39 protein-coding genes and 8 pseudogenes are annotated in these 48,276 nt (G+C 69.7%); 23 read left to right on the top strand and 24 right to left on the bottom strand.

Going from position 1 to position 48,276, the window contains the following annotated elements; genetic code table 11:
* Positions 1-518: 518 nt before the first annotated feature.
* From AB0D48_RS31530 to AB0D48_RS31515, 4 genes are all read left to right on the top strand, one after another.
* Entirely contained in the window at positions 519-794 is a 276-nt protein-coding gene (locus AB0D48_RS31530) for a hypothetical protein (RefSeq protein WP_362404628.1), read from the top strand.
* A 132-nt stretch (positions 795-926) separates the two neighbouring features.
* Positions 927-1,835 carry an SDR family oxidoreductase gene (locus AB0D48_RS31525; RefSeq protein WP_362404625.1) on the top strand — a complete coding sequence of 303 codons (909 nt, stop codon included), beginning with the start codon at positions 927-929 and terminating at the stop codon, positions 1,833-1,835.
* 290 nt (positions 1,836-2,125) lie between these two features.
* A complete protein-coding gene (locus AB0D48_RS31520; protein WP_362404622.1) occupies positions 2,126-3,034 on the top strand; it encodes a helix-turn-helix domain-containing protein in 909 nt (302 codons plus the stop codon).
* 257 nt (positions 3,035-3,291) lie between these two features.
* Positions 3,292-4,134 (top strand): helix-turn-helix transcriptional regulator, encoded by an 843-nt coding sequence (locus tag AB0D48_RS31515; protein ID WP_362404619.1) that lies wholly within the window; start codon positions 3,292-3,294, stop codon positions 4,132-4,134.
* Between the two features lie 148 nt (positions 4,135-4,282).
* On the opposite strand, the gene AB0D48_RS31510 is transcribed toward AB0D48_RS31515, so the two are convergent.
* Positions 4,283-4,501 (bottom strand): Atu4866 domain-containing protein, encoded by a 219-nt coding sequence (locus tag AB0D48_RS31510; RefSeq protein ID WP_362404640.1) that lies wholly within the window; start codon positions 4,499-4,501, stop codon positions 4,283-4,285.
* A gap of 28 nt (positions 4,502-4,529) precedes the next feature.
* Positions 4,530-5,924, bottom strand: a complete 1,395-nt coding sequence (locus AB0D48_RS31505; protein ID WP_362404616.1) for an amidohydrolase family protein — start codon at positions 5,922-5,924, stop codon at positions 4,530-4,532.
* Between the two features lie 508 nt (positions 5,925-6,432).
* Here AB0D48_RS31505 and AB0D48_RS31500 point away from each other — a divergent pair.
* On the top strand, positions 6,433-6,681 hold the full coding sequence (locus AB0D48_RS31500; protein WP_362404613.1) for a hypothetical protein: 249 nt from the start codon (positions 6,433-6,435) through the stop codon (positions 6,679-6,681).
* 79 nt (positions 6,682-6,760) lie between these two features.
* Here AB0D48_RS31500 and AB0D48_RS31495 read toward each other — a convergent pair whose 3' ends face one another.
* From AB0D48_RS31495 to AB0D48_RS31470, 6 genes and pseudogenes are all read right to left on the bottom strand, one after another.
* Positions 6,761-7,357, bottom strand: coding sequence for a hypothetical protein (locus AB0D48_RS31495; protein ID WP_362404610.1), 597 nt, complete (start codon positions 7,355-7,357; stop codon positions 6,761-6,763).
* 72 nt (positions 7,358-7,429) lie between these two features.
* Complete coding sequence (locus AB0D48_RS31490; protein WP_362404606.1) at positions 7,430-7,939, bottom strand: hypothetical protein; 510 nt, start codon at positions 7,937-7,939, stop codon at positions 7,430-7,432.
* 793 nt (positions 7,940-8,732) lie between these two features.
* Positions 8,733-8,870, bottom strand: coding sequence for a hypothetical protein (locus AB0D48_RS31485; protein ID WP_362404645.1), 138 nt, complete (start codon positions 8,868-8,870; stop codon positions 8,733-8,735).
* A gap of 66 nt (positions 8,871-8,936) precedes the next feature.
* Positions 8,937-9,235: pseudogene (locus AB0D48_RS31480) on the bottom strand (IS5 family transposase); the annotation flags it as partial.
* A 90-nt stretch (positions 9,236-9,325) separates the two neighbouring features.
* A complete protein-coding gene (locus AB0D48_RS31475) occupies positions 9,326-10,246 on the bottom strand; it encodes a maleylpyruvate isomerase family mycothiol-dependent enzyme (protein WP_362404603.1) in 921 nt (306 codons plus the stop codon).
* A 99-nt stretch (positions 10,247-10,345) separates the two neighbouring features.
* Positions 10,346-10,888 (bottom strand): NUDIX hydrolase, encoded by a 543-nt coding sequence (locus AB0D48_RS31470; RefSeq protein WP_362404600.1) that lies wholly within the window; start codon positions 10,886-10,888, stop codon positions 10,346-10,348.
* A 735-nt stretch (positions 10,889-11,623) separates the two neighbouring features.
* Here AB0D48_RS31470 and AB0D48_RS31465 point away from each other — a divergent pair.
* The 4 genes and pseudogenes from AB0D48_RS31465 to AB0D48_RS31450 all read left to right on the top strand — a co-directional run.
* Positions 11,624-11,758, top strand: a pseudogene (locus tag AB0D48_RS31465) (adenylosuccinate synthase); the annotation flags it as partial.
* 276 nt (positions 11,759-12,034) lie between these two features.
* Entirely contained in the window at positions 12,035-12,532 is a 498-nt protein-coding gene (locus tag AB0D48_RS31460; protein WP_362404597.1) for a DUF4232 domain-containing protein, read from the top strand.
* 290 nt (positions 12,533-12,822) lie between these two features.
* Positions 12,823-13,374 carry a GNAT family N-acetyltransferase gene (locus AB0D48_RS31455; RefSeq protein WP_362404595.1) on the top strand — a complete coding sequence of 184 codons (552 nt, stop codon included), beginning with the start codon at positions 12,823-12,825 and terminating at the stop codon, positions 13,372-13,374.
* Between the two features lie 311 nt (positions 13,375-13,685).
* A complete protein-coding gene (locus tag AB0D48_RS31450; RefSeq protein WP_362404592.1) occupies positions 13,686-14,231 on the top strand; it encodes an AAA family ATPase in 546 nt (181 codons plus the stop codon).
* Positions 14,232-14,243: 12 nt separating this feature from the next.
* Here AB0D48_RS31450 and AB0D48_RS31445 read toward each other — a convergent pair.
* Positions 14,244-14,344: pseudogene (locus AB0D48_RS31445) on the bottom strand (IS5/IS1182 family transposase); the annotation flags it as partial.
* Positions 14,345-14,486: 142 nt separating this feature from the next.
* Here AB0D48_RS31445 and AB0D48_RS31440 point away from each other — a divergent pair.
* Both AB0D48_RS31440 and AB0D48_RS31435 read left to right on the top strand, forming a co-directional pair.
* A complete protein-coding gene (locus AB0D48_RS31440; RefSeq protein ID WP_362404589.1) occupies positions 14,487-15,071 on the top strand; it encodes a DinB family protein in 585 nt (194 codons plus the stop codon).
* Positions 15,072-15,116: 45 nt separating this feature from the next.
* A pseudogene (locus tag AB0D48_RS31435) lies at positions 15,117-15,887 on the top strand (IS5 family transposase); the annotation flags it as partial.
* Between the two features lie 245 nt (positions 15,888-16,132).
* Here the strand turns inward: AB0D48_RS31435 and AB0D48_RS31430 are convergent.
* The 3 genes from AB0D48_RS31430 to AB0D48_RS31420 form a co-directional block, all read right to left on the bottom strand.
* Complete coding sequence (locus AB0D48_RS31430) at positions 16,133-17,212, bottom strand: HAMP domain-containing sensor histidine kinase (protein ID WP_362404586.1); 1,080 nt, start codon at positions 17,210-17,212, stop codon at positions 16,133-16,135.
* The gene (locus AB0D48_RS31425; RefSeq protein WP_362404584.1) at positions 17,205-17,900 is read right to left on the bottom strand and encodes a response regulator transcription factor; all 696 of its coding nucleotides are present in this window, start codon (positions 17,898-17,900) and stop codon (positions 17,205-17,207) included. The genes AB0D48_RS31430 and AB0D48_RS31425 overlap by 8 nt, the downstream gene beginning before the upstream one ends.
* A gap of 69 nt (positions 17,901-17,969) precedes the next feature.
* Positions 17,970-18,677 carry a VanZ family protein gene (locus AB0D48_RS31420; RefSeq protein WP_362404582.1) on the bottom strand — a complete coding sequence of 236 codons (708 nt, stop codon included), beginning with the start codon at positions 18,675-18,677 and terminating at the stop codon, positions 17,970-17,972.
* A gap of 373 nt (positions 18,678-19,050) precedes the next feature.
* Between AB0D48_RS31420 and AB0D48_RS31415 the strand changes: the two genes are divergently transcribed.
* Positions 19,051-19,485, top strand: coding sequence for a VOC family protein (locus tag AB0D48_RS31415; RefSeq protein ID WP_362404636.1), 435 nt, complete (start codon positions 19,051-19,053; stop codon positions 19,483-19,485).
* 755 nt (positions 19,486-20,240) lie between these two features.
* Here AB0D48_RS31415 and AB0D48_RS31410 read toward each other — a convergent pair.
* The 4 genes and pseudogenes from AB0D48_RS31410 to AB0D48_RS31395 all read right to left on the bottom strand — a co-directional run.
* Positions 20,241-21,038, bottom strand: a pseudogene (locus AB0D48_RS31410) (serine/threonine-protein kinase); the annotation flags it as partial.
* Positions 21,039-21,830: 792 nt separating this feature from the next.
* A complete protein-coding gene (locus AB0D48_RS31405; protein ID WP_362404579.1) occupies positions 21,831-23,006 on the bottom strand; it encodes a DUF6596 domain-containing protein in 1,176 nt (391 codons plus the stop codon).
* Positions 23,003-23,409: pseudogene (locus AB0D48_RS31400) on the bottom strand (YciI family protein). Before AB0D48_RS31400 ends, AB0D48_RS31405 begins: the two are co-directional and overlap by 4 nt.
* A gap of 275 nt (positions 23,410-23,684) precedes the next feature.
* Entirely contained in the window at positions 23,685-24,515 is an 831-nt protein-coding gene (locus AB0D48_RS31395) for a dienelactone hydrolase family protein (RefSeq protein ID WP_362404576.1), read from the bottom strand.
* 122 nt (positions 24,516-24,637) lie between these two features.
* On the opposite strand from AB0D48_RS31395, the gene AB0D48_RS31390 reads away from it, so the two are divergent.
* Positions 24,638-25,684 carry a helix-turn-helix domain-containing protein gene (locus AB0D48_RS31390; RefSeq protein ID WP_362404573.1) on the top strand — a complete coding sequence of 349 codons (1,047 nt, stop codon included), beginning with the start codon at positions 24,638-24,640 and terminating at the stop codon, positions 25,682-25,684.
* A 501-nt stretch (positions 25,685-26,185) separates the two neighbouring features.
* Here the strand turns inward: AB0D48_RS31390 and AB0D48_RS31385 are convergent.
* Positions 26,186-27,127, bottom strand: coding sequence for a hypothetical protein (locus AB0D48_RS31385; RefSeq protein ID WP_362404570.1), 942 nt, complete (start codon positions 27,125-27,127; stop codon positions 26,186-26,188).
* 558 nt (positions 27,128-27,685) lie between these two features.
* A pseudogene (locus tag AB0D48_RS31380) lies at positions 27,686-28,057 on the bottom strand (DUF4262 domain-containing protein); the annotation flags it as partial.
* A 62-nt stretch (positions 28,058-28,119) separates the two neighbouring features.
* Here AB0D48_RS31380 and AB0D48_RS31375 point away from each other — a divergent pair.
* Complete coding sequence (locus tag AB0D48_RS31375; protein ID WP_362404566.1) at positions 28,120-28,476, top strand: hypothetical protein; 357 nt, start codon at positions 28,120-28,122, stop codon at positions 28,474-28,476.
* Between the two features lie 546 nt (positions 28,477-29,022).
* Here the strand turns inward: AB0D48_RS31375 and AB0D48_RS31370 are convergent.
* The gene (locus tag AB0D48_RS31370; protein WP_362404564.1) at positions 29,023-30,468 is read right to left on the bottom strand and encodes an amino acid permease; all 1,446 of its coding nucleotides are present in this window, start codon (positions 30,466-30,468) and stop codon (positions 29,023-29,025) included.
* 205 nt (positions 30,469-30,673) lie between these two features.
* On the opposite strand from AB0D48_RS31370, the gene AB0D48_RS31365 reads away from it, so the two are divergent.
* Positions 30,674-31,237, top strand: coding sequence for a YcxB family protein (locus AB0D48_RS31365; protein WP_362404643.1), 564 nt, complete (start codon positions 30,674-30,676; stop codon positions 31,235-31,237).
* Between the two features lie 81 nt (positions 31,238-31,318).
* On the opposite strand, the pseudogene AB0D48_RS31360 reads toward AB0D48_RS31365, so the two are convergent.
* Positions 31,319-31,612: pseudogene (locus AB0D48_RS31360) on the bottom strand (RICIN domain-containing protein); the annotation flags it as partial.
* A 197-nt stretch (positions 31,613-31,809) separates the two neighbouring features.
* Here AB0D48_RS31360 and AB0D48_RS31355 point away from each other — a divergent pair.
* Entirely contained in the window at positions 31,810-33,756 is a 1,947-nt protein-coding gene (locus AB0D48_RS31355) for an amino acid transporter (protein WP_362404561.1), read from the top strand.
* 594 nt (positions 33,757-34,350) lie between these two features.
* On the opposite strand, the gene AB0D48_RS31350 is transcribed toward AB0D48_RS31355, so the two are convergent.
* A complete protein-coding gene (locus tag AB0D48_RS31350) occupies positions 34,351-35,010 on the bottom strand; it encodes a TetR/AcrR family transcriptional regulator (RefSeq protein WP_362404559.1) in 660 nt (219 codons plus the stop codon).
* Positions 35,011-35,134: 124 nt separating this feature from the next.
* Here AB0D48_RS31350 and abc-f point away from each other — a divergent pair, with 124 nt between their 5' ends.
* Both abc-f and AB0D48_RS31340 read left to right on the top strand, forming a co-directional pair.
* Positions 35,135-36,814 carry a ribosomal protection-like ABC-F family protein gene (gene abc-f, locus AB0D48_RS31345; protein ID WP_362404556.1) on the top strand — a complete coding sequence of 560 codons (1,680 nt, stop codon included), beginning with the start codon at positions 35,135-35,137 and terminating at the stop codon, positions 36,812-36,814.
* 57 nt (positions 36,815-36,871) lie between these two features.
* The gene (locus AB0D48_RS31340) at positions 36,872-37,777 is read left to right on the top strand and encodes a virginiamycin B lyase (RefSeq protein WP_362404551.1); all 906 of its coding nucleotides are present in this window, start codon (positions 36,872-36,874) and stop codon (positions 37,775-37,777) included.
* A 201-nt stretch (positions 37,778-37,978) separates the two neighbouring features.
* Here AB0D48_RS31340 and AB0D48_RS31335 read toward each other — a convergent pair whose 3' ends face one another.
* Both AB0D48_RS31335 and AB0D48_RS31330 read right to left on the bottom strand, forming a co-directional pair.
* Positions 37,979-38,371: a hypothetical protein gene (locus tag AB0D48_RS31335; protein ID WP_362404549.1), complete on the bottom strand. Its 393-nt coding sequence runs from the start codon at positions 38,369-38,371 to the stop codon at positions 37,979-37,981.
* Positions 38,372-38,611: 240 nt separating this feature from the next.
* Complete coding sequence (locus AB0D48_RS31330) at positions 38,612-38,902, bottom strand: hypothetical protein (RefSeq protein ID WP_362404546.1); 291 nt, start codon at positions 38,900-38,902, stop codon at positions 38,612-38,614.
* 944 nt (positions 38,903-39,846) lie between these two features.
* Between AB0D48_RS31330 and AB0D48_RS31325 the strand changes: the two genes are divergently transcribed.
* From AB0D48_RS31325 to AB0D48_RS31310, 4 genes are all read left to right on the top strand, one after another.
* Positions 39,847-40,893, top strand: a complete 1,047-nt coding sequence (locus AB0D48_RS31325) for a UDP-glucuronic acid decarboxylase family protein (protein WP_362404633.1) — start codon at positions 39,847-39,849, stop codon at positions 40,891-40,893.
* Between the two features lie 127 nt (positions 40,894-41,020).
* Positions 41,021-42,895, top strand: coding sequence for a glycosyltransferase (locus AB0D48_RS31320; RefSeq protein ID WP_362404543.1), 1,875 nt, complete (start codon positions 41,021-41,023; stop codon positions 42,893-42,895).
* Positions 42,896-42,952: 57 nt separating this feature from the next.
* Positions 42,953-43,975: a UDP-glucose 4-epimerase GalE gene (gene galE, locus AB0D48_RS31315; protein ID WP_362404540.1), complete on the top strand. Its 1,023-nt coding sequence runs from the start codon at positions 42,953-42,955 to the stop codon at positions 43,973-43,975.
* A gap of 70 nt (positions 43,976-44,045) precedes the next feature.
* Positions 44,046-45,467: a UDP-glucose/GDP-mannose dehydrogenase family protein gene (locus tag AB0D48_RS31310; RefSeq protein ID WP_362404537.1), complete on the top strand. Its 1,422-nt coding sequence runs from the start codon at positions 44,046-44,048 to the stop codon at positions 45,465-45,467.
* On the opposite strand, the gene AB0D48_RS31305 is transcribed toward AB0D48_RS31310, so the two are convergent.
* Positions 45,401-47,020: a right-handed parallel beta-helix repeat-containing protein gene (locus tag AB0D48_RS31305; RefSeq protein WP_362404534.1), complete on the bottom strand. Its 1,620-nt coding sequence runs from the start codon at positions 47,018-47,020 to the stop codon at positions 45,401-45,403. The genes AB0D48_RS31310 and AB0D48_RS31305 overlap by 67 nt on opposite strands.
* A gap of 550 nt (positions 47,021-47,570) precedes the next feature.
* Between AB0D48_RS31305 and AB0D48_RS31300 the strand changes: the two genes are divergently transcribed.
* Positions 47,571-48,185: a TMEM175 family protein gene (locus tag AB0D48_RS31300; protein ID WP_362404630.1), complete on the top strand. Its 615-nt coding sequence runs from the start codon at positions 47,571-47,573 to the stop codon at positions 48,183-48,185.
* Positions 48,186-48,276 lie beyond the last annotated feature (91 nt).

Genomic DNA, 48,276 nt, shown 5'->3' with positions numbered 1-48,276 from the left:
CCCAGCCCACCCAGCCCACCCCCTCCCCGCGGTTCTGTCGTGTGTCGGGGCGGCCATCCTTGCGACGTCCAGGAGCACTGCGGCCCCCGGCGAGCAGGCTGGGCAGTCCCTCCTCCGATCCGCCCAGCCCCGCGGCGCGGCCGCTGTGCCTGTACCCAGGCACAGCGGGCGCGCCGCTCAGCGGAGGCCGAACCCTGCCGGCAACATCAGCCTCCTCGGCTGCGGCCACGTGTTCTGCGGCCCGTGATCTTCACAGCCCGAGGCGATCAGATGCGGACCCTTATCCCCAGGCCTCGGGATCCGCAGGCCTCGGGCCCAGTAGGGGCGGTCACGGGTCTGGCAGAACGACGCACACCGAGTGCGCTGCCGCCCCGGGGGAGCCGCGCTCGTCAATGGGTGACACCGGGTGGGTGAAGCCGGGCCCCCGGGCGGCCGCGTGCGGGTGCCTGTCCTCGGTGCGGGCCGCAGGATGAGGCGAAACAGTCACCCGTACCCGTCCCCCCCAGGAGCTTTCCGTCATGCTCGAACGCAAGCTGCTCAAGGACCGCACTCAGGTCACCTTCGTCCTGCCCGCCGACACCCCGCCCGGTCCGGTCAGCGTTGTCGGTGACTTCAACGAGTGGAAGCCCGGCACCCACGTCCTGGAGCCCCGCGGTGACGGCATGCGCGCGGTCACGGTCGGTCTGCAGGCGAAGAGCGTGCATCCCTTCCGCTACCTGGCGGTGGGCGACTACTGGTTCGACGAGGACCACGCGGACGGCCACGACGGCACCAACAGCCTTCTGCACACCTGATCCGACATCCCCGGGGGCGGACCCCGCCCGAACAGTCCGCCCCGCCCGGACCTCACCAGCCGGCGACTGGATACCACTGGATACCTCCCGCTGCCCGGCGGGCGTGCCAAGATCCGCAGAGGGAGGACCGCCATGAGCCAGGCTGGCGTGTTGCGGGGCCGGACCGCTGTGGTCACCGGTGCTGCCCGCGGGCTGGGCGCCGGCCTGGCGCGCGAGCTGGCGCGGCGCGGCATGCGGATCGCGCTCCTCGGGCGGGAGCGCGACCGACTTGAGGAGACCGCCCGGTCCCTGCCGGTCGAAGCGCGCTGCTACGCCGTCGATGTCACCGACGACGCGGCGATGGACCGCGCCGCCCGGGCGGTCACGGACGCCCTGGGCGCCCCTTCCGTTGTGATCGCCAATGCCGGGATCGCCGAGGGCGGTCCCTTCGCCAGCTCCGATCCGGCGACCTGGAGACGGGTCATCGAGGTCAACTTGGTCGGCAGCGCCATCACCGCCCGCTCCTTCCTGCCGGGCCTGCTCTCTACGCGCGGCTACTTCCTGCAGATCGCCTCCACTGCCGCGTTCGGATCGGCACCACTGATGAGCGCCTACTGCGCCTCGAAGGCAGGCGTGGAGTCGTTCGCCCAGTCCCTGCGCGCTGAACTGGCCCACCAGCGCGTCGGCGTGGGGATCGCGTACGTGCACTGGACGGACACCGACATGATCCGCGACGCCGACCAGCACACGGTGCTGCGTGAGCTGCGGGCACACATGCCGCCGGGCGCCCGCCGCACCTACCCGGTGACCCGGATCGCGGCATGGGTCGCCCGAGGCGTCGACCACCGGTCCCCGACCGTGTACGCGCCGCCGTGGCTGCGCTACGTACAGCCCTTGCGTCCGTTCCTGCCCCTCGCCGTGACCGCGGTCTCGCGTCGGACGCTGCCGCGCTTGGCCGAGCGCGGCCCGGTGGAGCCGACCGGTCTGTTGGGCGCCGGAGGGCAGGCTGACCAGCACGCCATCGGGCGCACGCCGGGCCGTCCTGCTGCACCCTCTGGCTGACAGCCCGCGCCTACAGGCCTTCTGGCCGCACCCGGGCGATGAGCTCGGCCCCACTCGTGGTGTTTGGGTAGGCCCCATCCGAATCCCGGTGGGACGGCCCCGCGTTCGTACGCGCTGTCCCCGACTCCGGAGGTGGTGGCCTACTCGGACTCCGAAGCCTCCCGGAGTGCGCCTCGTGCCATGGCGGATAATCGTATGTCGCACTGTGGGGAAGGGGGGAGTACGTGGGGTCAGTGGATCCAAGAACTGAGGAAACGTCCTCTGAAAGTTTCGAGTGGTTCTGTGACGCGGTGTCGAACCACGTCATGCCTGTCAGTCTCAGCACCAGGCATCCGGCCGACTTTCGCGCACACATTGCCGACCTGGATCTCGGTGCCGTGCGACTGTCGGCGCTCACATGCTCCCCGGTGCTGTCGCGCCGCACCTCGGCACATGTGCGCAGGGGCGATCCCGAGCAGCTTCAGCTTGCGCTGGTCACTCGAGGCACCTTCCAGATTGCCCAGCGGGGCCACCAGTCGGTTGTTGCAGGGGACCTGGTCCTGACGGACACCTCGCGTCCGAGCGAAGGGGCAAGCATCGACGAGCAGTCCACGGTGGGCATTCTGCAGGTTCCCCGCTCGATCCTGCCGCTGCGGCACGACAAGGTGGATGGCATCCTTGGGCAGCGCATCCGCGGCGACAGGGGAACAGGCGCGATCCTCGGCGGCTTTATGAGCACCCTGCTCGCTCAGGGCCCAAGCTGTCGGCCCTCGGAGCTTGTCAACATGGGGTCCGTTGCCCTCGACCTGGCGACGGCATGCCTGGCGCAGCAGCTCGGCACCCCCGACGCAGCGCCGCCCGAGGCCCGCGCCCAGGAAATGTTTCAACGGGTCACCCGCTTCATCGAATACAACCTGGGCGACCCGGACCTGACACCCCAAGCGATCGCCGACCACCACAACATCTCCCTGCGCTCCCTTTACTCCCTCTTCAGCGGCCACCCCGTCAGCGTGGCGGCCCACATCCGCCAGCGCCGACTGGACCGTGCGCGCGCCGAGCTCGGACGCCCGGAGTCGGGCGGTCACCCCGTGCAAACAATCGCGGCCCGCTGGGGCTTCTCCAGTGCCCCCGCGTTCAGCCGGACCTTCCGCGACGTATACGGGATGACTCCCTCCGAATACCGGGCGGCGTCGCGGACTGGCCCTCGGGCTTTTCGGTAGGTTCCCGCGGTGACCGGCGGTCGCCAGGACGGACGAACGGAGCCGGAAGAACGCTAGATGTGAGGTCGGTGACGGCTACGATGCCGCGAACGGCCGGTGGAGGGCCGTGCCCTTTCAGGCGCCGCGGCCCGGCCGGTGCCCGAAGCAGAGGTAAACGAGCGCAGCTTGACTCCACGGCGGGTACGGGACCCAGGACGAGTCGTGCCTGGGTACGGGACACCCAGGCCTGCGGGTGGGGAGCGGCTTAGCCTGAAGGGGTGACCAGCAACGATCTCGGAGATTTCCTGCGCGCCCACCGCGCCCGCCTGCGACCCGATGACGTCGGGCTCGCTTCCCACGGAGCCCGCCGGGTGGCGGGGCTGCGGCGTGAGGAGGTCGCCGTCCTGGCCGGCATGAACAGCGACTACTACGCCCGCCTCGAACAGGGCCGCGAGCGCAGCCCTTCCCCGCAGATCATCGAGGCCATCAGCAGCGCGCTGCGGATGGATGGCGAAGCGCGGGAGCACCTGCTCCGGCTGGCAGGCACCGCCCCGGAGGGGAGGCGGCAGCAGCCGAGGGAAACCGTTGATCCTGCGCTGCGGCAGCTGCTGGACGGATACCCGAACGCCGCGGCGTTCGTCCTGAATCCGGCCACCGACTTCCTGGCCTCGAACGCCCTGGCCGACGCACTGTTCTCACCGTTCGAGAACGTGGACAACATGGCCCGCATGACCTTCCTCGACCCGGCCGCCCGGAGCTTCTTCACACAGTGGGGGCGGGCGGCCGAGGCAGTCGTCGCCGGACTCCGCCACGCCACGGGCCTCGCCCCGCACTATCGGCGCCTGGACGACCTCGTCGCTGCCCTGACCGGGGCGAGCGAGGAGTTCGCAGCCCTGTGGTCCTCGCACACCGTGCAGGGGAAGACCCGTGACGGCAAGGAGCTTCTCCACCCCGACGTCGGGCCTCTCGCGCTCACCTTCCAGACCTTTGACGTCCGCGGAGCGTGGGGCCAGCAGTTGGTGATCTACCACGCCGAACCGGGAAGCCCCAGCGATCAGGCGCTGTCCCTGCTCGGCAGCCTCCACGCCACACACCACCAGGAGTCCACCACGGAGCAGTAGGACCCCGGTCGGCACAGTCCTTTGCAGGTGAGCCCATCGCCCGTGGTGCGACGGGCTCACGTGCGCAAAGGTCCGGGCACTCGGATGCTGGTGGCGCACGGGCGGCAGCGCCAGGAAGCGCCCAGGGCGAGCCCGGCGGGCGGCGCGGTCAGCGGCGGGTGAAGCGGTATCCGGCGTGGTGCAGGATGCCGTCCTGGAATGCGCCGAAGGCCCAGAAGCCCAGGTCATCGAGGTAGTGGATGCGGTTGCCGGTGATCCAGTAGCGGCCTTGGTAGGCGCTGGGGCGGTTCGCACGTGCCTGGTCGTAGCGCCCGTCGGGTAGCAGTTCCTGGCGCACGAAGCCGTTGTCGTCGATCCACATCCCCAGGTAGGGGTGCGTGAAGGGGCGGCGGGGGTCAGACGGCGGGAGTGTTGAGCACGTACTCGCGGGAGGCGTGGACCTGCTCGCGCAGGGCGGGCAGGTCCACGTCGAGGACCTGGCCGTTCCACTTGCGGGGTTCGCCGTTGATGAGGACGGCGCTGATGTTGCGGGCGTCCGAGCCCAGCACGACGGTGCCGATCGGGTCGTTGAGCGGCATGTTGTTGAGGTCCTCGGCCTGGATCACCAGCAGGTCGGCCTTCTTGCCCGGGGTGAGCGAGCCGGTGACGCCTGCCAGGCCGTTGGTGCGGGCGCCCTGGAGGGTGGCGAAGTCCAGGACGTCGTGGGTGGTGATGCGAGCCGGCCGCTGGTCGGTGCCGTAGACGGCGTTGACCGCGCGCATCCGCTGGATGGCGTGCAAGGTCCGCATCTGCGTGAACATGTCGCTGACCAGCGCCACCTCGACGTCGATGCTCAGACCGGGCCGGACCCCGACCGCCAGGGCCTCGTCGATCGCGGGGATCGCGGTCTCCAGTCCGATCTGTGCGTCCGAGGTCGGGGCCAGGGCGATGGTCGTGCCGCTCTCCCCGATCACCTTCCACGCCGCCTGGGTCAGACCGGTGGCGTGGATGAGGGTGAGGTCCGCGCCGAGAAGACCGTCCCTGTCCCACCCCAGGATGGTCCGGGAAGAGGAGGCGCCGAAGACGGCGTCGACGCTCACACCGATGCCCAGGTCCTTGGCCGTGCGGGCGAGTTCGGGGCCGTAGGCGAGAGTGGGCCCGGCGATCTCGTCGGTGGCCAGGGCGGCCAGCCGCAGGCTCAGCAGCTGGTCGTCGCTGGCGAAGTACGTCTCTTTGAGGCGGGCCAGGTCGCCGGGCCACTGCTCGTCCCAGTTACCGAAGTGCGGGCCCATCGAGGCGTGCACGCCGCGAATGCCGGTGTCGATGAGGCCTCGGACGGCGGCGTCGGAATGCTCGGGGGTACGGGAGTTGTGGGAGAAGTCGAGCATGCACGTGATGCCGCTGTCGATCGCGGTCAGGGCGGCCAGTTTGGTGCCGACGTACATGTCTTCGGGCCGGTAGACGGTGGCGTAGCCGGTGAGGGTGGACATCACATAAGCGCCGAGGTCGTCGACGTCGGGCATGGTCCGGCGCAGCTGGGTCTCCCAGGCGTGCCGGTGCGTGTCCACGAAGCCCGGCGTGAGGATGGTGTCGGAGGCCTCGACGACCACCGCGCCGTCCCGGCTCAGGTCAGAACCGATCGCGGTGATGATCTCGCCCTCTACGAGCAGATCGGCGCCGTGAAGGACACCGAGGTCGGGATCCATGGTGACGATGGTCGCGCCGGTGAACAGGATGCGCCGCATCGGGTCGGCGGACCGGCGCTGAAGCCGTTCGAGTACGGCAGAACTGGCGGTGTCAGAGGGAATCAAGGGAAAACCTGTTCTTCATGTCAGGGCGGTGGGCACGTACGGGGCGGGAGATGCCCCCAGCCTCGGCCCAACCGACAGCGGCAACCAGGCCGCCGCCTGCCCAGGTACAGCGCACCCAGGCTCACCGCTCACTCCCGAGACCCGGTCGCGCGGCGCTGACCGTCCTCTCAACTGCACGTGGGCGCGGCGCGTGACCTCTCCGGCGTCGTCTCGGCGCGAGCGGTGGTGTTTGGCGGTGCCCAACTCTCTTCGGCCCCGCCTGCGCTAGCCTCGTCGGAGCGTCGACACTGGGAGGCCTCGGATGCGGGTTTCTTCGACCGAATCGAGCAGGATCCCTGCGGGTTGACGCGCGGGATCTGGCGGAAGCCGTTCCGGAGGTGGCACACGTGAGGGACAGGCTGGCCGTTGAGGGGATCGACCTGGTTGGGATGAGGACTTGGGAAGAGCCACGCCAAGACCTCGGGCAGGTACTCCTGCATGACAGCCGCTCCACCTCGAAGGTCGCCTGATGGGGAAGCATGGCCCGAAGCGGGCCCGCATCGTCTTCTACGACGTCGCACAGGAACAGATCCAGAAGATGGGCGAGGCCGAGCGCCTGCGGCTCGAACCGGTGCTGGTGGCGGTCTCCAGGAACCCAGCCGTGGGTGTGCTCTCGAAGCACGGAGCCATTCGTGAGCACCGGCAGGACGGCGTGAGGGTCCTGTACGTGTCCACGGCCCTTGGCACTCTGGTCTTGGTCGCCTACGTAGAGGTGTAAGCGCCCGAGGAGCTGGCCGGGGTGACGGGGGAGGGGCCACGATCGGGTTCTCGACGTCTCGGGTAGTTGGTCTGGCCGCCTATCGGACCAGCGCGAAGGTACTGGCAGCGACGGCCCCGCCTACCGCAGCGCCTGCAAGAACTTGGCCAAGGGTGTGGTCCTTCAGCTCTACCCGGGACCAGCTGACGGCGGCGACCACGGGGAAGGCAAGGAGCAACCAGGGCCCGTAGGTCATGGCGAGCATGGCTACGCTTCCGGAGGACACGGCTGCGTGCACGCTGATCTTCCAGGCCGGGGTCACGGCGAGGAGGGCAGCGAGAGTGACCAGCATGGCCGCGACCAGCGCAATCATCGTCTGGGGGGAGTCGAAGGCCCACAGCAGCAGCATGCCGGTGGCGACGGACGAGACGATGAAGCTCATCACGATGATGCGCTGCTGCCTCTGGCCAACGTGCCGGTCGGACCAGCGGCCGCGGCGAATGCCGTACTTGATGAAGGCCAGAGGAATGACCGCGGCGAACAAGCAGCCGAGGAGGCCCCATCCGATCCCGGCGAGGCGACTGGTGTGCCAGCCGGTGAGCATGGTGTCGGCGATGATCCAGGTCTTGGGATCGAGCACATCGGTGATCAGACGTGCGGCCCGGGACTCGTTCGGCCGGGTGATCGTGGTCGTCATGGCGCGTCCCCCTCCCGTGAGTTCAGCGGAACTGAAGCTGGTTCAGTGTGAACTCGGGGGCAGCCGCATGCATCAGCTCGGCGCGTCCGTGGGCTCGGTTGGAACTCGGGGCCAGGCTGCGAGGCGGCGGGCCTCAGCCCTGACCTCGGCATCGACCTCAGCCATTGCTGTGTCGCGGTATTCGAGGATGGCGTATTCGTCATCGAGCTCGGCGAGCCGTTCGGTCAGGGGCAGCCCGTGCCCGTAGCGCTGGTGGATCCGGAAGGTGAGCTCCCAGGGTGTCAGCTCGCCGGCCAGCATGCGTCGTGCGAGTGCTCGCACGGCGGCTATTCGACCGGCCTCGCTGGCGACCGGGTAGAAGACGAGGCCGAGCTCGTCCAGCGCCACGGGGAGCAAGTCGAGCACGTCGTAGTCCGCCTCGGCGCGTGTGCAAGCTGCCAACACCCGAAGTCCGGGGCTATCGAGTCCGGCGACGAGCGCGTCACAGGCCGCGCTGACGACATCACTGGCGGGGATCTCGCCCACGCTCCACAGCGCGGCGCGATCCTGCAGTGCGCTTGCTGCTGCTACGGTCGACGTCACCCGCCCCTGATCCCCTCACCGTGTCCCGGTCGAGCACCTTATCCTCCCGGCTGCAGAGGCTGGTACGAACTCAGACGCCGGGACGTCACCGAAGGGATCGCCGGCGCCCCGGCCCGGCAGCAGCTCCTCATTCGAGCCGCCGGGCCCGGTCAGCACGACCTGGCCGAGGCCGGATCCCCGCTCTCAGCGACAAGTAGCCGCGCCCCACACACCGATCGCGACACACCGGTGACTGCTGTGTGGTCGAGCCGCCGCAAACGGCCACCGCTCCCGCGTCCGGGAGGTCCCGGACGCCGGGTCGCAGCCTGCGTGCGTGCCGGCGGCGTCCGTGGGCTTTGCCGGAGGTTGTGGTGGAAGCGGAGGCGCGCATCCGGGACTGGCGAGGTCAAGAGCAGTGTCCCGTCAGGAGTTGTCCGGCCGATCTTGAAATCGAGTTCTCACTGCCCTCTTCGACTACGATCGCCGCGATGAGGGGGAGGGCATGGAGGACGTTTTCGATCTGGGTGGAACACCACCGCAGGGCTGGATGCATGCCCTCTTCGGCGGCGGGCCGTACGCCGATGACGTCGGCCGGTGTGTGCCTGGCCCGCCTGCACCGGAGGCCATTACGGTCCCGCTTCCGGAGGGAGGCGAGTTCGTGTACCGGTTGGTGACTGTCGGCTCGTGGTCTGCGCCGGATGACCCGATTGCCCTCTACGACGACACTGGCCCAGCGCCCGAGCCGCCTCTGTCAGAGCTCGAGAAGTCCTGGCTCAGTCGCCGTGCCGATCGGCAGGCTGAGCCTGTCGAGGTGTCACGCCCGCAGCCAGATGACCAGTGACGCCGCGGTCAAGGTACCCAGGAAGACGTCCTTCAGCCGGTTGATGGCGCGCTCGACCGTGTTGCGTTTCTCGGCACCACCTCCACCAGGGGGCCGACGAGGCTCTGCCACGGCGTTTCGCCCTGATGTTCTGCCGACCCGTCCCCCTCTGAGGGCGAAGGCCGGCGGCGGATCCGTGCGGGCGCCAGCCGCATGCTGGTGAGCGCTGACGATGGTGGAGTCGACCGAGATGCCGGTCGATCTCCCCGGCCGCATCGGCCTCGGCCTGGACCTGGTGGAGCAGTCGTTCCCAGGTGCCGTCAGCCGACCACATCCGGTGCCGCTCGTGAACCGTCTTCCACGGGCCGAACCGCTTTGGCAGGTCACGCCACTGCACGCCGGTCCGTACCCGGTGCAGAATCCCTTCGATCACCTGACGGTGGTCGCGCCACCTGCCACAACGCCCCGCTGTTGCCGACCGGCAGGAACGCCCGCAGCCGTTCCCCCTCGGCATCACTCAGATCACCCCGCCCATGTCCACATCAACGGCCCGGACACGAAGCCGTCACATGATCGGCCGGACACTCCTAGGAGACCGGGAGTTCGAGATCTACACGTAGATGAACAGCTTGGTGACGTGCTGCCGATCCGCCCTCGTGGGCTTGAGGGCGGTGCGGTGCCGATGTTCCGGCAGACCTGGCGGAGCCGAGCCGTCGTGTTTCCTTCGGCCCGGAGCGCAGCAGGTGGCGCACCGTAACGTCCTTGAAGAGGACCAGCTCACTGGCCGTGCCCCGGACGGTGACGCCGGGTGCGTCCGGGCCCTCGCCGGTGGCGGTGGGGGTGGCCGTGGCCGTGGCGCGTGGAGGGGTGGACCGTGCGCCGTCGCCGTCGACCGTGAGGCGCCAGGAGTGGCCCTCGGTGGCATGGAAGTCGAAGGCCGTGGGCTTGTGCGGCCAGGCGGCCGTCGTTGCGCAGCAGGTGGCCAGGAACTCGTCGACACCGTCGAGTGCCACCTCGTCCGGCAGCGGCTGCGGGGCACCCAGGGTGACCTGAGCGTCGTGGGTGTGGACCGCGATCTCCTGGAGCTGGTTCCGGGCGACGGCACCGCAGGTCTGCGGCGACTGCGAGTCACCCCACCACGTCCAGCAACCGCGATCCGGGTCGGCCTCCCGCAGTGCGTCCAGTAGCTGCTGCGTTGATGCGGCCAACCAGGCCAGCAGGGCCTCGCGTTCCCGAGGCGCCGCCACGGCGCGCTCGGCAGCGGCGTCGGCCGGGGGGAGCATCGGCAGGCCTGCTGCGACGGTGGCGGCCCAGAAGCGCCGCCCCTGGCCCAGGTGCTGCACCAGATCGAACAGCGTCCACTCGGGGCAGGTCGGCACCTGTACGTCGAGGCTGGGGGCGGAGGCGACCGCAGCACGGAAGGCGGTCGACCGTTCGTCGATCAGGCGTACGCGGACAGGCTCGTCCTGGAGTTGGAGCAGAGCGGGGCGGACCTGGGCGGGCGACACTCTCACAGATGGTCATTCGTGAGAGTGACGCCGCGTTGAATCCGTGGTCGTGGCGCTCGGCCGCCCGCCGAACCGACCCAGCCGATGGGCGGTCCGGGGTCACACCCAGGTGTAGGTCTCGTCGGTGACCGCGGCCAAGGCTGCGTCGGCGACGGCGGCATGGGGGTCGGCCAGTGCCGCGAGGGCGGGTCCGATGGGCGGGAAGATGGGCAGTTCGGCGGTCTTGCGGTAGTCGACCCACTCGATGACCCCGACTTCGTGGCTACCGTCGGGCAGTTCGTCCAGCTCCTGTTGGGCGAGGGTGGCTCGGAGTTCGGGGGTGATGTGGAAACGGTAGATCAGGTGGAGCTTGCGCGGCGGCGGGGTGGGGCCCGGGCGGCTGACCCGCTGATCGACGACCCACATCAGGTCACCGCCGTCGGCCTGGTCCACGTCGAGGTCGAGCTCCTCGGCGAGTTCACGGCGCAGGCCCGCGTCGAGGTCTTCGCCGTCCTCGACGTTGCCGCCGGGCGGGGTGTAGTGCGTGGAGTCGGCACGGTCGCGACGGATGAGGGCGACATCGTCGCCGCAGAAGACGAGGGCCCCGGCGCGGACCTTGATCCGGGAGAACGGGGCCGCCGGCTTGTCGGGATTGCTTGTCATGGCGCCAGTATCGCGGCCTGCCGCTGACGCCCGGGGGCTTCGCTCCCCGTTCAGCCGTTCAGCCGTTCCGCCCGGGCCCGGCTGTCTCAGGCGACGGGCAGCCCGGGCAGGGCGAACGCGGCACGTCCCTCCGCCATGCTGGTGTGCTCAATCCAGCTGTCCGGGCCCGACTGCGAACTGAGTCTCCTCGACACCTGAACGGTGTCGCGGAGAACGCTGACCCGGGCGTCGGGTCGAAGGGCACGGTCGGCCGGCCTCTGGGCCGCTGCGGCGCCGCAGGGCAGGGTTCCCGGCACAACGGGCGCGGCCGGGGACGGTCATGGGGCCGGGTGACGGTGTCGCTGCCGCAGCCTGCGGCGATGTCGTGAAAAAGAGACGGCCCGGGCGGCGGTGGTGTCCGGGCCCGCGGTCCGGCGGGCCGCCGCCCCGCGCGCACGACGAAGAAGAGACCCCGGCCCGTCGAGGAGTACCTCACCCTTCGTGGCACCAGCCCCGCGACCTGCCCGCCCTGCGCACCGCCACGTTGAACTCCTGGCCGACTGCCGAGCCGACGTCATTCCGCACGGACACTGCTTGCCCGCGTCCTTCCCGGCCTTGATGACCAGCTTCTTCGCGATCTCGGGGACGGGGACGCTCTTGTCCTTGAGCGCGACGGCGAAGGTGAGCACGCCGTCGTCGATGGCCTTCGGCTGTCCGCCGTGGTTGACCTTGGCCGCGGCGGTGACCTGGCCTTGGAGGGCTTTCTCGCGCCTCCCGAAGAACGCCGAGGCGTACGTGCAGGCCCTCGAGGAGATGTCGGGCGCCCCGATCTCCGCGGCCGGAGCCGATCCCGGCCGTACCGAAACGATCGAGATCGGCTCGTTCCTGTAGCAGCAACGCGACGGGGCGGTGCGCATGGAGCGCGCCGCCCCTCGGCGTGAGCGCCGCCAAAAGGCCGCGGGGACCGCCGGCCGCTAGAATGGTGTCATCAGGCCCGCACGTTTCAGTTGCAGGAGTGCGCCACCCGTCGGGCATCCGCGAGAGTGCGAGCACCTCTCCCGCAGACGGCACACGTCGAGCCGCACACTGTCTCGCCCGGATCCCGTCGCGTGGAACCCGCTGCATCGAAAGCGCACGATTTCCTTCGCTGGCACAGGAGTCGGCACCATGATCAACGTCCTGACCCGGGTGGCGACCATCGCTTCCGCAGCCCTCTTCGCCACCACCGGCGCCGCGGTCGGCGCCACCCAGGCATCCTCTCTGCCGAGGACCCCGACCTGCCATGTGGCCGACCTGCACCTGGCCATAGGCGAGCCGGACGGCGCCGCGGGGTCTCTGTACTACCCGATCCAGTTCACCAACACCTCGACCCATACCTGCGCGTTGCGCGGATTCCCGGGCGTCAGCGTCGTGGACGTCAAGCATCGCCAGATCGGCACCTCCGCGACGCGCACCGGCGAGCCGGTGGGTACCGTCTCCGTCCAGCCCGGCAAGAGCGTGACCGCCACCCTCCGTACGAACAGCCCGGGCGTGGCGGCGGGCTGCCGGCCGACGTCGACCTACGTCAACGTCTTCCCGCCGAACAGCTACCAGGCCGTGCAGATCCCCTACCACCTGCGGGTGTGCGGAGCCTTCGAGATCAGCCCGGTGCAAGCTGCCGAATGAGGTCCGTACGGGGCGGCGCGCCACACGGCGCACTGCCCCTGCTGCGTACCCGCCGGCGGATCAGACCAGTCGAGGTCGTTTTAGGGGCCGGATGCTGCTGCCTGCACCGCCGTTACGAGCGCAGACAGCCGCTCACTTCCTGGCCTTCGCCGCAATCGCCTCTGCCATGCTCCGCTACCGCCGTACCGCCGTACCGCCGTACCGCCGTACCGCCGTACCGCCGTATTGCCCGGTAGACGGCCCATCGGTCCTTCCATATCCCGTTGCAGTGGGCGTTCTACGGGACAATCATGACCATCATGGAGCGGCCGAGGCAGATCATCGAGTGCGGAGACTTCGTCCTGCGGCGCTGGTTGGGGCAGAGCGACTTCCCGCTGGCGTTCAGGTTGATCGAGGAGTCTTTGGACCACCTGCGCCCGTGGATGCCGTGGGTCGCCCGTCACTGCGAGGAGAACACCCGAGACTTCCTCGCGAAGTCCGACTCGAAGTGGGACAGCGGTGACGCGTACAACTACGCCATCGCCAGGGACGGTGCGCTCATCGGCATGTGTCAGACCTACCGAGGGGCCGAACCGCAGGGCCGGGGCATCGGGTACTGGCTGCACCCTGCCGTCACCGGCCAGGGCATCGCCACGAGAGCGACGGCGGCCGTGGTGACCGAGGCATTTGCCTTGCCGGACGTGGAGTACCTGGAAATTGCGCACGACCTGGCCAACATTTCCAGCGGCGCCATACCGCGTCGGTTGGGCTTTACCGAGGTCCGGCGTGAGCAGGTAGCGCCTCCCGTAGCACCCTCAGGCAGCGGGATCGACGTCGTCTGGCGGCTGAACCGCCCTGCGTAGGCCATCAACGGCTCCCTTCCTCTGATATCAGAACCGACGGAGCTCATCGGATTGCGCACCACCGGGCCGGTGCGGTGCGCGCACCGATGGACACCACCCCACCGCACTGCCGGAGTGCGCCGCACTACACAGCGCTGGCGCGCTCGGGAGCCGGTTGACTGTTGCCGCGGCGCAGGGGCGGGGGATCGTTGTCCGCCTCCGGGGGTCAGGGCATAACGCCATGAGCGAGCCGTCACACACCTAGGGCCTGTCTCCCTGATCCGCGCACATTTGGTTCGCGCGGTTCGACTACTCGGTGGGAGGGTGCAGTTATGGATCAAGCAGAGGTATTGCTCATCGGAGGGCGCGCGGGCGTCGGCAAGACGACGGTGGGGTGGGAGGTCTCAGCGCGTCTGCGCGCCGCGACGGTTGCTCACTGCGTAATCGAAGGTGACTTCATGGGGCAGGCACATCCAGCTCCGGAGGGGGACCCCCGGCGCAGGAAGATCGCGGAGCGCAATCTGACGGCGCTCTGGTCGAACTACGCCGAGCTCGGGTACCGCCGCTTGATCTATACGCACACGGTTAGCGTTCTGGCCGAGAACGAGGGCATGTTCCAGCGCGCCATGGGTGCGAATGTCAGGATCGTGCGGGTTGTGCTCACCGCCTCCGATGCCACCGCCCGTGAGCGGCTGACCGGTCGGGAACTGGGCTCGGAGCTGCAGCACGAGCTGGAGAGCAGCGCACGTAAGGCGCGGATTCTGGATGAGCAGACGCCCCTGGACACCGTGCGAGTGGTGACCGACGGACGTTCAGTGGTCGACATAGCGCGCGAAGTCGTGGGCGCTACCAGCTGGTTGCCCAGCCCCTCCGGTTAGGTTCTTCGCCGCTCAGTGTCGGGTCCAGATGAGGACGGCAGCGAGGTGGAGGTCGGCCTGGTAGGCGATGGCGAGCTTGTCCGTCGCGTGGCCAGGCCGCGCCAGTGCTTTAGAGGCTGTCTCACGTGGCAAGTTTCGCGAGCTTCTTGTAGCAGGTCAGGGCGGCGGCCATGGCCAGGCCTCGGTTCTGCTAGTCGTTGCGGACCACGTACGGGATCTTGAGACTACGAGCAGCCCATGGCAGGCTCATGCCGCATGATCGATGAATTCGCGAAAGACAACCTGCACGGGAGACTGCGGCGGGACCGCAGGGCGCTGCTCTGGAAACTCGACGGCTTGTCCGAATACGACGCCCGCCGGCCTTTGACAGCGACCGGGACCAACCTCCTCGGCCTGGTCAAACACGTGGCCACCGTCGAGGCCAGGTACTTCGGCGAGGTCTTCGACCGCCCTTCCCCGGAACCGCTGCCCCGGTGGCAGGACTCCAACGGCAGCGATCTGTGGGCGACCGAGGACGAGACCCGCGATCAGATCATCGGGTTCTACCGGCGCACGTGGGAACACTCGGACGCGACGATCAACCAGCTTCCCCTCGACGCCCCCGGCCACGTGCCGTGGTGGCCTGAGCCTTATCCCAACACGAACCTGTTCGCCATCATGGTCCACGTCCTCGGCGAGTCCATCCGGCATGCCGGGCACGCCGATATCCTGCGCGAGGGCCTCGACGGCCGGACCGGGGTGCGCGCCGAAAACGAGCAGCAGATCGACGAGGAAGCCCGTGCAGCCTACTGCGCGAAGATCGAGCAGGCCGCCAGGTCGGCGGCACCAATCAAGGCTTAGAGGTTGTCTCACGTGACTTGATGTTCGTGCGGCATGCTGCCGGTCGTGGGTGCTGATCTATCGAAGCGTCTGGTTCCCGATGAACTCTGGGAGCCGACCGCCCCGTTGCTGCGTCGTTCGCTGCTCGTCCGCAAGGTGGTGGGACCGCTTCGTGTGACGAGCGGGCCGTGTTCACGGCAGTGGTGTACGCGCTGACCAGCGGCTGTGCCTGGCGGCATCTGCCGCCGACGTTCGGCACGTCGCCCGCCACCGCGCATCGCCGCTTCACGGTATGGACCGAGGCCGGCCTGTGGCGTCGGCTGCACCGGGCGGTGCTGGACGAACTCGGGGCCCGCGGTGAGGTGGACTGGACCTCGGCGATCGTCGACGCGGCCTCCGTTCGCGCCAAGAGGGGGGATCACTGACCGGGCCGAACCCGGTCGATCGCGGCAATAACGGCAGCAAGCTGCACGTGTTGTCCGATGCCCAGGGCATCCCGCTCGCCCTCGCCGTGTCCGGCGCGAACATGCACGACAGCCTCGCCCTCAAGCCGCTCATCCGCGGCATACCCGCCGTCCGGTCCCGCCGGGGACCACGGCGGCGCCGACCCGTCAAACTCGGCGCGACAAGGCGTACTTCTCCGCCGAACACCAGGCCTGGCTGCGCGAGCGCGGGCTCGTCGCGCGCATCGCGCGGCCCGGCATCGAGTCCGGCGAACGCCTCGGTCGGCACCGCTCGAAGATCGAACGGTCGATCGCCTGGCTCTTCGGCTACCGCCGCCTCACCGTCCGATACGAACGAAAGGGCTCGCACTTCCTCGCCTTCCTCAGCCTGGCGCCGCCCGCCGCCCGCCGCCCGCCGCCCGCCGCCCGCCGCCCGCCGCCCGCCGCCCGCCGCCCGCCGCCCGCCGCCCGCCGCCCGCCGCCGACCGCCGACCGCCGACCGCGGACAGGATCGGCCGGCACCGGCGGCTCGATCCGTTCCCACATCGCATCAGTGATCACTGACCGGACGGACACCTCCCATGAACTGATCGGCCGATCAAAGAGACACGCTCCAGTGGTGTGATCCCGGGCCGATGCCTACGGCACGCCGGGAAGCCGAACCGTGACGACGAGGCCGCCGCCGGGGCGGGGGAGGAGGTCGAGGGTCCCGTCATGGGCGCGGACGATGCTGCGCACGAGGGCAAGGCCGAGGCCTGCGCCGGCGTGCTCGGCGGTGCGTACGCGTTCCGTTCCGCGCTGGAAGGGTTCGGTGAGGGTCGGCACCAGTTCCGGTGGGAGCGGATGACCCGTGTTCTCCACCCGCACCATGCTCGCGTCGCCCTGCGCTTCGGTGTGGACCGTCACGGTGCCGCCGTCGGGGAGGTTGTGGACGATGGCGTTCTGGACGAGGTTCGTGACCATCCGCAGCAGGAGCTCGGCGGAGCCGCTGGTCCATGTCGCTCCGCCGGTGACGTCGAGCGTGATCCCGCGCTGTTCGGCGAGGGGGAGCAGGGTTTCTGCGGCCTCTTCGGCGACGAGGGAGAGGTCGACGCTCTCGCGGATGAAGTTCCCGCGGTCGCTGCGGCTGAGCAGCAGGAGGGCCTCGGTGAGGCCGATCGCGCGCGTATTGACAGCCTGCAGGCGTTCGAGGAGTTCGTCCCGGTCCCGCGTGGGGTCCCTGCGGGCGACGTCGAGCAGCGTCTGCGAGATGGCCAGCGGGGTGCGCAGTTCGTGGGAGGCGTTCGCGGCGAACCTCTGCTGCTCGGCGACGTGCGACTCGAGTTGTTCGAGCATGGTGTCGAAGGCGTCGGCGAGTTCACGGAATTCGTCCTGGCGGCCCTCCATGCGGATCCGGTGGGACAGCGAGTTGTTCCCGGCCATCCGTGCCGCGGCCGTGATCTGTGTGAGCGGTGCGAGCATCCGGCCGGCGAGGATCCATCCCCCGACGAGGCCGAACACGAGCAGGAAGACCATCGCCACGGCTGCGGCGGGGGCGAAGGTACGCACGAGGAGGTAGCGGTTGGGTGAGATCCCGAGAAGGCCCTGGGAGGTGTCGGGTACGTAGCGCAGCAGGAACCCCCACACCACGGCCAGCAGGAGAGCGCCGGCGACGGCGAGGAACCCGGCGTAGCTGAGGGTGAGTTTCAGTCGGACGCTGAGCCCTGGGCGTCTATGCACGCGTACTGCCGGGGCGGGTGGTGCCGGGGCCCGTGTCGATGCGGTAGCCGACACCCGGCACCGTGGCGATGACCCATGGTTCGCCGAGCCGTTTGCGCAATGCGGAGACGGTGATGCGGACGGCGTTGGTGAAGGGGTCGACGTTCTCGTCCCAGGCCCGCTCCAGCAGCCCTTCGGTGCTGACGACACCCCCTTCGGCGGCGACGAGGACCTCGAGCACGGCGAACTGTTTGCGGGTGAGCGCCACATAGCGCCCGTCGCGGAAGACCTCCCGACGGAAGGGGTCGACGCGCAGGCCCGCGATCTCGCGGACCGGGGGCCGGGCGTACGCGCGCCTGCGGTCGAGCGCCCGCAGCCGCATGACGAGCTCACGCAGCTCGAACGGCTTCGTGAGGTAGTCGTCGGCACCGAGCTCGAAACCGGACGCCTTGTCGTCGATCCGGTCGGCAGCAGTGAGCATGAGGATCGGGATGCCGCTGCCGGAGGCGACGATGCGCCGGGCGACCTCGTCGCCGGAGGGGCCGGGGATGTCGCGGTCGAGGACCGCGAGGTCGTAGGAGTTGACGCTCAGCAGTTCCAGCGCGGACTCGCCGTCGCCGGCGATGTCGGCCGCGATCGCCTCCAGCCGCAGACCGTCACGGACGGCTTCGGCCAGGTAGGGCTCGTCCTCCACGATCAGTACGCGCATGGCTGAAGCCTAAAGCAGCTCGACATGTCGCCGACGTATGCAAAGACGTGTGCACACCGGACACGCAACTCAGCCTGCCGGTACCAGCGCGGGACGGGGCCGCTCCGACGGCTCTTCCGCCGTACCGCGCCACCAGCGGCGCGACGCCAGCGCGGCCAGCACGGCGCCGGCGGCGTTGACCAGTACGTCGTCCACGGAGGACACCCGGTCCAGCCGCAGGACGTACTGTGCGGTTTCGATCAGGACCGAGCAGCCCGCCCCGAGCGCCAGGATCCGCGGCACGGACGCCAGCGCCGCAATCCGCATCGGGGCGAAGAACCCAAGCGCCGCGAAGATCAGCAGGTTGCCGACGATCCCGCCCGGCCCCATCGTGAGCAGGTCCCGCAGCGGTACGAGGCTCACCCGGCCGGGTACGGTGCCGGCCCCGGCGCCCGGCATCATGGTCATCCATACGAACGGCACCGTCCCGTGGACCATGCCCACCTCGGCCAGCGACATCCGCCATGCCGATGTGATGCGGGCGGCACGCCGCCGCCGGCAGGCGAGCGCCCACACCACCAGCGCGGCCAACGGCAGCGCGACCAACGTCATGAGCACCACGCCGTTGAACGTATCGAAGCAGCCGTGCCACCGCCCGGCCATGCACATCGGAGCGGACATCATGAGCGGCCGCCGCACGACGAACACGGCGCCCGTCGTGCCGAGGATCGCCAGGCCGAGGAGCACGATCCCGCGCGTACGGCGGGGCGGTGCTGGCAGGGATGCGTTGTGGTTCATGCCCCCATTGGAGACTGCGGGCCGTTGCCGTGGCGTATGCGATTTTCGATACACCCGCGATACGTGGATCCCTGGCGTCAAGGAACTGGCGTAGGTCGGGCGTGAGATGGTGCGGCCGGGGTGACTGCGCCAGCCCGGTGGATCGGCGAGAGCGCCATCAGCGGGGCGATGGTTCAGGATCCGATCAGCCGCGGACTTCGAGACCCCCTTCGGTCCCTCTTTGACCGCAAACGAGCCGAGGGGAAACAAGCCGGGGCGGGTGACTGACACCGGGTTCGCCAGCCGCTTGTCAGAGGGCGGTGCGAGGATGGCGGTGTGTTCCGGGAGGCACCCGGGGCGGGGACGTGGCAGGTTTCAAGCGGTCGGAGGCGGCATGGCCAAGGAATTCCAGGTGACTTACGACTGCGCCGATCCGGGCGCGCAGGCGGCGTTTTGGGCTCAGGCGCTGGGCTATCGCGTCCAGCCGCCGCCCGAGGGCTTCCCCGACTGGACGGCTGCGCTGACGGCGTGGGGCGTGCCGCCTGAGCACCACAACGACAGGTCGGCCATCACGGATCCGGACGGCAAGGGGCCGCGGGTGTTCTTCCAGAAGGTTCCGGAGGGAAAGACGGCGAAGAACCGCTTGCACCTGGATGTGCGCACAGCACCCGGCCTGACCGGGGACGAGCGGATGGCCGCGCTGGAGGAGGAGGCCACCAGGCTGGAGGGACTGGGAGCGAAGCGGCTGAACCGGCTCGAGCCCAATGGCCTGGACGAGGGGATCATTGTGATGACCGACCCGGAGGGGAACGAATTCTGCCTGGATTGAGGGCAGGGTGCGGGCTTTGAAAGCCATCCGCTCGTCGATCGAGGGGTGGCCTGGTCGAACTCCGACCTCCGACCTCGGCTGCGACGACGACTACTCCCAGCATGAGCCACCACCAGCGGGGCCGGCCTGTTCGGCACAGGTCGGTGGGGGTCCGCGGGGGCGGTGTGACGCGGATCCAGACGGAACCGCAGCTCTCCGGCGGCTTGCACATCTCCTCGGAGCGGTCTCGTCGCTGAGGACGCCGAGCAGGACCATGACGGCTCTGGCGTCGGCCTCTTGGTGATCGCGGGGCAGGGTTCAGAGGGACGTTTCGTACTCGCCCTGGATGCGCATGTGCGCGCCGGCCCCCCCCAGGTGTAGGGGATCCTGCCGGGCGGCACCCAGCCGCCGTCCTTCGGGCGGGTCGCGAACACCGTTGCCACGCTGCCACCGCTCGCGATGACGGGTGTGAGCGTCTTCCACGTGCCGCGGGTCCCGTCGCGGTAGCGGCCGGTGCCCTGCCAGCCCCAATCGGTGCTGCCGCCTCCCGCCGCCGGGATGGGCAGCGAGGCTTTGATCTCCGCTGACCCGAGCGTGCTTCCGGCGCCCCAAGACAGGTCGGCGACGTAGCGGACGGTCGTGCCGACACGGGTGTACCGACCGTCCGCCACACAGGAGCCGAGCGCGCTCAGACCCGACCAGTTGGGGGCGTACGGCATCCAGGTCAGGTGGTGTTCGGCGGCCGAGGGGACGGCCGCGGCCATGGCCAGGGCGCGCTCGATCGTCGGCCGGTCGGCGGGGGCCTTGGCGAGCAGGGCTGTGATCAGCGAGGCAAGGGGAGTGTCGGCCTGCTGCGGTGGTGGGGGATGGTGCAGGGCCACCGCCGCCAGCGTGGCGGTCGGGGTCTCGCGCCGGAAAGGCGACCTGCCCTCCAGCGCCTCGTGCAGCGTGACGCCGAGCGAGAACAGATCGCCGGCACCCTGGTCCGCCGTGCCGTTGAGCCTCTCAGGGGCCATGTACTCGGCCGAGCCGACGACCCCGCCCGTCACCGTGAGCGCGGTGTCGGCCCTGTGCACGGCGATGCCGAAGTCGGCGAGCAGTACATCGCCGTCCGCGGCGAGCATCACGTTGGCGGGCTTGAGGTCCCGGTGCACTATCCCCGCCGCGTGGGCCGCCTCAAGCGCCTTGAGCAGTGCGGTGGCCACCTGCGCCACCCGAGGGGCGGGCATCGGCCCCTCGACCCGCAGGTGTGCCTCCAGGGAGCGCCCCTCGACGAGGTGCATCACGATCCAGGGAACCCCGTCCTCGACCACGACGTCGTGGACCGCGACGATGTGCCGCTTGTCGCGCAGCTTCGCCGCGTTGCGCGCCTCCCGGGCGGCACGGGCCAGCCGTAACGCCTGCTCGCGCTCCGAGCCGGCCTGCTGCGGAAGCCAGACCTCCTTGACCGCCACGTCCACGTCCAGCGCCTCGTCGTGGGCCCTCCACACCCGTCCGAGCCCCCCGGACCCCAGGGGCCTGACGAGCCGGTAGCGCCCTCCGATGGTCCTTCCCGGCTGTCCCTGCGCTGCCAACGGCCCCCGCCCTTGCCTGGTTGACCGCCCGGTCCGGTGCCCGAGCCATCGGGATCAGAGACTACGGATCCCTCCACCGAGGTTCAATGACGGGGCAGTTGCCCGGGCTGCCCGACCTCATCCCGCTGACCCCCGCCGCCAGAAGACTGGATCACCCCAGCGTCCGCGCGCCCCGCCGTCGACCAACCCCACGGCAGCAGAGAGGAGTGGCAGCCGCGTCGGAAAGAGGTACGTGCCGCTGGGCTGGCCCTCCTCCTCGTTCACGGGCGGCGGGCCGGACCCGGCATCGGTCGCGCGCGAGGCGGGCTGCGGTGATTGCGTGCCCAGCACGCCCGGATCCCGAGGGCAGGCCCCGGGCGTGCGTGCGCTTGGCCGAGATGGCGGAGTGCGCCGAGCTGCCGGTCCCCGGGGTGCACCGGCTGGCCGAACCCGGTGATCGGTAGGAATCGGTTTGGCTGACAACCCACGCGGCCCGGATGCCGATTCGTCCGCTGACCTGACCACCCGCACCCATGCCGTGAGGACCCGTCCGTGTCTGACCACCGTCACGGAGGCAGCGACATCCACGCCCGCTTCGCCTCGGTCTTCGACCTCGATGCCCGCCTGCCAGGGCTTCCCGGACGCGGCGGCCCGAGACGCGTGGCGCGTGCAGTTCGGGCCCTTTCCGGAGGTGGACGAAGCGCTGAACTCGTACCTTTCCCTGGCCTTCAGGGAGCCGTCCCTGACTGGTATGCCGCGGCCCTGACCGCCCACTACCGAAACAGCGTGCGTTCGGGTCCACGGGTTCGCCGCTCAACTGCGCAGCTGCGCGTTGAGCCGGGCGGCCTGTCGCGTGAGGTGGTCGCGTTCGGGGAGGTTGGGTGCTGATCGGGCGGCTTGGGCGTAGAGCCGTGCTGCGGTCACTGGATCACCGTCACGCTCGTGCAGGTATGCCGCGACGGCGGCGTGCCGTGGCAGGGAGGGGTTGAGCTCCGCCAGGGCGGCCAGGCCGGCCCGCGGGCCGTCGGCCTCGCCCACCGCGACGGCCCGGTTGAGGCGGGCCACCGGGCTGTCGGTGAGGCGCACGAGTTCGTCGTACCACTCGACGATCTGCACCCAGTCGGTCTCCTCGGCCGTCCGGGCGTCGGCGTGGAGCGCGGCGATGGCCGCCTGGGCCTGGAATTCGCCCAGGCGGTCGCGGGCGAGGGCGGTCTGGAGCATCTCGACGCCCTCGGTGATCAGTTGGGTGTTCCACAGGTTGCGGTCCTGCTCGGCGAGCGGCACGAGCCTGCTGTCGGGGCCGGTTCGTGCCGGGCGCCGTGCGTGGTGGAGGAGCATGAGCGCCAGCAGGCCCGCGACCTCCTCATGGTGGGTCTTGGCCGCCAGTTGGCGAGTGAGCCGGATCGCCTCGGCGGCGAGGTCGACGTCGCCGGAGTAGCCCTCGTTGAAGACCAGGTAGAGCACGCGCAGCACCGTGGCGACGTCACCGGGCTGGTCGAACCTGACGCCGGAGACGGTCCGCTTGGCCCTGCTGATCCGCTGGGCCATGGTCGCCTCCGGCACAAGGTAGGCCTGCGCGATCTGCCGTGTGGTCAGACCGCCGACCGCGCGCAGCGTGAGCGCGACGGCCGAGGCCGGTGTCAGGGACGGGTGCGCGCACAGAAAGTACAGCTGAAGCGTGTCGTCCACCGCCTCGCCGGGGTCGGGCACGGGCTCGGCCTCGACCAGCTTCTCTCGCCGCCGCCGTGAGGTATCGGCGCGGACGGCGTCGAGGAACTTGCGCCAGGCCACCGTGACCAGCCAGCCCTTGGGATCCCGCACGGGGTATCCCCTGCCCGAAGAGTTTGGGGAGGAGTCGTCCGGCCACCCGCGCACGGCCTCTACCAGGGCGTCCTGCACGGCGTCCTCGGCCGCCGCGAAGTCGGCTCCGCGACGGACGAGAACACCGATCACCGCGGGCACCAGCTCCCGGAGCAGCGACTCGTTCACTCGGTGGCCGTGGGCTGCTCGGCGTAGAACGGGCGCACCTCGAGCCATTCGTGGATCGGCTTCCCACCCGCGCCCGGGGCCGCCGACAGCTCGCCGGCCAGCTCCAGCGCGCGCTCGTAGGTCTCGACGTCGATGACCATCCAGCCGGCGATCAGGTCCTTCGTCTCCGCGAACGGGCCGTCGGTGACCGGCGGCCGCCCCTCGCCGTCGTAGCGGACGAACGTGCCCTCCGGGGAGAGCGCCTGACCGTCGACGAACTCTCCGGTGCCTCTAGCCGAGCGGCGAAGTCACGCATGTACTGCACGTGGGCCGCAACCTCCTCGGGCTCCCACTGGTCCATCGGTACGTCGTTGACCGATGCCGGCGCGCCCCGGTAGTGCTTGAGCAGCAGGTACTTGGCCATCATGTTCTCCTTGGTGAGGTACGGCCCATTGTGGCCGTGTTCGCTGCTGGGACGGAGCCGCGCGCGGGTTCTCGACATCCCATCGCGAAGTTTTCTGGCGGACTTCGAAGACTCCGCGCTTCGGCCGGCTCGCGCCCGTCAGCGGCTCACCCCCTTGTGCTGCCGGGCAACGCACTCCACCACTGCGCACCGCTGCCTCGGCAACCGCGTCGGGCCGCCCGGGCCGGGCTCGGCGCCGACGACCTCGGGCTCGGGGAAGTGCGTCCGGGCCCCGGTCAGGTGGCGGGCAGCGGTCGGCCCCCGTGTGGGTGCAGGCGGCCGGTGAGGAAGGCGAGGATCTCGTCGCGGGCCTGCACCGTGGGGTGGCCGGCCTCGTCGACGAAATGGGCGGTGACGACGCTGTGCGCGGTGCCGACCAGGTCGGCGAAGAAGGGCGGTGGGGCCGGGTTGGCGGCGCTGTCCGGGAGGACGCGCCCGTCGAAGGCGTCGCCGAGCAGCGCGCGGTAGGCGGCGAAGCGCTGCCCCGTGCACCAGCGGTCGCCTTCGAAGCGATAGGCGAGGACGGTGAGTCCGTCGCGGTCGAGCCGGTCGCGTACCGCGCGCGCGTCCGCCGCGTCGAGTTCGAGTCCGCCGGGGTCGTCGAGCGGCAGCGAGGGATGGTTGACGACCGGGGCAATCACCGCCGGCTCCAGGGCCATGGTGAGGGCGAAGTTGCCGGTGAAGCACAGGCCGATCGCGCCCACCCCCGGCCCGCCACACGCAGTGTGGGCCTGGCGCGCCAGGCCGCGCAGCCACACCGTCACAGGGCTGGTGCCACCGCCGGCGAAAGCGCGGAACTCGGCGCTGACACAGGCGCGGCGGACGACCTCCCCACCGCCCTCGACCGTGGGGAAGGCGCCGTCCGTCCCGAACAGGGAGGGTACGTGGACGGTAAAGCCCGCGTCCCGCACCCAGCGCGCGAGCCGCAGGACGTCGGGACTGATGCCCGGCATCTCGGGCAGCACCACGACCGCGGGACCGGCCCCTGCCACGTACACAGTCTTCTCCACCCCCTCTACGGCCACGCTCCGGCGGGTGAAGTCGGTGATCGGATCGTCGTCGCTCATGGGGCCAGCCTGGCCCGGCGACCGCCCGCCGGGTGAGGGGCGGGATCGCCAAGGCCAGGGGTACTCTCGCCACACGTGACGGAGGCGAGCGGTTTGCGCGGCGGCCAGGGGGTGCGGGAGCGATGGCGGAGGCGACGCGGCAGGCGGAGGACGCTGTGGCTCAGGGCACCGGGCCGGGTGCGCTGCGGGTCGGGGTCCTGGCGTACCCGGGCTGCTTCGCGTCCGAAGTGTTCGGCGTCCCCGACCTGTTGACGATGGCCGGGCACGTCGCGGGACCGGACGCGCCCGGCTACCGGGTGTCGGTCCTCTCGCCACGCCGCCGGGTCACCGCCTCGGGCGGCGCGAACCTGGACGTGCGTCCCGTGCACGAGGTCGACGTCCTCGTGGTCCCCGGCTTCGAACTGCACCCGGACACGGACCTCGACGCCCGGCTCGCCCGGCTCGCCCCCGAGATCGCGGCGATCCGCGCGCAGGCCGCCGCCGGCACCGCCGTCGTCTCCCTCTGCGTCGGCGCCTTCCTGCTCGCCGAGGCGGGACTTCTCGACCGGCGCCGGGCCACCACCTCCTGGCTGTACGCCGGCGAACTGGCCAGCCGCTGCCCGGACGCCGACGTGCGGCCCGAGCACCTGGTCGTCACCGACACGGGGGTGACGACCACGGCCGCCTTCAGCGCCATGTACGACTTCGCGCTGGACCTGATCCGTAGGCACAACGGCGCCCGGGTGGCCCGCACCACCGCACGGTTGGCGCTCGTCGACGACGCGCGGACCTCCCAGACCCCGTACGTCGACCCGCGGCTCCTCCCTCAGCCCGGCGGGGAGTTCTCCCAGCGGGTCATGCGGCGGCTCGACCAGAACCTCGCCGAGCGGTACGACCTCGCCGCCCTCGCGGAGGCCTTCCGGGTCAGTACCCGCACGCTGCTGCGCCGCTTCGCCGAAGAGACCGGACGCAGCCCGCTGGCCCATCTGCAGACCTCCCGGGTCCGCCGCGCCCGCCATCTTCTGGAGACCACCGACCACACCGTCGCCACCGTCGCCTCGGCCGTCGGCTACCAGGACCCCGGCACCTTCGCGGCCCTCTTCGCCCGCCACACCGGCTACCGCCCGAGCGCCTACCGGGCCGCCTTCCGTCGCACAGCCCGGGCGTCCGCCGCGAATGGAGGCGCATAGGCGGAGGTGGCCGGGCGCAGCCCCATCACCGACATCCCTGCGCTGTGCCTGAACGTCTACGACGTCGCCGACCGGCTCCGCTCACCGCGCCCCAGCTCCTGATCGGGGCTCGGCCCGCCGCAGACCGCCGGTTCGCCGGATGCTCGGCCACGGTGGGACGCGCGGCGCTGGAGAGCGATGCCAGGCTCAGCCGGAGGGCGGCAGCAGCAGCCCGCTCCCTGCCATCCACCGCCGTTGGGTGAGGCCGCCTCACGCCGAGTTGGAATGACGGCGGGGGTACTTCCGCGCTTCGGACGGCGTCGGGGGACCGGAGCGGGGCCGGTGCATGACCTCCGGCCGCGCACGGTCACCTGCTCCCATGGCAAGGGCGCTCCGCTGCTACTGCGGCGCGCATTCTCGCCGCCCATGGCTGGCGGGCAAGGAATGTTGGCGAGTTCGGCGAACGCCCCTTCGGCGTGTCACCCCAGCCTCGCGGTCAACGTGGTCCAGCACGGTTGGCGATCAAGGGGACGGCTGCCAGTCGGGCTGGGTGTTCTGCACCCCCTCGGTGGGCCCGCTGGTGATCCTCTGTTCTGCTGTTCCGTCCAACTTCTTGGTGTAAATGTCGGCGTTTCCGAGTCTGTTCCATGAGCTGTAGACGATCCAGGCGCCGTCCGGTGAGAAGGCTGGCTGCCACTCCTCCGACACGTCGGTGGTGACTTGTTTCTGTCCGGTGCCGTCGATGTTCATCACGTAAATGTCAGTGTTTCCGCTCCGATTGCTCTGAAAGGCGATCTTCTTTCCGTCAGGAGAAAAAGCGGGCCAGGAATCGCTTGTCGGGTTCGTGGTGAGCCGGCGCAAATCCAGGCCACTGCACCCCATGATGTAAATATCGCGGTTCCCGCCGGCGCGTTTGCTGGAGAAGGCGATCTTGCAGTCGGTCGGAGACCATGCAGGTTCCGTGTCCAGTTCCGGATCGAAGGTGAGCTGCATGGGAAGCCTGGCGCTTTCGGGGTCGAGCCGGTAGATCTCGTGGTTGAAGGGCTGCCGGGCGGACACGTCGCGGGTGCTCGTGAAGGCGATGGTCTGCCGCGGCCGGGAAAACCCCGGGGCGAAGGAAGGTTGAAACTCGCCCGACGCTTCTTGGGTGATCCTCATCTCATCCGTACCATCGGAATTCATGGTGAAGATGTCCCAGTTGTCGTCGCGGAGGCGGGCGAAAGCGATCTTGCTCCCATCGGATGAGAAGACGGGATCCCGGTCGGGTACTGAGTTGTTGGTGAGTCTCCTCAGCGACGCGACATCCTCGGGCGTTCTGCCCGCGTTCATGATGTAAATTTCGTCGTTACCGTCGCGGTTGCTCACAAAAACGATCTTTCCGTTCCGGCCCGGAAAGGCGTCGGGTGCCGCATATGCGATCGGCGCCCACGGTGCGAGCAGGGTTATTGCCAGTGCGCCGATCATGAGATGCCGTGACCGCAGCCTCATCGTCACCATCTCCCCGTGCTGCCTGCCTCTTTCGAGGCTACCCCCGCCATCTCGGCTGCGCCCCCTCGGCTGCGTGGCCGCAGTCCTTCTCGGCCATCGGGGGTTTGCCGATCGAAACAACGAGACGGCGCTCAGCTCCCCATTGCCTGCAATTTGACCACCGTGAATCCCCGAGCTGCCCGCCGAACCGAGTCCCGGAAAACCCTGAAGGCTTGCTCAACCGGGCAAGGCCGAGCGCACGGCGCGCCAGCCACCTACGAACGGCTGACGCTGGCTACCGGTGCGCGCACTGCTCTACCCTCGCCTCCGGAACCCGGAACCCGGAACCCGGAACCCGGAACCCGGAACCCGGAACCCGGAACCCGGAACCCGGAACCCGGAACCCGGAACCCGGAACCCGGAACCCTCACCGAACCCGAGCAACTCCAGCTCAAGACCATCCGGACGCACTGCCCTGAACCCGACGCCCTGACCCGTCACGTCCGGTCCTTCGCGGCCATGCTCACCGGCCTCCAGGGGAGTCGCTGCGCACCTTCAACCAGTCGTGAGTGCCGTCCAGACCCCCGGCGGGTGCTCGGCCGGCTTCAACCACAACTGCGGTTGAGACTGCTGGTACTGCTCGTCGGTCCCCGGCTGCCAGAGGAAGCGGCCGTCAGCGTCCGGCCACACTGCTTGGAGGACCGGGAACGGAGGCCGCCGGTAGAAGGAGATCGCGCGCCCGAAGAACTCCCGGTACCAGCGGAGATCCGCTGGCTTCAGGATGACGGGCCGCTCGTCGATGATGCCGTGGCATTCCGCGCCATCCTCCAGCGCAGCTCCGGCCGCAGCCTTGGGGCCGAGGGAGTTGAGCAGCACATGCATCGTCAGGATGTCCAGTCCGAACATGGCAAGCTCAGGCACTGCGTGCGTGTGCCAAGCAGCGCCCCGTCGCTACCGCCGAAGGCGGGAAGCGGGCCCGGCCCGAGGACGTGCTGGCGCAGAATCCCGGCGCCCTGGTGAGCTGCGATTTCCTCATCGGTCAGGAGGACGTCGTGGTGCACACCTTTGCGACGCGAGACCGGCAGGCGATCAACCCGCTCGCCCCAGCGGTCCAGCAGCAGGCGGGGATGGACCTCGAAGCCCTGAGTGCCTACCTGAAGCAGACCGGCGAGGCTGGAGCCGGCGAGCCGCTCGTGACCGCGAGCGGGAACCTCGCCGCCGTACGGCTGAAGCTCGACGGTAAGGGCGACGCGTTCCTGGTCGTCGCGATAGGAGACAGCCCGGGCGCGCAGGACAGCGCGCGCGTCGGCGCACTGGCGAAGGATCTCGCCGGCCAGGTGCGGTAACGCCCAGGCTCCCTCCGCACCTACCCGGAGCCCGCAGCTCCCTGATCTTCCGGGCACGGTCGCCCGCGTCCACATCCGGACCAGGCCCGGCAGCAGGCTGCGCCCACAGCCGGCCGGGGGCGCAGCCGGTGGTCGGCCGTCGTTCCAGAAGTCCGGAACGGCGCCGGCGCCCTCGACGGAGACCTCCTCGGCGGCCACCATCTGCCCGGCGCGCGGGAGCGGGGGGCGAGGCCATGGCGCGAGGGTGGAGAAGTGCCCGGCAGCCATACCGGGAGAAGACGACATCGCTGGCCAGGGTGCCCAGACGGTAGTGGCGCCCCCAGCGGCGGAGGACCTCCGCCGGGTACTGCTGCGGTGCGTGTTCCCGGCGTGGCCCGGCAGGCCGGGCCGGGGCAAAGGCGACGGTCTCCAGCCCGAAGTCGGAAATCCGCCCGGCGGCGACGGCGCTGCGACGAAGGGCCGCCGGTCCGGCAGCCGCTGAGCTACTACGGCGTGACTCCCTCGCCTTTGCTGGCCCCGCCGCCGCCCGTGGCAGCAGGCGTAGCGTCAGTTCCCGGTCCGGTCCGCTGTATCGGCCGGGCCGGCGCCCGCCATCTTTGAGTGGCGGTAGGAGTAGGTGAAGTAGATGACGAGTCCGATCAGGAACCAGACCACGAAGCGGAGCCATGTCTCGACCCGCAGGTAGGTGATGAGCCAGATGGAGGCGATGACACCGACGGCGGGAGTGACGGGCATGAGCGGAGTGCGGAAGGTGCGCGGCAGGTCGGGGCGCCGGTAGCGGAGCACGATGACCGCGGTGCACACGACGGCGAAGGCCAGGAGGATGCCGATGTTCGTCAGCTCTGCCGCTTCCCCGATGGGAACGAAGCCCGCGATGACGGCGGACGCCACACCGACGATCCAGGTCACGCGGGTCGGGACGTGGCGGGTCGGATGCGTCTTGGCGAACCAGCGGGGGAGCAGTCCGTCGCGGCTCATGGAGAACCACACCCGCGTCACACCGAGCATGAACGTGAACATCACGGTGAGGATGCCGATGATGGCGCCGACCGCGATGATGTCGGCGATCACCGGGAGCCCGACCGCCTTGAACGCACTGGAGAAGCCGCTCTCGGGGTCGATCTCCGTGTACTTCTGCATACCGGTCAGGACCAGGCAGGCGAGCACGTACAGCACCATGGCGATGGCCAGCGAGTAGAGGATCGCCCGGGGCATGTGGCGCTGGGCGTCCTTGGACTCCTCCGCGGCCGTGCTCATCGCGTCGTAGCCGAATACCGCGAAGAAGACCGTCGCCGCACCCGTGAAGGCGCCGCTCACCCCGAAGGGGAAGAAGGGGGTGTAGTTGTCCGTGTTGATGTGGAAGAAGCCGACGACGATGACCAGGAGCACGACCAGGACCTTCAGGACGACGACGACCGTCTCGAAGCGCGCGGCGCTCTTGATGCCGAGGTTGAGCAGGTACGCGGTGAAGAGGCACAGAACGGCGGCGATCAGGTCGAAGCGGTGGCCGCCGCCGGTCCCCGGCGCTCCCAGCATCCACGTGGGCAGAGCGGCACCCGTCTCTTCGAGGAGGAAGTTGAAGTAGCCGGAGATTCCGATGGCGACGACGGCCACGATGGCCGTGTACTCCAGCAGCAGGTCCCACCCGATGAACCACCCCACCAGCTCGCCGAGGACGGCGTAGCCGTAGGTGTAGGCGGACCCCGCCTTCGGAATCAGCCCGGCGAACTCCGCGTAGGAGAACGCCGCCGCAGCGCTGGCCACACCGGCGATCAGGAAGGAGAGCAGCACGGCCGGACCGGCCACGCCGTTGGCGACCGTCCCGGCCAGGGTGAAGATCCCGGCGCCGATGATGCCGCCGACTCCGATAGCGGTGAGCTGCCACAGGCCGAGAGTGCGTGTGAGCTGCTCGCTGGGAGCTCCCTCCGTCTCCTCGATGTGCTCGATCGGTTTGCGACGCAGGACGCCCTGCCCCGCACTCAGCCTCGCCATGCGCCCGTCCTTTCAACGAAGGGGTGACGGAACGTCATCATCGCGGCCGGAGCACCCCTATGGAACGAGGCGCCCCGCAGGCCGTCCTCACTCCTCGGCCCCCCAAAAGACCCGCCGCGGCCTCCCGCGAGCAGATGTCCTACCGGGGACCTCGCCGAGCTCCTGATGGCCGAGGGGGGGCGACCCACCTGTAGGCTCCGCGCCCGTGGACGACATACGACAGACAACCATCACCTTCAGCGGAAGCCTGACGCGGGAGGAGTTCGACGAGGCCGTCGCAGCGACCGGGTGGTTCCGGCGACTGCGGTGGCTCATCGTGGTGGCCGCGGTCCTGATGGCGGCGCTGAGTCTGAGGCCCTCCGCATACGGTGACCCGGTCAACGCCGGCCTGCTGACGCTCGCTCTGGTCTACGGTGTGCTCGGCCTGTTTCTGCCCCCGCTGCTCGCCGGCCGCGCGTTCCGCGCCGACCAGGCCACGGGGGACAAGCGGGCTGTCGTCGACGACGCCGGCTTCGTCGTCTCCCGCGGCGCCGAGGAACTCATGCGGGTGCCGTGGCGCACCGTGTACCGCTCCTACGAGACGGAGCGGGTCTACGTCGTGACCGGCCGCCTCGGCTGGAAGGCAGGCCTGCTGATCGTGCCCAAGCGGCTGCTCACGGGGCCCGGCGAGGCCGAGCTGATGGGCGTTCTGCTGGAGACCCGGGTGCGCCGCTCCAAGAACCGCCGGACACGAGGTCGCCAGGCCGCTTCCCTCGGATCGCCTCGCTGACCCTGATGCCAGATGCCGGCGAGGTTGAGTCCGGCCCGGTAGATGGTGGCGGGCGCCTCCGCCTTTCTCGGACGTGGCGTACTGGATGTCCATGCAGCGCCCCATGGAGCGGACGGTGCCGTCGGCCTCGGACTTCCAGACCTGGTTGGCGCCGCCGTGGCAGCTGTACAGCTGGACCGGGGCGCCGTCGCTCATGCTGGCGTCCTTGACGTTCACGCACTGGCCGTTGCCAGGTGTTAGGGAAGCGTCAAGGTTTTTGGGGCGAGGCGCTTGCCTGCGACGTCCCGGTGGCGGGGCATGGGGAGCCGACAGGCACCGCTCCCGCCGCTGCTTCGCCCGCTTTACGTGGGTGTTGGGGGTCTGGAGGTCGGTCATCCGGGTGTGATCCTCGGGGCGCAAGGCCAGGGTGCGCACGGGGAGCCCGCCTGTCGGGTGCGGATCCGTGCCGATCGCGGGCGCATACTCGGTGATCGTGTCGGGGCTGCCAGCGGCCGTTGCGTGGTGTGCGGGACAACCCAGGAAGGGTTGATGGGGATATGAGGGAAGCGGATCAGCCGATGATGCCGGAGGTAGTGGACAGTCCTGCTGCGCGTGAGGAGCCGTCGGGCGCCCTCGCCCGGTGGTTGCTGCGCCACCGGGTGCAGCCGGTGGGGCCGGCGGCGGATGAGGGGCACGCCCAGCCGCACGCGTGGTGGAAGGTGATGTGCCTGACCGGCGTGGACTACTTCTCCAGCCTGGCCTATGTCCCGGCGATCGCTGCCCTCGCCGCAGGGGCGGTCTCTCCGTTGGCAACGCTGCTGATCGTGGCCTTGACGCTGTTGGGGATGCTGCCGATGTACCGGCGGGTGGCGAAGGAGAGCCCGCACGGCGCCGGGTCGGTGGCGATGCTGGAGGACCTGCTGCCGTTCTGGTGGGGAAAGCTGTTCGTACTGGTCCTGCTGGGCTTCGTGGCCACGTCGTGGATCATCACCATCACCCTCTCCACGGCGGACGCCTCCGTTCACGTGGTGGAGAACCCCTTCTTCCCCGCGGCGCTGCACGGCCACGAAGTCGCTCTCACGGTGGCGCTGCTGCTGGTGCTCGGCGGGGTTTTCCTGCTGGGGTTCAGCGAAGCGGTCAGTGTGGCCATTCCCCTGGTCGCGGTGTTCCTCGCGCTGAACGCGGTCGTCATCGGCATCGGCCTCGCCCACGTGTTCACCACCCCCGGAGCGTGGTCCGCGTGGACCGATGCCCTCGCCGAAGGGGGAGGCGGCTTCGGCGACCTGATGGGCCCTGCGCTGCTGGCCTTCCCCCTGCTGGTGCTAGGCCTGTCGGGCTTCGAGACCGGTGTGAGCATGATGCCGCTCGTCGCCGCCGGCGGTTCCGATGACGAGCAGCGGCTGCGCTCGCGGATCCGCAACACCCGGAGGCTGCTGACCACCGCCGCCCTCATCATGAGCGTCTACCTGCTCTCGGCGAGCTTCGTCACCACCCTCCTCATCCCGCACGAGGAGTTCGAGCCGGGTGGCGCCGCAAACGGCCGTGCCCTGGCCTGGCTGGCCCACGAGCACGTAGGCGAGGCGTTCGGCACCGTCTACGACATCAGCACCATCTTGATCCTGTGGTTCGCCGGGGCGTCCGCCATGGCGGGACTGGTCAACATCGTCCCCCGCTATCTGCCCGACTACGGGATGGCCCCCGAGTGGGGACGGTCCGTCCGACCGGTCGTGATCGTCTACACCGCCCTGTGCATCCTCATCACCATCGCCTTCGACGCCGACGTCGACGCCCAGGCCGGCGCCTACGCCACCGGCATCCTCGCCATGATGGTCTCCGGCGCCTTCGCCGTCACCGTCTCCGTCGCCCGCCACCGCAGGCGCGCGGCCACCGTCGGCTTCGCCCTGCTCACCGCGGTCCTGCTCTACGCCCTGGTCGCCAACATCGTCGACAAGCCCGACGGCATCGTCATCTCCGCCTTCTTCATCGCCGGGATCATCATCGTGTCGCTGATCTCCCGTGTCTCACGCACCACCGAGCTGCGCGCCGACCGCATCGTCTTCGACGGCGAGGCGCGCCGGTTCATCGACGATACCCTGGCCCACGACAACGCCATCAACATCATCGCCAACCGCCGCCAGGCCGGTGACGTCGCCGAATACAGCGCCAAGGAACGGGAACAACGTGGGGTCAACCCGGTGCCCGGCCCTGCCGACGTGCTCTTCCTCGAGATTGACGTGGTCGACCCCTCGGACTTCAGTGACACCCTCACCGTGCACGGCGTCGAGGTGGACGGACACCGGATCCTGCGCGCCGCCGCACCCGCCGCGCCGAACGCCATCGCCGCCGTGCTGCTGGCCCTGCGGGATGCCACCGGGGTCCAGCCGCACTGCTACTTCGCCTGGGCCGAGGGCAGCCCGCTGGTGCACATGGTTCGCTACTTCCTTCTCGGCCGCGGTGACACCGCACCGGTCACCCGCGAGATCATCCGCAGCCACGAACCCGACCCAGCCCGCCGCCCCGGCATTCACGTCGGAGGCTGACTGCAGCAGCCGTGTGCGGCGGTGATGTGCGCCGCAGGTCTGGCCGCCGGGTGGTGGTGGCTCCTCGGCATCGGCGTGTGGATTGTGATCGTGGCGTTCCTCCTGGAGATGGTCCACCGCCCGTAGGCCCAGGGGCTCCTCCGCGACACCGTGCCCAGTCCCCAACCGCAGCGGACAGGGAACCTGAGCGCTTCTGGCTACGGGATGCAGCCAGGACGACTTGGGCCGACCAGGAATCCGGGGAGTTGCTGCCGACGGGGCCGCAGACGCTGTGCCGGTACGGCGCGGGGTGGACCGCGACCACGCTCCGGTGAGGCATGGCGGTGGACGAGGCATCGTCCCGACAGGCGCTCCGGCTGACCGGACGGGCCGACAGATCCGCTGCCAGCAGTCTGGACACCTCGCGACTGGGGAGCCGGCGGTCCAATTGCCCGGCTCGGTTGTGGTGACGCTGAGCAGGTGTTCCGTGCGGGTGCCGCAGCACGCGTTGGCTGCGTAAGGCGACTCCACGTCGATGTCCGGCAGCGAGCGGCGCCGCACCGACAGAAACCGCTCGAAGAGCAGGTGCTGAACCGCTAGTCAGCTGTGGGCAGGTCAGTGGAACACCCCTGCCCGGGCTGCCGCGCACGCGGCCCGCGCTGCGCGGCGGGGCAGCTCTGCGTCCGGTGCGCCCCGCAGGAGGAGGAGTTCCTGGTAGAGCGGCGCCGTGGCCGTGACGAGCAGTGCTCGGGTGTTCAGGCCGGGCGGGATTTCGCCCCGGTCCACGGCCCGGCCGGCGACCGGCGCCGACCGGGCGTAGCGGTCCTCCCAGAAGAGGGTCAGGGCGCGCGCGGCCTCCGGCGAGCGGAAGGACGCGGCGATCAGAGCGGTGGTGAGGCTCGCGCCCGCGCCGGACTCGTCCGGCTGCAGGGCGTCGAAGACCTCCTGGTTGAGCGCGGTGAGGTCGTCTTGCAGGGAACCGGTGTCGGCCGGGCGCCAGGTGTCGTCGGCGGCCGCATCGAGGACATCGGCGAGTAGTCCGCCGATGTCGCGCCAACGCCGGTACACGGTGGTGCGGTGGACGCCGGCCCGTTCTGCGACAGCGTCCACAGTCAACGCGTCGTATCCGGCTTCCACGAGGAGTCCGCCGACCGCCTCGAGGACCTGTGCGCGGATCCGGGCGCTGCGGCCGCCCGTCCGGCGCCGGGCGGCAGCCTCCGGACCGGCTTCCGGACCGGGATCGGAAAGATCGCTTGCGTCTGTGTGGGATGGCATGCCAACATCTTAACGCAACAGTCGTCGCTTTAAGGAGTTTCGGTGATCATCTGCCGCACCCGGCCCGCCGGCCGCCGTCCCGTTTCCGCCCCCGCCCGTGCCGTTCACCTCCCGGAGCCCGCCCATGACCGCGACCGACACCTCTGCACAGCTCACCGCGCTTGACGCCACCAAGACCTACGACGGCCGTCTCGTCCTCGACACCGTCAGCTGCTCCGTCGCGACGGGAGACCGCCTCGGGATCGTCGGCGAGAACGGATCCGGCAAGTCCACCCTGCTCCGCCTCCTCGCCGGAGCCGAACGCCCTGACCGGGGAAAGGTCTTCATCCATTCCCGCAGTCCGGTCGGCTACCTTGCCCAGGAGGAACGGCTGCCCGCGCATCTGACCGTTCAACAGGTCATCGACCGGGCCCTTGGTGAACTGCGCACCATGGAAGCCTGCCTGCGCCGGCTGGAACAGCGGATGGCGGACGGGGACACCACCGTGCTCGCCGCATACGCCGACCTGCTGACCGGCTACGAACTCCGCGGCGGCTACGAGGCCGACGCGCGCATCGAGCGCACCCTGCACGGCCTGGGCCTGCTACGGCTGCACCGCGACACCCCGGTCGGAGCGCTTTCCGGCGGTGAGCAGGTCCGGTTGCGCCTCGCGACGCTGCTGGCCGCCGAGCCCGACGTGCTGCTGCTCGACGAACCGACCAATCACCTGGACGGCTCCGCCCTGACCTGGCTGGAGGAGCACCTGCGTGCCCGCCGCGGAGTCACGGTGGCGGTGTCCCACGACCGCGTCTTCCTCGACCGCGTCGCCACCTCCCTGCTGGAGGTCGACGCCGACACCCACCGCGTCGTGCGCTATGGGAACGGCTACGGCGGCTACCTCGCCGACCAGGCCGCCGCACGCGAGCGCAGGGTCCAGGCCCACGCGGCCTGGAGCGCGGAGGTCGCCAGGCTGCGCGACGCCACTGTCGGCAGCGCGCGGAGGGTGGCGCCGGGACGTGCTCGCAAGGACGGCAACAAGATGGCCTACGACCGGGCCGCCGGCCGGGTGCAGCAATCCCTGGCCAGCCGGGTGCGCCAGGCCGAGGAGCGGCTGGGCAGGCTGCTGGCGCATCCGGTGGAACAGCCCCCGAAGCCGCTGTGCTTCACCGCCGCCCCGAGGGGCGGCGAGGCGCGTGGAACTCTCGTGGCGGCGCAATCCGTTGAGGTTCCCGGACGCCTGGCTCCCACGAGCCTGACCCTCGGGCCGGGCGACCGCCTGCTGGTCGGCGGAGCGAACGGCGCCGGGAAGAGCACCCTGCTGAACCTGCTGGCCGGAACGTCCGAACCTCCGCGAGGACATCTCGTACGCCGTGGTCGGATCGGCCTGCTGAGGCAGCTGCCGGACCCGGCCCCGGACGAGCGGACCGTCCTCGAGGCCTATGGGCAGGGGCGTGCCGGACACCCCGACGAACACGCCGAACAGCTGCTGGCGCTCGGACTGTTCCACCGTGACCGGCTCGGCATCCCCGTCGGCAACTTGTCCTGCGGACAGCGGCAGCGGCTCGCTTTGGCGCGCCTGGTGACCGAGCCGTACGACGTACTGCTCCTTGACGAGCCGACGAACCATCTTTCCCTCGCCCTGACGGAGGAGCTGGAGGCGGCCCTCTCGGGTTTCCCAGGCGCCGTGGTCGTCGTCAGCCACGACCGTATGGTGCGTTCCCGCTGGCAGGGCGAACGACTCGACCTCGTGGCAGCCACGACCACCACAGCTGCTGCCGACGAGGAGAGTTCCGTCCGGCCGGCGGACACCGCATACGTCGCCTGACCGCGCCCCGCGCCGCCCCTGTCCCACCCTTGCCTACCCGTGACGAGAGGATCCCGCATGCCCCACACCCTCACCGCAGACCGCTCCTTCTCCGTCTCCGACCCGGCCTCGGGCCCGTACGCCGTCACCGCCGGCGCTGACGGCTCGATGTGGTGCACCCTCGTGCACGCGGGCCGGATCGCCCGCCTCACTCCCGAGGGCCGGCTCGACGAGTTCTCGTTGGACTCGGACTCCTGCGGGCCCAGCCTCATCACCGCGGGTCCCGACGGGGCGCTCTGGTTCACCCGGATGCGGGACGGCAGGATCGGCCGGATCGACAGGGACGGACAAGCCCGCTCGTACCCGTTGCCCGTACGGGACGCAGGCCCGTACGGCATCGCGGCCGGCCCGGACGGCGCGCTCTGGTTCACCCAGCTGCACACCGATCGGATCGGCCGCATCGAGACCGGGGGAGCGGTGGAGGAGTTCCCGCTGCCGGTCCTCGAAGGAGCTTTCCCCTCCATGATCGCGGCGGGCGCCGACGGAGCTCTTTGGTTCACCCTCAACCAGGCTCACGCCATCGGCCGGATCACGCCCGCCGGTGAAGTGACCCTCCATCACCTGCCCGCTCCCGGGGCTGCTCCCGTGGGGATCGCGGCCGGCGCCGACGGAGCCCTGTGGTTCACCGAGATCGGAGCGGGCCGGATCGGGCGGATCACGATGGAGGGGGAGCTCACCGAGTATCCGCTCCCCGACCCCTCCTGCCGCCCCCACGCGATCACCGCCGCACCTGACGGCTCTGTGTGGTTCACCGAGTGGGCGACCGGCCGGATCGGCTCGCTCACCCCTGCGGGCCACGTAGAGGAACATCCCCTCCCCGACCCCGACTGCGAACCCCATGGCCTGGCCTTCGGACCGGACGGCGCGCTGTACGTGGCCCTGGAGACAGGAGAGATCCTGCGACTGGTGCGGGGCAGGGGTTGAGCATGCGCGGGTGTCCCGCAGCCACGACCTTGTCGCCGATGGGCGTGTGGGGAGGAGGAAGACGCCGCGTTCTGTTCCGGACGCGGGGACGGTGCTTCCTGGGTGTCTGCGGTGGGGCACGCCTGGTTCTTCCGGTCCGGTCATGCCTGTCACCCGCCGACGCCCCCGGCGGGTGACGGGCATGACCGGCTGGACAGGTCCTCACCAGTCGAGGTCGACTTCGTGGCCGGGGTCGACGTCGCCGCCCTTGCCGTGGACGCCGGTTCCGGTGTGGCCGCCGGACCCCAGCGTCCCGGGCGTCATGTGTTTGTCGCTGTCCTGGAGGTCGGGGTCGTAGTCGTCGTTCTGGGGGCCAGGGTGGGTGACGCCTTGCTGCGGGGCTGTCGGGGCGGCCAGGGCGGTTGCCGGGAAGGCCACGCCGCCGCCGATCAGCGTCCGGATGCTGAGGCCGGCACGATACGACGGTTCCAGGAAATGCTGTTCATCGGAGTTCTCGGGGAATATTGCAGGTGGGCTGTTTTTCGGACCCGTATTGTCCGGGGTTTTCCCGGTGGGACCTGTTTCCGATGAACCCCACCGCAAGGCTGCCGTCATGCCACCGGTTTCCGTGGCTTGACACCCGGCGTCGTCCCTCGTGTGAGGCGGGCGTCACGGTCGAGGATGTCCCCCGATTCGGCCAGAGTCCGGCCTCGGCTGCCGCTGCCGGAGCGTCCCTGCTCCCAGCCCCCGCAGCTGCTCGCTGCGGGCAGGCCCGGCAGCCGTCACACGTCGCCGTCCTACTGCCCCGGCTGGCAGCACCCCCGCTCGGCTCGATCCCTTTGCCGCCGGGCAGGATCAGGGGCGGCCTGTGCCCAGGGGGAGGGTCGCTCCGGCGCGTATGGAATGGATGACCGCGTCGTGCAGGGCCCGGCTCGCCTCTTCGCTGGGGCACGGGACGGGGCTTCCGGCGAGGGGGAGCCAGTCGGACCCCCCGCTGTACTGCACCGTGACGTGTGCCAGAGCTTCGGCCTCGGTCCATGTGGTGTGGATATCGAGCTCACCCGTGAGGACGCGGCCTGCCTCGCCGGTCTGCACTCCGTCCCGTCCGGCGAAGATCCCGCGGGTGGTCCATGATGCCCAGCTCATCCGGCCTCCCAGTTGCACTCGTCGTCCTGCCAGTGTGAACGAGCCGGCCCTACCGCGCTCTGCGGGGCGAACTCTTCTCAGGTGGCGGGTCCGGGCCTGCCGTCCTGGCCTTGGCGGTGGAGGGCAGGAGCGGATCGGCGTCGCACGAGGTGCACGGCGCGTGCGCGGTCACTCCAGAGCATCGAGTGTGTCGGCGCCCTTCGTCCTTCTTGCCATGATCACCCTTCTTGCCATGATCACCGTGGGGGAGGGGGCGGCCCACCCTCGGCTCTCCGGGCCTCCTCAGATGCACACGAAGGCCCAGGCCATTTGACGCGTCTCCTCGCCGGGGAATTCTCGGAGAATATGAGGCCAAAAATTATCCCAGGCCCGTTTTGTGGGACATTCAAGCCTCTTGAATTCCGCATGGAGAATTCCCGTGCACAAGCTGTTCTTGACCCGTCGTGTTGTTCTGGCCGGAGCTCCCCTGCCGCTGGTGGCTGGTGGCTGGTGGCTGGTGGCTGGTGGCTGGCGGTTGGCGGATGCGGGGCCAAGGGACCAGAGCCTGGTCCGTGAAGGGTCTGAAGGGTCCGGAACTCGGTTGCCTCGATCCCCGCGAGGTGGGCAGCGGGCGGATCCATGGTGTCAGCGGCGCTCCCCGGTGCGGTGCAGTGTCATCCGGCCATTGACGCGCGCGGCGGCGACTCACACGAGCGAGGGAGGCGGAACTGTGCGCTGACCGGGTGCGAGGGCGTGGGGGGCCTGGGTTGACGGCCACGGGTGCAGTGGCGTGGGCGGCCAATCGGCGTAGCGCGGATTTGCGCTTCACGGAAAAGTCCTACGTATGTCCATATGCTTTGCCTGACTTTCCTCCTGAGCCCTTTCCCTTCCGGTCGTCGCGCATGTGGGCCGACGTGCCAGGAACGCGATTTGAGGCTTTCCGACCCCGATTGCTGGAGAAGCGTATGCGCGTTGCCGTCACCGGTGGCGGTGGATTTCTCGGGTCGCACCTGTGCGAGGCCCTGCTGAGGCGTGGGGACTCCGTGGTGTGCCTGGACAACTTCTCGACAGGCGAGCCCAGGAATATCGCCCACCTGCTCCCCAATCCAGCGTTCGAATTCATCCATGCCGATGTCAGCGTCGAGACGGAGGTCGTCGGGCGTGTTGACGCCGTCGCCCATCTGGCGAGCCCCGCGTCCCCGCCCGATTACCTGCGGCAGCCGCTGGAGACGCTCGCCGTCGGCAGCAGGGGGACGGAGAACGCCCTCCGTCTCGCACAGCGCCATCGTGCCCGGTTCATCCTCGCGTCGACGAGTGAGGTCTATGGTGACCCGCTGGTCCACCCGCAGGACGAGGACTATTGGGGAAACGTTAATTCCGTCGGTCCCCGCAGTGTGTACGACGAGGCGAAACGATTCGCTGAGGCCATCTCAGTCGCGTATCGCCGTACCCACGGTGTGAATGTCGGTATCGCGCGGATCTTCAACACGTACGGCCCGCGCATGCGCCCGCACGACGGGCGGGTGGTTTCAAGCTTCATCACCCAGGCTCTCACGGGCGAACCCCTGACCATTTACGGCGACGGAAAGCAGACCCGCAGTTTCTGCTACGTCGACGATCTGGTCCGCGGTCTCGTCGCCCTGCTCGACTCGTCCGAGACCGGACCCTTCAACCTGGGGAATCCGGTGGAACGGACGGTCACCGAGCTCGCCGAGATGGTGCTGGAGCTCACCGGCTCGCTGTCGGAGATCCAGTACCACCCGCTCCCCGTCGACGACCCGGTCCGCAGGCGGCCGGTCATCTCCCGGGCGCGGGACGCGCTCGGCTGGTGGCCCGAAGTGGACATCGAGGAGGGGCTGCGCAGGACGAGTGACTGGTTCGCCTCCCGCCCGGCCGACCTCTCGGTTGGAGCCGCCGCGATCCGCGGCGGCCAGGAGGACGGGATGCCGCCCCCGAGGAAGTACGTCGGCGCAGTGTCCGACAGGCCGGCAACCGTTCCCGCGCCGGCCTGAACGAGTCCCGGATCCTTCCCTCCGGCGGGGAGCGGCGTCACCGCACCCCTCTCCCCGCCGGCCCGTCACCTCCAAGGCGGCCGTGAGGCCCTCGCGCCGCCCCAAGATCATCTCGGAGTGCGCTCACATGACCCCGACCGAGCCAGGGCTCGTACGCGAGGCCACCGCGACCGACGGGCGCATCCCCAGCCCGTCCGGAGAGCAGGCCACACTCAAGGACCAGATCCGAGAGCTCTCCCGGGGCCGCGTCGCCGAGATTCCTCCCGACGGGCCCGTGTTCGCCCATCCGCGCCGCGCTCTGGAGACCCGCAAGACGAGCTTCGTCCGACAGTTCGACACAGCCGACAGGATGAAGGTAGCGGTGCTCACCGTGGGGTGGGTCGCCTGCCTCGTGTGGTTTTGGGTCTGGTGGCTGCGTCCCGAGCACCGGATCGGCTGGGTGGGCCTGGCCGTCAACAGCGCGCTGCTGCTCTACCTCGCGCTGCTGCCCCTGCATTTCCTGGTCGCGGTCGTCCGCCTGCGCCGGTTCGACTCGCGGATCGAAGTCCCAGTGGTACGCGCCGCATTCGTGGTCACCCGAGCGCCGTCGGAGCACTGGGACATCGCCCGCACCACCCTGGAGGCGATGCTCCGCCAGGACTACCCCCACCCCTACGACGTGTGGCTGTGCGACGAGGACCCTTCCAGGGACGTCCTGGACTGGTGTGAGGCAAACGGAGTCCGGGTCTCCTGCCGCCGGGACCGCCCGGACTACCACCGGCTCACATGGCCGCGGCGCACGCGCTGCAAGGAGGGCAACCTCGCCTTCTTCTACGACCACTGGGGCTACCGGGACTACGACGTCGTCGCGCAGCTGGACTGCGACCACGTGCCGAGCCGTACGTACCTGACCGAGATGGTACGGCCGTTCTCTGATCCCGCGATCGGATACGTCGCAGCTCCGAGCGTGTGCGACGCCAATGCCGACGTCTCCTGGTCCGCCCGGGGCCGACTGCATCGTGAGGCCGTCTTCCACGGGGCGGTCCAGCTGGGCCACTCGGCCGGCCTCGCGCCCCTGTGCATCGGCTCCCACTACGCGGTGCGTACGGAGGCTGTGCGGGACATCGGCGGCATCGGGCCCGAACTCGCAGAGGACTTCTCGACCACGTTCCTGATGAACTCGGCCGGCTGGCAAGGGTCGTTCGCCATCGACGCCCACGCGCGCGGCGACGGACCCGTCACCTTCGCCGCCATGGCCACCCAGGAGTTCCAGTGGTCCCGCAGTCTCGCGGTGATGCTCTTCGGGATGCTGCCGCGCCACCTGGGCCGCATGCGCGGCTGGCTGCGGCTGCGCTTCGCCTTCGCCCTTTCGTACTACCCGTTGCTCGCCGCGACCACGACCATGGGGCTGGCTCTGCCTCCGGTCGCGGCCGTCACGGGTCTGCCCTGGATCAGCGTGAACTACTTCTCGTTCCTCGGCCACTTCTGGGCGATGTCCGTGTGGCTGATGCTCCTGACCGTGCTCGTGCGCAGGCGCGGCCTGCTCCGCCCCGCGAAAGCACCGGTCCTGAGCTGGGAGAGCTGGCTCTTCGGGCTCGCCCGCTGGCCCTTCGTCGCCTGGGGGGTGGGCGCGGCCCTGGTACAGAAGCTGCGCCCCCGGCCGGTGGTCTTCAAGGTGACCCCCAAGTCGACGGACGGGCTCGAGCCCCTGCCGCTACGGCTCATGGCGCCCTACCTGATCATCACCACCACGCTGTCCTGCGCGGCCGTGACCGGTGAGCTCACCGGTCCCGCCGCGGGATACGTCTTCCTGTGCATCCTCGGCTCACTCTCGTACGCGATGGTCACCCTCACCATCGCCGGGCTGCACATCGCAGAGATGGCCCGGGCCGCAGGAGTGCCCAAGTACAAGGCTGTGGTGACTGCCCGGCTGCCCCTGCTCGCCGGAACCCTCACGCTGCTGCCGCTCGCCCTGGCCATCGGCCTGTTCCCCGTCTACGCGACAGGCATCTTCGGCTGGTGACACAGGCACCGGCTCCGCACCCCCCACAGACGATCACGGAGAAAGGATCCCATCCCCATGCCCACGACGGTCCTGGTCACCGGCGGTGCCGGCTTCATCGGCAGCCATACCTGTGTCGAACTGCTCGAGAACGGCTACGAGGTGGTCGTCGTCGACGACCACTCGAACAGCTCACCGGAGGCCCTGGAGCGCGTCGCGAAGATCACGGGACGCCCGATCGCCGCTGTCTACCGGGCAGACATGCGGGACCGGCGCGGCCTGGATGCCGTATTCGACGCGCACCCGATCGACGCAGTGATCCACTTCGCCGCGAAGAAGGCGGTGGGCGAGTCCGTGGAGATCCCGATCGCCTACTACGACATCAACGTCGGCGGTACGACCGCCCTGCTGTCGGCCATGCACGCACATGGCGTGCACCGGCTGGTGTTCTCCTCGTCCTGCTCGATCTATGGGGACGCTACCAAGGTGCCTCTGGCAGAGGGGGATCCGGCGGCACCGACCAACCCGTACGCCTCGACGAAGTGGCTCTGCGAGCAAGTACTGGCCGACACCTGCCGCCGCCTGCCCGAGTTCAGCGTGCTGGCCCTGCGGTACTTCAACCCGGTCGGCGCGCACCCGTCCGGACTGTTGGGTGAAGACCCCCGGGGGGTGCCCAACAACATCATGCCGTACCTGGCCCAGGTCGCCGTCGGCCGCCGCGAACGGCTCAACGTCTTCGGCGACGACTACCCCACACCCGACGGGACCGGCATCCGCGACTACATCCACGTCATGGACGTGGCCGAGGGCCATCGCCGTGCGCTGGAGCACCTCGGGGACGAGACCGGAATGCGTGTCTTCAACCTCGGCACCGGGGTGGGGTCCTCCGTCCTCGACCTCGTCGCCGCCTTCGAGCGGGCGTCCGGCAGGCCGATCCCTTACGAAGTGACCGGGCGTCGCCCGGGAGACGTGACCGAGCTCGTCGCCGATCCCACCGCGGTGGCGGAGGCCTGGAACTGGGCCGCGACCCGTGATCTCGCCGCGATGTGCCGCGACGCCTGGCACTTCCAGGAACTCAACCCCTCGGGCTACACGGGCTGACGCGTCCGAGTCCGCCCTCCGGTTCATCACGCCAGCCCATTCACACCCGCTCGTCAGACAGGAGACTCGCATGCGCTTGACCGTCATCGGTACGGGATACCTCGGAGCCGTGCACGCCGCGTGCATGGCGGACATCGGACACGAGGTCCTCGGTGTCGACGTCGATGCCGAAAAGATCAGAGCCCTCACCGAGGGCAGACCCCCCTTCTTCGAGCCGGGTCTCGACGACGTACTGACCCGCGCCCTCGGCTCCGGGCGCCTGCGCTTCTCCACCTCCCTCAGCGAGGCGGCCGCCTTCGGCGAGGTGCACTTCGTCTGCGTGGGCACGCCTCAGCAGGCCGGCTCGAATGCGGCCGACCTGCGATATGTCGACGCCGTGATCGACGGGCTGGCTCCCCATCTGAGGCGGCCCTGCCTGATCGTGGGCAAGTCCACCGTCCCGGTGGGCACCACCCCCCGCATCGCGGCCCGGCTGAGAGGTCTTGTCCCTGCGGGTGCTGACGTGGAGGTCGCCTGGAACCCGGAGTTCTTGCGCGAGGGGTTCGCGGTCGAGGACACACTGCGGCCCGACCGGCTCGTGGCGGGCGTCACCTCACCGCGTGCGGACCGGACCCTGCGCGAGGTGTACGCCCCCATGCTCGCCGCCGGCATCCCGTACATCAGCACCGACCCCGCCACCGCCGAACTGGTCAAGGTCGCGGCGAACTCCTTCCTCGCGACCAAGATTTCGTTCATCAATGCGATGGCGGAGGTCTGCGATGCGGCCGGTGCCGATGTGAGCACCCTTGCCGACGCACTCGGACACGACACCCGCATCGGGCGCCGCTTCCTCAACGCGGGCCTCGGCTTCGGCGGCGGCTGCCTGCCCAAGGACATCCGGGCGTTCTCCGCGCGGGCCCGGGAACTCGGCGTGGAGGAGGCGGTGAGCTTTCTGAGCCAGGTCGACGACATCAACCTGCGCCAGCGGCGCCGGACCGTCACCATCGCCCGTGATCTGGTAGGTGGTGCGTTCTCCGGACACCGGATCACAGTCCTGGGCGCCACCTTCAAGCCGAACAGCGACGATGTCCGCGATTCGCCGGCCCTTGCCGTGGCGGCGGCGATCCACCGCGAGGGCGGAGAGGTACGGGTCCATGACCCCGAAGGGATCTACAACGCCTGCCTGGCCCACCCCGAACTGCGGTACGAGACGGACGTCCTGACCGCGTGCCGCGGAGCGGACGTCGTGCTGCACCTGACCGAGTGGAGCCAGTACCGGGAGGTCGACCCGGTGAAGCTGGCCCGCGTGGTGTGCGCACCGCGGCTGGTCGACGCCCGCAACAACCTCGACGCGGGTCTGTGGCGCTCCGCCGGCTGGACCGTCCGGGTACTGGGCAGGCCGGGCCCCGCCACCGTGCCCGCCCCCCAGCGTGGCGGTGGCTTCGCTCAGTCCTCGGCACGCGCCTGTGCGGCACCTGCGGAGGGCGCCGTGCTCAGTCGGGCCCCGAAGTAGTCGACCGGGCCGGGGTCGACGCCGACCGACCGCAGCGTGACCGCACCTTCCAGCTCGTCGGCGCATTGCGAGACGAGAGGGGTGGCCCCGGCCCGATCGGTGACCGGGGCCACCGCGCCCATGAGACACGGGTCCGCGCTGCTGCCCGTCACGACCGCGCCCATCTGCTCCTGTCCGGCACGCTTCCGCCAGGCGTCCAGGTCGGAGTACCGCGTCCGGCCCCACTGCAGCTTCCAGTCGCCCGTCGTGCTGAAGTAGTCGTTGCCCTGCAGACGCACGAGGGCCTGGGTGTAGTTCGTGTCCGAATCCACCACTGGAGAGCCGTTGGTGACGAAGATGTTGTTGCGGATGCCGACTCCGCTCATGCCGTTCCGGAGGCGCAGGGCCGGGGGCCGCTCGATGCCGCTCGACCGCAGGATCACGGTGTTGTGGTAGATGTCGAGATTCCGCATGAGGTTGCCGTAGGCCACGATGCCGCCGTACCAGGGCAGCTTTCTGGCGTCGTCCCAGCTGTAGTTGAACCGCACCACGTTGTCCTTATGGGCGTTGGTCGACTCTCCCGAGTACACGAGGAAACCCGCGCCGTCGTTGCCGTAGGACAGGTTGTACTGGAGTACCGACGACGACACGTTGTTGTCCAGGCCGAAACCGCCGCCGTCGACGCGGGACCCGGTGCGATTGCGGTAAGCCTTGTTGTTCTGGATGACGACGCGGGTCGAGTCGTAGGTCCAGATTCCCTCGGGTCCCTCCTGGGCGACGGCCGAGGACTTCGCCCCGTTGTCGTACGAGACCGACTGCTGAACGGTTGCGCCCCGGAGGCTGCCGAGAACGATGCCGCTGCCGGTGTTGCGGTCGTCCGCGGTCGGGTCGCCGGGATTGCTGTACGCCTTGACCCGCGTGATCACGAGCCTTTCGTGTGCGTAGCCCGGATCCTTGGCCCTGAAGGGGGGCCCGTAAGTAACCAGTCCGCCGTCCTGATTGTGGTGCACTGCCGAGTCGCTGATCTGGATGTCGCGGAAGCCGGAGGACCTCGGGCCTGTTCCGAGGCGAATCCCGTGCTGGAACCGGGACACGTCGACCCCGGAGATCCGCACGTGGTCCAAGGTCTTTCCGGCCCGGAGGTCGTTGAAGAAGGTGATGCCGTCCGCACTGCGCTGAGCCTTGGCATCGCCGATGATGGTCAGATTCCGGATCTCCACCCCGGCGGTGTTGTACACGGCGATTCCGGCCGTGCCCCGCGTCGCGATGGTGGCCCGACCGGTGCCGTAGGAATCGATCACCACGGGCTTGACCGCGCTGCCCGCATCGCCCGGGCCGACGGTCAGCCGCCCGGCGAAGCGCTCGCCGCCTTTGAGCCGGAGACGGTCTCCCGGCCGGAAAGGCACCTGGTCGGCCCGGGCGAGGGTGCGCCAGGCAGTCGCCTCGGACAGCCCGTCTCGCTCGTCGTCGCCGTCCGGGCTCACGTAGAAGGTGAGGGCCCCCTTGATGGGAGGCCGCGGCGGCGTGTAGGGCTTGAGCGCGTCGCATGCGGTGAGGAGGGCGATCGCGCCCACGGTCACACCTGTGACGAATTTCGCCCCGCCACGGCGACTCCACCCGGTGGTCCGACGGTCGCGCATCATCCCAGTGTCCCCGTTCCGTTCGGCTCCGCACCTCGGGTAACAAGGTGCCAGAAACCGCAGGCGCGTCAGGTCCGTGACATGGCGATAAGTCCCTATCTTTTGCTGATGCCTGAATGGCGCATGACCATCCGATCCTGTGCGCGTCAGGCGCGTGGTCGGAACAGTACCCGCCTGCGGCCGGAACCTGCCGCAATGCCCCGGCCCTCGCGCCGGTCGGCTGCTCCGGGCTGGTAGACCCCCGAGTGCGCCAGGTTCACCGCCGCCAGCAGCCCGCGCCGGGACCCCACGCGGCCTCGACGACCCCGGCCTGGCACCGGGCGGTCCGCTGACCGGCTTCCCTGCGCAGCCGAGGGCTACAGCACGACGGAGCCGCCAAGTTTCCGGGACGGCCGGCCCGGTCGAACTTCGCGTAAAACACGTGGATATCGGGATATTTTTGGATGCTCAACCGTATGGTGACGTGGTGAACGGCCACCAGCGAATGCGGGACGACGAGGGGAGCGCGGCCCGGGTCCTCGCGCTGTCGGACGGTGTCTTCGCCATCGCGATGACGTTGCTGGCGCTGGACATCACACTGCCCGCCGACCTGGACCCGGCCCGTTTCGAAGAGGCACTGGGCGACGTGGTGCCCAACCTGTGGGCGTACGCCCTCAGCTTCGTGGTCATCGCAGCGTTCTGGCGGGGCCACCATCAGGTCTTCCGGTACGTGCGGGAGGTGGACGGGACCGTCATCAAGCTCGGGCTGCTGAACCTGGGTCTGATCGCCCTGATGCCCTTCCCCACCACCCTGCTGGCCGAGTACGGGGACCGGCCGCAGTCGGTGGCGGTCTACTCCGGCGCCGCCGCGGCCATCGGGGCCGCACAGCTCGCGCTGACGGTCGTGCTGTGGAAGCGCCCGTGGCTGAGCAGCACGGCGATGCCCGATCCCGTGGCGCGCAACGACGTGCTCGACCTGGCGGCGATGGTGCTGGTCTTCGCCGTCGCCGTGCCGCTCGCCTTCGTCTCCGCGATGGGCGCGCAGCTGTGGTGGGCGGTGCTGGTCCCGGTGAAGGTGCTGCTGGGCCGGCGGGGCAAGCGTCTGCGCGCGGCAACCTAAGGGCTTGCAGAGAATTAACGTGCGTGTTTCAGCTCTTGACAGGCCAGCTCATGCAGGGTGTTCGATCGCAGGTTATCTCTGCAAGCCCTAA

Source organism: Streptomyces sp. NPDC048269 (assembly GCF_040652395.1).
Taxonomy (GTDB): domain Bacteria; phylum Actinomycetota; class Actinomycetes; order Streptomycetales; family Streptomycetaceae; genus Streptomyces.
The sequence above is the reverse complement of the archived record's forward strand: the minus strand, read 5'-3'. Positions and strand labels throughout refer to the sequence as shown.

Excerpts from the sequence above, each read along its gene's own strand:
- AB0D48_RS31470 (WP_362404600.1), bottom strand. The coding sequence starts at position 10,888 with ATGACAAGCAATCCCGACAAGCCGGCGGCCCCGTTCTCCCGGATCAAG.
- AB0D48_RS31420 (WP_362404582.1), bottom strand. The coding sequence starts at position 18,677 with ATGAACCACAACGCATCCCTGCCAGCACCGCCCCGCCGTACGCGCGGG.
- AB0D48_RS31335 (WP_362404549.1), bottom strand. The coding sequence starts at position 38,371 with ATGACGGCAGCCTTGCGGTGGGGTTCATCGGAAACAGGTCCCACCGGG.
- AB0D48_RS31495 (WP_362404610.1), bottom strand. The coding sequence starts at position 7,357 with ATGACGACCACGATCACCCGGCCGAACGAGTCCCGGGCCGCACGTCTG.
- AB0D48_RS31300 (WP_362404630.1), top strand. The coding sequence starts at position 47,571 with ATGCGGGACGACGAGGGGAGCGCGGCCCGGGTCCTCGCGCTGTCGGAC.
- AB0D48_RS31425 (WP_362404584.1), bottom strand. The coding sequence starts at position 17,900 with ATGCGCGTACTGATCGTGGAGGACGAGCCCTACCTGGCCGAAGCCGTC.
- AB0D48_RS31525 (WP_362404625.1), top strand. The coding sequence starts at position 927 with ATGAGCCAGGCTGGCGTGTTGCGGGGCCGGACCGCTGTGGTCACCGGT.
- AB0D48_RS31350 (WP_362404559.1), bottom strand. The coding sequence starts at position 35,010 with ATGCCATCCCACACAGACGCAAGCGATCTTTCCGATCCCGGTCCGGAA.
- AB0D48_RS31310 (WP_362404537.1), top strand. The coding sequence starts at position 44,046 with ATGCGCTTGACCGTCATCGGTACGGGATACCTCGGAGCCGTGCACGCC.
- AB0D48_RS31450 (WP_362404592.1), top strand. The coding sequence starts at position 13,686 with ATGGATCAAGCAGAGGTATTGCTCATCGGAGGGCGCGCGGGCGTCGGC.
- AB0D48_RS31325 (WP_362404633.1), top strand. The coding sequence starts at position 39,847 with ATGCGCGTTGCCGTCACCGGTGGCGGTGGATTTCTCGGGTCGCACCTG.
- AB0D48_RS31330 (WP_362404546.1), bottom strand. The coding sequence starts at position 38,902 with ATGAGCTGGGCATCATGGACCACCCGCGGGATCTTCGCCGGACGGGAC.
- AB0D48_RS31415 (WP_362404636.1), top strand. The coding sequence starts at position 19,051 with ATGGCCAAGGAATTCCAGGTGACTTACGACTGCGCCGATCCGGGCGCG.
- AB0D48_RS31530 (WP_362404628.1), top strand. The coding sequence starts at position 519 with ATGCTCGAACGCAAGCTGCTCAAGGACCGCACTCAGGTCACCTTCGTC.
- AB0D48_RS31440 (WP_362404589.1), top strand. The coding sequence starts at position 14,487 with ATGATCGATGAATTCGCGAAAGACAACCTGCACGGGAGACTGCGGCGG.
- AB0D48_RS31385 (WP_362404570.1), bottom strand. The coding sequence starts at position 27,127 with ATGATCGGCGCACTGGCAATAACCCTGCTCGCACCGTGGGCGCCGATC.
- AB0D48_RS31390 (WP_362404573.1), top strand. The coding sequence starts at position 24,638 with ATGGCGGAGGCGACGCGGCAGGCGGAGGACGCTGTGGCTCAGGGCACC.
- AB0D48_RS31455 (WP_362404595.1), top strand. The coding sequence starts at position 12,823 with ATGACCATCATGGAGCGGCCGAGGCAGATCATCGAGTGCGGAGACTTC.
- AB0D48_RS31320 (WP_362404543.1), top strand. The coding sequence starts at position 41,021 with ATGACCCCGACCGAGCCAGGGCTCGTACGCGAGGCCACCGCGACCGAC.
- AB0D48_RS31370 (WP_362404564.1), bottom strand. The coding sequence starts at position 30,468 with ATGGCGAGGCTGAGTGCGGGGCAGGGCGTCCTGCGTCGCAAACCGATC.
- abc-f (WP_362404556.1), top strand. The coding sequence starts at position 35,135 with ATGACCGCGACCGACACCTCTGCACAGCTCACCGCGCTTGACGCCACC.
- AB0D48_RS31340 (WP_362404551.1), top strand. The coding sequence starts at position 36,872 with ATGCCCCACACCCTCACCGCAGACCGCTCCTTCTCCGTCTCCGACCCG.
- galE (WP_362404540.1), top strand. The coding sequence starts at position 42,953 with ATGCCCACGACGGTCCTGGTCACCGGCGGTGCCGGCTTCATCGGCAGC.
- AB0D48_RS31500 (WP_362404613.1), top strand. The coding sequence starts at position 6,433 with ATGGGGAAGCATGGCCCGAAGCGGGCCCGCATCGTCTTCTACGACGTC.
- AB0D48_RS31460 (WP_362404597.1), top strand. The coding sequence starts at position 12,035 with ATGATCAACGTCCTGACCCGGGTGGCGACCATCGCTTCCGCAGCCCTC.
- AB0D48_RS31395 (WP_362404576.1), bottom strand. The coding sequence starts at position 24,515 with ATGAGCGACGACGATCCGATCACCGACTTCACCCGCCGGAGCGTGGCC.